Origin of the sequence: Streptomyces sp. NPDC052109, assembly GCF_040680195.1 — a bacterium.
Taxonomy (GTDB): domain Bacteria; phylum Actinomycetota; class Actinomycetes; order Streptomycetales; family Streptomycetaceae; genus Streptomyces.
In genome coordinates, this window is the sequence record NZ_JBFAWF010000017.1 from 1 (window position 1) to 54,404 (window position 54,404).

The window sequence follows — 54,404 nt, forward strand, 5'->3', positions numbered from 1 at the left end:
GACCGTCTACGCGGTCTCCAGCCTCTCCGCCGAACAGGCCACGCCCGCCCAGCTCGCGCAACTGGTCAAGGGACACTGGCAGGTCGAGGCCCTGCACCACGTCCGCGGCACCACCTTCGCCGAGGACGCCTCCCAACTGCGGACCGGCAACGCGCCACGCGCAATGGCCACCTGCCGCAACCTCGCGATCGGCGCCCTGAAACTCGCCGGGGCCGTCAGCATCGCCGCCGGCCTCCGCCGCAACGCCCGCGACCCCCACCGCCCACTCGAACTCCTCGGCCTCGGATGATCACAAACCGGACGTCATCCGACCACGCCGAAGCCCTGGGACCCCGGGCGGCGGATCCGCCTCGTCAACCGGCAGCCTGGATATCTCCCTTTGCCGAAGTCCGCGACCGGCTCCGACATCGACCATGGCCCGGAACCGCCAGGCAGCCCTCACCGTACGGCGGGATTGCGCGCGGCGGCCGTCGTCAACAGCGGCGGAGAGCACCGCCGGCACGTTCCCCGGTTTCACCGGTTCGGGCGTTGCCCGGTCGGCGTAGTGCTTTTCCTCGAATTCGATGGGGCCGAGGTGATCGACCCGTTTCTGGCGGCGGGTCAGGGCGCCGTCGAACGGGTCCGCTTGACGGACGTGCACTGCCTCGGGCTCAAGGACACGTCGCAGCACATATGGGCTTCAATGAGCCGAGTCGCGTGTTGGCTTCAAGGCACCCAGACCACGTGTGATTATATCGTGACAGTGAACGGTCCTCGCCTTCCAATTCCCCTGACCCCCGATGCGCATGAGTGGGAGGAATCCATTTCATGACGGATGGCAACGAAAATGCGCGTGCGGAACGATCACGCGGGAACTTGAGCAGGCGACGCCTTCTTCAAGGGACAGCGGGCACCTTCGGTGCCGCTCTGGCCTCCGCCGGCATCTACGAGATGATCGACAGCATTGCAAAACCACCGGACCGGGCCACTGCCGCCGACAGCATCCAGGAACAATATATCCTGCAGAACGAGCAGGTGATCAAGGTCGATGGCTCGGGCGTGAAGAGCGGCAAGGGCACGATCGCGGTCCGGGTGCCGGCCCTGCACGATCACGTCATTACCGCAAAGCTGAATGTGCCGGCGGAAGCCAAGGCGTTGCAGGAGGCGCAGCACCACCTCGAGACCGCCCTCCTGGATCTGGAACGCCGATTTCCGCCCACTCCCACAGGAGTGGCCACCACGGTGGCCTGGGGACTTCCCTACTTCCACCACTACATCCCGACCCTGGGCAAGACGTCGGACTTCTTCAAGGCGGGGACACGTTACCCCACGTACCTGCCGGTCGATTTGACGTCCTCCAAGGCGGAGGGCCATACCGTGTACGCGCTGCAGGAGGCCAGGACGTTTCCCAGCGACGAGCCCCCGCCCGGTTTCGGGCCGGTCCGCCTGGAACAGAACGACGTGGCCGTGCTACTCCGCAGTGACTCGCTCGCCCATGTCAAGGAGGCCCAAAAGGCCCTCTTCGGGCTTGGGAGCAACCAGGCGGGCAGCCTGTTCAAGGTGACGAGTATCCGCCAGGGATTCTCCGGGGGCGGTTTCTACGGGCAACAGGGCCTGCCGAGCAAGCTGGCGCTGGCGGCCAATATCCCCGGCGCACACTCGATCCCTCGACAGGCGCAGGGTTTCCTCGGCTTCGCCACCACCCTGGACTCGAACATGGGACCCGGCAACATCCCGAGTCTGGAGACCCTGCCTGGCGTCACCGATCAGTGGCCCAACGGTTACTTCAAACAGGGGACCACCATGCATCTCTCGCACCTGTTTCAGGACCTGGTGGCATGGTACGAACAGAAGTACCGCACGTACGCCGATCGCGTCCAGGCGATGCTGCAGCCCGGCCTCTCGCCCGCGCCGGGTACGTTCGCCCTCCAACCGCCAGGTCAAAGTGAGGCCGAAGTGGCGCAAGGGGTCAAGCAGTACCACGCCTACGGCCACACGGGGAGCATGTCGAAGGTGGACAGCACCACATCATCGACGACCAGCAATTACGGGAAGGTCTACCCCAGCGGGACGACCATCCCCGTGCGCGGGGATTTCGACACGCTGGACAACCCGTTCCACTACACATCCGATCCGACGGGAGACCACTACAGCAGCAAGAAAGCGGCCGGGCTGCACTTCATTTCGTTCCAGCCGACTGTCGGGATCTTCAATCTCGTTCGGCTGGCGATGGACGGCCACTATCCGGACAGGACACTCTCCATCGCACCGCGCAGCCCCCACGCCGGCATCAACTCGGTCCTGCACACGACCCACCGGCAGAACTATCTGGTTCCACCACGCCGCCACCGCTCCTTCCCGCTCGCCGAGTTCCTCGTCTGAGTGGCTGTCGTGCCGGAGAGCGAACCGCCCGGGTCGTGTGCCGGCGGTGGCCCCCGGCGTGCGCCGGGGCGGGCTCACTCGGCCGAGCGCGGGGTCACGGGGCAACCGGCCGGATTCCCGCGGCCCGGTCGGTCGCGGGGTGGCGCAGGTGATGGGCGAGGAAGGCGACGCAGCGGGCGACGACCGGAGCGACGTCGGCGTTGAGGAAGATGTGCTCGGCGCCCGGTACGGCGACGAGCTCCGCGTGGTTGCCTGCGGCCTGCAGGAGTCCGGCCAGGCGCTCGCTGTGCTCGAAGGGGACGAGCGTGTCGTGGGTGCCGTGGACCAGGAGGAAGGGCGGCGCCGGGGATCGCGTGTAGCTGACCGGGCTGGCGGCCGCCGCCAGGTGCAGCCGGTCGGCCGGGTCGCCGCCCAGGAGGGTGACGAAGGGGTCGTGGGGGCCAGGCGCGTCCGGCAGCAGCGCCCCCACGTCGGTGATCCCGTACCAGTCCACGACTGCTCCGACCGTCGTGTCGCCCTGTGCGATCCCTTCCGTTCCCTCGAGCGAGGGGTGGGCTGCGCCGGTGAGCCCGGCCAGCGCGGCCAGGTGCCCGCCGGCGGACTCCCCCCACAAGCCGATCCGCGTCCGGGCGATCCCGAGCGTCCCGGCGTAGTGGCGCAGGTAGCGGATGGCCGCCTTGACGTCGTGCAGTTGGGCGGGGAAGGGGGCTTCGCGGGCGTGGCGGTAGTCGATGGTGGCGACGGCGAGTCCGGCCCGCAGCAAGGAGCCGAAGAGAAGGTCCGCGCTCACGGTCGGCGGCGGGTGGCGCCGGTCGCCCTCCATCCAGGCGCCGCCGTGGATCCAGACCACCACGGCGGGGGGTTCGGCAGCCGCCGGCACGGACAGGTCCAGTAGCCGCGGCCGGTAACCGGAGTTGGTGGCGTAGCTCAGCCCGTCGTATCGGCGGACGCCGTCTGCGGCGGTGGTGGGGGCGGTCGGTGGGAGCTGTACCGGCGGTACGGCGAGTTCGGGCGGCGGCCAGGCGATGGGCTCGGAGGGCAAGGCTGCTCCAGGTGTCGTCGGGTGAGGGGTGCGCGGCGCCGGTGCGGCTCAGGGGTGGACGAGGACGACGTCGAGGATTCGGGGGCCGTGGACGCCTTCGACGCGTTCGAGTTCGATGTCGCTGGTGGCGGAGGGACCGGAGATCCAGGTGAGCGGGCGGTTCGGGGAGAGCCTCGCCACGGCGGCCGGAACCGAGGCGACGACCTGTTCCGGGGCGCGCACCACGCAGAGGTGGTGGTCGGGGATCAGGCTCAGCGCACGTCGGCCCTGCCCCGGCCCGCCGTCCAGCACGATCGTGCCCGTCTCGGCGATGGCCAGCGCACACCCCGTCACCACGCTGTCCGCCGCCTCCCAGGCACGCGGGCTCAGCGGCGGGGTGTCGGTGAGCCGTTCGGCCACGGACTCGGACAACCACTCCACGGGCAGCCCCTCGGGGACGACGACCGCACGAGCACCCCGCCGGGCCAGCACCGCGGCCACCGTCCCGGGCAGACCGGCGGGGTCGCACCGGTGCACGGCCGCGCGGTACTCGGTGAGACGGTCCTGGAGCAGGTCCAGCAGCTCACCGGGGTCGTCCGCGGCGTGCGCGGCCCGGTAGTCGCGGGCGACGGGGACATCCTCGGGCCCCTCCTGGCGGGGGACGTCGCTGAGGGCCGTGCGGATGCGGCCGAGCACCACGTCCCGGCTGCTCATGGGCGCTCCTCGGTCGTTCGGTTGGCGCGCCACCAGTCGCGGAAGGGCGCGGCCGGGATGCGGGGCAGATCTCGGGACTCGCTCCAGGCACCGCTGCCGGGGCCGGGCAGGCGGCGGGGGTGCAGCCGTCGGGTACGGGAGGCGGTGCGCTCGGCCGCGGCGAGAACCGCCGGCCGGTCGAGGATCCAGCCGGCCGCGCGAATGGCGGCCTTCTCCAGCCGGTGGCCCGCACCGCCCTGTTCGGCCACCCGTTCGCGGAGGTGGACGAGGACTTCGGGGATGTCGATGGCGACCGGGCAGACGTCGTAGCAGGCGCCGCACAGCGAGGAGGCGTAGGGCAGGGACGCGTCCAGTTCGGTACCGGTCCCGCGGAGTTGGGGGGTGAGGATGGCTCCGATGGGGCCGGGGTAGGGCGAGCCGTAGGCGTGGCCGCCGGCGCGTTCGTAGACGGGGCAGACGTTGAGGCACGCGGAGCAGCGGATGCAGCGCAGCGCCTGGCGGCCCACTTCGTCGGCGAGGGTGGCGGTGCGGCCGTTGTCGAGCAGGACCAGGTGGAATTCCCGGGGCCCGTCGCCTTCGGTGGTGCCGGACCACATCGAGGTGTACGGGTTCATCCGTTCGGCGGTGGAGGAGCGGGGCAGGGTCTGGAGGAAGACCTCCAGGTCCCGCCAGGTGGGTACGACTTTCTCGATGCCCACCACGGAGATCAGCGTCTCGGGCAGGGTCAGGCACATCCGGCCGTTGCCCTCCGACTCCACGACGACCACCGTGCCCGTTTCGGCGACCATGAAGTTCCCGCCGGAGACGGCCACTTTGGCGCGGAGGAACTTCTCGCGCAGGTGCAGGCGGGCGGCCTCGGCAAGTTCCGCGGGATCGTCGGTGAGCCCCTCGGGCGCCGGGCGCCCCCACTGGCTCATGCTCTCGCGGAAGACGTCCCGGATCTCGCCCCGGTTTTTGTGGATCGCCGGGACCAGGATGTGGGAGGGCCGGTCGTCGCCCAACTGCACGATCAGTTCGGCGAGGTCGGTCTCGTATGCGGTGATGCCTTCGGCGGCCAGGGCTTCGTTGAGGCCGATCTCCTGGGTGGCCATGGACTTGACCTTGACGACCTCGGTCTCCCCGGTGGCCTTGATCAGGTCGGCGACGATCCGGTTGGCCTCGCCGGCATCGGCCGCCCAGTGCACCACACCGCCGGCTCGGGTGACCGCCGCCTCCAACTGCTCGAGGTAGTGGTCGAGATGGCGCAGGGTCCGGTCCTTGATCGCGGCTCCGGCGGCGCGCAGTCGTGCCCAGTCGTCCAGCTCGGCGACGGCCTGCGCGCGCTTGGCGCGGATGGTGCCGGTGGCCCGGGTCAGGTTCGCCCGCAGACGGGTGTCCTGGGTGGCGGCGGCGGCCGCGCGGGGGAAGGCGGGCATCCCCAGGTACGTACCGGTCATCGCAAGGGTTCCGTCCGGGTGGAGGCAAGGATTTCGGCGAGGTGCAGCGGGCGCAGGTCACTGCCCCGCCGGCGCAGCATCCCGTCCAGGTGCATGAGGCAGGAGTTGTCGGCGCCGCACAGCACGCGGGCGCCGGTGGACTCGGCGTTGCGGATCTTGTCGGCGCCCATGGACGCCGAGACATCGGGGTTCTTCACCGCGAAGGTGCCCCCGAACCCACAGCACTCGTCCGCGCCGGGGAGTTCGACCAGTGCCAGGCCCTCGACCGCCTCCAGCAGCCGCCGGGGACGGTCACCGAGTCCCAGCACCCGCAGTCCGTGACAGGACGGGTGGTAGGTGACGGTGTGGGGGAAGTACGCGCCGACGTCGGTGACGCCCAGCACGTCGACCAGGAACTCGGTGAACTCGTGGACGCGGCCGGCCAGGGAGTGAGCCTGTTCGGCGAGGTCGTCGCCCCGCCCCTCGGCGGCGGCGCGGGCGCCAAGCCGGGGATAGTTGTCTCGGATCATGGCCACGCAGGAGCCGGACGGGGCCACCACGTGGTCGTATCCGTCGAACGCCTTGGCCATGCGCCGCACCAGCGGCTCGGTCTCCCGGCGGTAGCCGGTGTTGTACTGCGGCTGGCCGCAGCACGTCTGTTCGAAGGGGAAGTCCACCTCGACGCCGAGTCGTTCGAGGACGGTGACCGTGGCGATCGCCGTGGCGGGGTGGACGGCGTCGTTGACGCAGGTGGGGAAGAGGGCGACGCGGAGGGGACTCATTCCTTGGTCGCTCCGGCGAGCATCCCGGACACCAGTGTGCGCTGCGAGAACAGGAAGAGCACCAGAACGGGCAGGATGGCGACGATGATCGCCAGGGCCAGTTCCGGGATGGTGATGTTCAGACCCGCCCCGGCGACCGGGTTGAACGACGGGGTGGACGTCAGCAGCTGGTTCAGGCCCACCTGGACCGGGAACTGGTCGCTGTTCGGCAGGACGAGGTACGGCAGGAAGAAGTTGTTCCAGTTGCCCACGAAGCTGAAGAAGGCGACCAGTCCGACCACCGGCTTCGCCAGCGGAAGCGCGATGCGCGAGAAGAGCTGCCACTCCGAACAACCGTCGATCCGCGCGGCCGACAGCAGGTCCCTGGGCAGGCTGCTCCCGAAGTAGATGTACACGAGGTACACGCCGAACGGGTAGAAGGAGAAGGGCAGGATCACCGACCATATGGTGCCGATCAGGTGGAAGCGGTTGAGTTCCAGGAAGACCGGCAGCACCAGGGTGGCCTGCGGCATGATCATCGTGACCAGGGTGATCATGAGGAGCGTCTTGCGTCCGCGGAACTTCGTCAGGGCCAGCGCGTAACCGGCGGGCACGCTGACGGCCAGCGTCAGGATGAGCGAACCACCGGAGTAGATGGCCGAGTTGCGCAGCCAGGTGACCATGGCGCCGTCCTGGAAGGCGAACAGGTGCCGCCAGGCGGCGCCGATCTGCCGGAACGAGCCGAAGGAGAACGGGTTGTCCTGCACCACTTGGCCGGCGGTCTTCGACGGCGCGAGCAGCAGCCAGATCACCGGCAACACGAAGAACACCAGCAGCAGGGCCAGCAGGAGGCCCACCACCAGGAAGGAGGCGGCCCGGGAAGGGTGGAAGCGCCGGGCCGCCGCTGCCGAGGGGAGAGTGGTCTGTGTCATTTCTCGTCCAACTTGAACAGGTTCGATCGGGCCACCAGCAGTCCGGCCGCCAGGAGCCCCAGCGCAAGCAGGAAGACGGAGATGGCGGCGGCGCCGTTGAAGTCGCCCTGCTGGAAGGCGTAGACGTAGGCGAGCTGGTTGGGTGACCACGTGGGGCTCACCCGGCCGAGGCTGGCGGTCTGGAGCAACTGGGGCTCGACGAACAGCTGGGTGCCGGTGGCGAACGCCATGATTGCCATGTAGACGATCCACTGCCGGATCATCGGGATCTGGATGTGCCAGGCGGTGCGCCAGGGCCCCGCGCCGTCCATACGGGCGGCTTCCAGCACCTCGTCGGGGATGTTGTTCAGCGCCCCGTACATCACGACCATCCAGCCGCCGGCGCCGGTCCAGAAGGCGATCAGCATAAGGATCAGCGGCAGGTTGCCGGGCGAGAGCACGGCCGCGAAGGTCTGCAGTCCCATGCTCTTGAGCATCCAGGCCACCGGGCTGACGTCCGGGTCCAGCATGAACAGCCATACCAGGACGCTGGCGACCCCGGCGAGGGCGCCGGGAATGTAGTACAGGAAGCGGAAGAGCGCCGAGGTGCCCGGCCGCACCCGGCTGCGCAGGACCACCGCGACCAGGACCACCAGGACGACGAGTGTGACCAGCCACATGACCAGGTAGATCAGCATGTTCGTGAAGGCCGGCACGAAGCGGTAGTCCTGGGCGACCTTCACGAACTGGTTGAGTCCGGTGAACTGGCCGTGGTCGTTGGTGAGCGCCAGGTAGAACGAGTAGCCGGTGGGGAAGACACCGAACGCCAGCAGCAGCACCGCGTAGCCGGCGACGAAGAAGTAGCCCGCGAGACCGCGGCCCCCCCGCCGCGGCGTGATGCCGCGGCGGAGGGGGGAGACGGCGACGCGCTCGGTCTCCAGCAAGGTCATTGGTTGACCACCTGGTATCCGTGGGCCTTCGCCTCGTTGCTGATCTCCTGCTGCCACGCCGGCAGGGTCGAGGTCAGGGACTTGCCGGCGGTCAGGGCGGGCAGCACGACGCTGGACCAGGCGGTGGCGTCCGGGAACTTGGTGTTCGACCAGCCGGTCCACACCTCGTTGGCGGCCTCCTGGAAGGGCTTGCTCACGTCGTTGGCGAAGTAGTCGCTGTTGGCCGGGTTGGCCAGCCACGCCTGCGCGGCCTTGGTGTAGGCCGGGTAGGTCGGCGCGGACCTCTGGTTCTCGTCGGAGGTGGTCAGCCAGGTGGCCAGGTCCGTGGACGCCTTGAGGTTGGCGCTGTGCGAGGACACCATCCACACGCCGCCGCCGACGTTTCCGGTGGCGGTCGTCGTCTCACCCTTCCAGGTCAGCGGGGACGCCGCGGCGATCTGCTTGGCCGGGGCGTTGAAGGCGGCCTTGAAGAGGTACTGGCCGTACCAGGACGGCCCGTACGCCATCAGGACCTTGCTGCCGCTCTGCTTGGCGAAGCCCTGGCTGAAGAAGCCCTTGGTGGTGACGGCCTTCGCGGAGATCAGCCCGTCCAGCAGCTTCGCCATCCGGGTGCAGTTCGGGTCCTGCAGGGCGCTGCGCAGAGTGTCCGGCTTCGTCAGGCTGAACGCCGGGCACCGGCCGGACCAGAAGTACGACTCGTGGGAGTTGGTGTCGCCGACGGAGCCCACGAGGTAGCCGGGGTGGTCCTTGGCGACCTGCTTGCCCAGGGCTTCGTAGTCCTCCCAGGTGGTGGGGACCTTGTATCCCCACTTGTCCATGAGGGTCTTGTTGTACCAGAGAACGACCTGCGCGATGTCGTTGCGCAGGCAGTAGGTGTGGCCGTTGAACTGGCAGGGCGCGAGGGAGCCCTTGGCGAAGCCGTCCAGCGTGCTCTGGGGTACGAGCTTGTCGTCCAGGGGCGCGGCGAACGGCTGTGCGCCGGGCTTGGTGGGCTCCGACGCCCAGGTCACGTCGGTGGGTGAACCGAACACCACGTCCGGCCAGCCGCTGCCGGTCCGGTCGAAGAGCTGCACCTTCGTCTGGAGATACGTGGAACCGTCGGCACCGCCGTCGTACGTGACGATCTTCATCTTCACGTTCGGGTGCGACTTCTGGTACGCCTGCACCGACGGCAGGCGGGTCGAGTCGGCCCACACCGTGATCTGCGAGCCGTCCTTCTGCGTGACCGGCTTGAACGCCGACCCCGAGGAGGAGGCATCGGTGGAGGTGTTGGCGCTGGCGCACCCGGCCAGCACAGCCGCCATGGCCAGGGAGAGCACGGCCCCGGCGGTGCGCAGCACCGTACGGCGTCGGCCGACTCTCGGAGATCCGGAAGACCTCATCGTCTTGCCTTTCTTGTTTCTTGCATGGGACAGGTAACGCGCCTGATGGGGGGCGCCGGCTGCGGTGGCGGTCCGGGCGGACGGCCACCACCCGGTCAGCGCGGCTGCTCGACGAACGGCAGGAGTTCCTTGCCATAGCCGAAGTCGAGCGGGAGGGCTATGCCAGGCCCCGTGGGGGCGTGCACCAGACCCTGGTCGTCCACATGGCGCTCGCGGACGACCTTCGCCGCGGTCACCAGGGACTCGTAGTAGGTGGTGTTGGAGATGGCCATGCACAGGTGGTGGTTCGGGATGTCCGAACCGTGCACCTCGGCCCGCAGCCGGTAGGCGTCGGCGAGGTGTGCGGTGCGCATGGCGCCGGTGATGCCACCCCGGAGGGTGGTGCCGGCCCGCACCCCGAAGGTGGCGGCACCGGCCCGGATGAAGTCCGCGGAGTTCATGTGCGCTCCGTCGGAGGTCTCGGCCACCAGCAGCGGTATGTCCACGGCCGCTGCCAGCCGCTGGTACGCGGAGATGCTGAACTCGCGCATCGGCTCCTCGTACCAGAGGTAGTCGGCCTCCGAGAGCGCCCGGCCCAGGCGGATCGCGTCGGGCAGGTCGAAGCCGGCCGACCCGTCGTACATGAGGGGGATCGACGGACCCACGTGGTCGCGCAACGCCAGGCACAGCTCGGCGTCACGCCGGGCATCGCCCCAGGCGTGCAGCTTGATACCGCGGTAGCCCAGTTCCAGGCACTGGTCCGCCACGTCGAGGAACTCCGCGATGCTGGAGAACGTCGAGGTGGAGGCGTAGGCGGGGATCGCCTCGCGGAAGCCGCCCAGCAGCCGCCAGACCGGCTGACCGTGGTACCGGCCGGCCAGGTCCCACAGGGCGGTGTCGATCAGGCCCAGGGCGGGGAGCGGGAGCTCGTGGATACGGTCCAGCTCCCACACCCGGTGCCACAGCCATTCCCGCTGGAACGGGTCGGCTCCGACCAGTTCCTCGCGGAAGACCCGCTCCACCAGGTCCCGCAGGGTGGCGAAGGCTCCGGGCCGGGCGAACAGCGCCACCCCCTCGGCTCCCTCGTCGGTGCCGATGCGCAGCACCGCGCCGTCGCCCACCGGAGCGCTTCCGCTCAGTCCGTCCCTCCAGCGGAAGGGCGGGCTGGCCGGCGGAACTTCGATCCGGTGTACCTCGACATGGGTGATCTTCATCCTGATGTCATTTCTCTGTGAGCGGGCGGTCTCCAGGGGCGCGTACGGGTCAGAAGTCGCCGTATGCCTGGAGCTCGTAGATGCTGCCGCCGTTCCAGCTGGATCCGGTGACGGTCAGCCGCAGATAGCGGGCGGTGACGGGCGAGTCGGCGAACGAGTAGTTGGTCGCCGAGACGGTGTTCTCGGAGGTGTGGTCCTCGAACGTGGACCACGTGACGCCGTCGGCGGAGTACTCGAGCAGGTACTTGTAGCCGCTGGGCTTCTCGAAGGTGGTCGCCACGCTGGAGACCGAGGTGTCCTGGCCCAGGTCCACCTGGATCCAGGACGGGTCGGGCAGCCCCAGGCCCTGGGCCCAGCGGGTGGACAGGTCGCCGTCCACCGCCTTCTGAGGCGTGTTGTCCTCCGAGTACGAGGAAGCGGTGACCGCCTTGTTCTGCGCCAGGTCGTGGTCGGCCGGCATGGTGATGACGGCCGCCGGGCTGGGGTCGGAGGTGTTCAGCGCGGCGTCGCGGGCGACGACCGTGAAGGAGTACTGCTTGTCCGGAGTCAGGCCGGGGACCCGCAGGGTCGTGGCGTCGGTGACGGCGATCCGCTTGCCGTCCTGGTAGACGGCGTAGGTGGTCACGCCGGTGTCGTCGGTCGCGGCGGGCCAGGTGAGGTCCGCCAGGCTCGGCAGCAGCGGCTTGACGGTGGGCTGCCCGGGGGCCGCGGGAGGCGTGTGGTCGGAACTGGGCGCCCTGGGCGTGCCGTAGACCTGGAAGTCGTAGATGCTTCCGCCGTTGCCGCTGGAGCCGGTGACCGTCAGCCGGACGAAGCGGCCGGCGACCGGATCGGCGGTGTGGGAGTAGTCGGTCATCGCCGTGGTGTTCGCGGAGGTGTGGTCCGCCAGCGTCCGCCAGTGGACCTCGTCCGGGGACACCTCGATGCGGTACTTGTAACCGCTGCTCTTCTCGAAGGTGGTGATCGCGCCGTTCACGTCGTACTGGGCACCGAGGTCCACCTGGATCCAGGACGGGTCGGGCAGACCGAGGCCCTGGGCCCAGCGGGTGGACAGGTCGCCGTCCACCGCCTTCTCGGGGGTGTTGTCCTCGGAGTACGAGGAGTAGGTGACCGGCTTCTTCAGCGCCAGGTCGGCGCCGGAGGGCATGGTGACCTGCAGTGCCTGGCTCGGCTCGGACTCGTTGCCGGCCGCGTCGCGGGCGGTGATCCGGAAGCTGTACGTCTTCCCGCCGGTCAGGCCGGAGAGGCGCACCGAGGTCTTGCCGGTGGCGCTGACGAGCGTGCCGTCACGGTAGACGGAGTAGCCCGTGACACCCGTGTCGTCGGTGGACGCCGGCCAGCTGAGGTCCGCGACGGTCGGGAAGTCCGTGACCGCGGTCGGGGTGCCGGGCGCGGTGGGCGCCTGGCGGTCGGTGACGTCCGGGCCGGGGTCGAGGTGACGGTAGCGCGGCTGGAGACCGGCGTTGTTCACGATCGAGGCCGGGAGCTGGTCGCAGGAGCCGACGGTGGTGTTGCCGCTCACGTTGTTGCCCGTGCTGTTGGCCTGGGTGGTGAACGCGGGCTGGGTGGTGAAGTTGCCGGTGGCGGTGATGTCCATGCCGTGGTTCATCAGCAGCCACTGGTACGCCACGTCGCAGAAGGCGTTGCCGGTGTTCTGCCAGTAGCGGCTGCCCTCGTCGTGGTAGACGGCACCGTAGGCCGGCGCCGGGACGCCGTGGATGTAGTTGCCGGCGACCACGCCGCCGGGGTTGGTGCTGAGGGTGTAGACGGCGCCGCCGTCGGCCTGCGACTTCATGATGTCGGAGATGTCGTTGTCGGTGACCTTGTTGTCCCGGCTGGTGGTGTCGGTGTTCCAGATCGGTACGCCGGAGTTGCCGGGGTAGTTGGTGTCGCCGCCCTTGTCGGTCAGACCCCAGCCCCAGCCGACGGAGATGCCGCTGTAGGGCAGGTCGTAGACCTTGTTGTGGGTGATCACCGTGTGGTCGGTGTAGCCGGCCAGGATGCCCACCGAGCCGTTGTACTGGTCGGCGACCTTGGTGACCACGTTGTTGTCGACCGTGGTGTCCTTGGTGATGTCACGCGGGTCGTCGGGGTGGGCGTCGATCACGTCGGTGCCGCCGATCTGGATGCCGGTGGCGGCGATCTGGCGGAAGACGTTGCCCGTGATGTCGGTGCCCTGGGTGCCGGTGTTCAGATTGAGACCGACCGCGCCGAGGTGGGTGAAGGTGTTGTCCTGGAAACCGAGGCCGTGGCCGTAGCTCACGTTGACCGCGCCCGGCGTCTTCTGCCACTTCAGACGGGTCGAGTCGAAGTCGGGGTTGTTGTCACCGACCATCCGGAAGCCCGCCTGACCCTCGATGAGGCCGTCGGACGAGCTGGGGGCGAGCCAGGTGGAGTACGAGAAGGTGATGCCCTGGAAGGACACGTTGGTCACCGGGTCGGCCCTGGTGCCGTTCAGGTCGACCAGGTCCTGCACGCGCGGGACCGTGACGGTCGCGGTGGACAGGTCCTGACCGTCCTTGGGCATGTAGTAGATCTCGCCCGCGCCCTTGTCCAGGTACCACTCGCCGGGCGTGTCCAGCAGCTCGCGGGCGTTCTCCAGCCAGGTCGGGTCGGTGATCTCCTGACCCTGCTGGAGGTTGGCGTTGTGCCAGCAGGGCTGCTGCATCGTCATCGTGTTGCCGGAGATCGACTGTACGGGGCAGCGCATGAGCTTCCAGCCCCAACTGCTGACGACCTCCAGGTCCGAGGGACGCTTGTAGTCGCTGAGGCTGCTGTCGGTGAAGGTGTAGCCGGTGGACGTCTTGCTGAAGCCGGCCGGGTTCTTCCCACCCCGCGCCCTGGTCTCCAACTCGCCGTTCACATAGAGCTGACGGGTGTCGAGGTCGCCGACCTTGGCCTTGTAGACCTTGCCCGACGAGTCGGCCGCGGTCCAGCCGGTGACCTGCGTGCCGCCACTGATCACCGGGTGCGCGCCGGGGGCGGCCTCGTAGACGATCCGGTGCCCGGCACTGCCCGAATCCTGGGCAGTGAGGGTGAAGGTCCGGCTCAGCCGGTAGGTACCCGACATCAGCCGCACGCGGACGTCGCCGGAGACCTTCTTCTTGACGTCACGCACGTAGTCCCGTGCGTGTTCCAGCGTCTTGAACGGATGCTTGGCGGTACCGGAGCCGGCGTCGCGGCCGGTCGGCGAGACATAGACGTCCAGGCCCGACGCGTGCGATGGGGACGCCTGGGCCGGCACGGTGGCCAGCGGCGTCGTTATCGCGGCGAGGGACAGAGCGGCCACGAAAACTCTTCGGAGGGACACGCGTATTCGTGGAGAAACAGACGGTACAGACACAGAAATCCAATCGCCTGAATGAGGTGACGTTCCGGGAGCCCGCTCGTCCTGCGGGTTCCTCCGGCGTTGGGTGGCTCGGCCCGCGAGCCCGTCCTACCGGCGCGGTGCCGGTCTACGAGGCGGATGTCTCCGGGGACGACGGCTCGTCCGCGGCACCGGCGCTCCTCGGCGGCTGCGCCGGCGCCCCGGAGGCGCCGCGGCCGTCAAGATTGAACAGCCGGTCACGGATCTTGCGTTCGAACTGGCTCCGCGTGGTGGCGATGTGCTCCACCATCAGCTCCGCGGCGAGATCGGCCGCCCCCGCGGCGACCGCCTCAGCTATGGCGAGGTGCTGTCCTGCGGCCACTTCCAGCGACCCGGGCACGTCACCGTGGAAGAGCAGTACGTCGGACTGTGACGCGAAACGCCGCACGTTGGCGACGCTCGATCTCAGAAAGACATTGTGTGCGGCGGCGCCCACCGCGTCGTGGAACGCCGTGTCGGCCCCGGCGAAGGCGTGCCCGTCCGCCGCCCGGGCCGCCTCCAGGGACGACTCGGCGCACTCCCGGATGGTCCGGACCTCGATCGGCGTGGCGAGGGAGGCCGCACGGCGCGCCGTCTCCGACTCGATCACCGTCCGGTAGTCAAGCAGCATCAGGACGTGTTCCATGCTCGTCGGCCGGAAGTGCGAGAGCTGGTCGTCCACCAGCCCGCCGGTGGACTCGGCGACGAAGATGCCCGCGCCACGCCGCACACTCAGCCGGCCGATGGCGGCCAGGACCTTCACCGCCTCGCGGGTCACATTGCGAGAGGCGCCCAGGATCTCAGCCAGGCCCTGCTCCGTGGGCAGCCGGTCGCCGGCCCGCAGGTTCTGCTCGTCGATGTAGTTCAGCAGCTGCTCGGCGACCAGCTCATAGCCCGGCCGGTAGCGAGGCGACGCCTCGTCATCCCCTTCACCAGGGACCTGTGTTGCGGCTGCCACGGGGTGACCCTCCTCTTGCCTGTTTCGCATTAATCAGGTTCATCGGCGAGGGCAACTATGACATCGACGTTACGGACTGGAAAGAGTCCGAGGAGTTTTTTGTTCGCTCCTTCCTTAAAACGCCCATCTACCATGACAAAACGGGTATCCCGCTCGGAACTATTGCACAGGAAGGGTCGGATCCTTATGGTCCTGCCTGTCGGATGAAGCAGATCCTTCACGATGGAGATCACGCCGGCCCCCGGAGGGGCGGTCCGCGCGGCTGCCATCAGGACCCGCATCCGGCTCGAGCCGCTAATCGGAGCGCGGGGCCGTACGGCCCGGCGGCGCCCCATGCGGCGGGAATTCCGAGCGCGCACCGGTGGGAGAGACCGCTATGAGACTGGCCCGGCACGGCACGGCAGGAGCCGAACGCCCCCTGATATCCGGGGCGGACGGACCGTGGCACGACCTGCGCCCCGTCGTCGAAGACCTGACGCCCGACACCCTTCCCACGGTCCTGGACGGCGTCGACCTCGACGCGCTGCCGGTGGTCGAGTCGCCCGGCCGGTTCGGACCGCCGCTGACCGGGATCGGGAAGATCGTCTGCATCGGGCTGAACTACCGGCAGCACGCCGCGGAGACCGGCGCCGCCGTCCCCGAGGAGCCCATCGTCTTCCTCAAGACGCCGGACACCGTGGTCGGCCCCGACGACGAGGTCCTGATCCCCCGCCGCTCCCTGAAGACCGACTACGAGGTCGAACTCGCCGTCGTCATCGGCCGCGAGGCCCGCTATCTGCCCGACGAGGCCGCCGCTGCCGCGTGCGTGGCCGGTTACGCGATCAGCAATGACGTCTCCGAGCGCGAGTTCCAGCTCGAACGCGGCGGCCAGTGGGACAAGGGCAAGAACTGCGAGACGTTCAATCCGCTGGGCCCCTGGCTGCTCACTGCGGACGAGGTGCCCGACCCACAGGCGCTCGGCCTGCGGCTGTCGGTCAACGGCGAGCCGCGCCAGGACGGCAACACCTCCGACATGATCTTCGGTGTGCACCACCTGATCCGGTATCTGAGCCACTTCATGGTGCTTCGTCCCGGTGACGTCATCAACACCGGTACCCCCGCGGGCGTCGCACTGGGCCGGCCCGGCCTGCCCTACCTGCGAGCGGGCGACGTCGTGGACCTGGAGATCGACGGCCTCGGCCGCCAGCGGCAGACATTCGGGCAGGCCTGACATGGGTGCTTTCGACGGACTCAGGGCTCTGGTCACCGGCGGTGCCTCCGGCATCGGCCTTGCCACCGCCCGGTTGCTCGCCGCCGAGGGGGCCCGGGTGGCCGTGCTCGATCTGCAGGCCGCGCCCGAGGGCTTCACCGCTCACGTCCGGGCCGACATCGGCGACGACACCTCGGTCCGGGACGGCGTCGGAGCGGCCGTCGCCGCCCTCGGAGGCCTGGACGTGCTGGTCAACAACGCCGGGATCGGCGCGCAGGGCGGCATCGAGGACAACCCCGACGAGGAGTGGCACCGCGTCCTGGACATCAACGTCCTGGGGCTGGTGCGGGTCACGCGCGCCGCGCTGCCCGCGCTGCGTGCCTCCGCCCACGCGGCGGTCGTCAACGTCAGCTCGATCGCCGCGACGGCCGGCCTGCCGCAGCGGGCGCTGTACTCGGCCAGCAAGGGCGCCGTGCTGTCGCTGACCCGGGCGATGGCCGCCGACCTGCTGCCGGCCGGCATCCGGGTCAACGCCGTCAACCCCGGCACCGCCGACACACCGTGGGTCAGCCGGCTGCTGGACCGGGCGGACGACCCGGCGGCCGAACACGCGGCGCTGGCCGCCCGGCAACCGCACGGGCGCCTGGTCAGCGCCGACGAGGTCGCCGCCGCCGTCGCCTATCTGGCCTCCCCGGCCGCCGCCTCCACGACGGGCACCTCCCTGGCCGTGGACGGCGGCATGGACGGACTGCGACTGCGGAAAGAGGGCTGAGCGGATGCAGCGCTTCGCCGCCGTGATCCGTCTGCGGCCCGAGAAGGAGCGGGAGTACCGCGAACTGCACGCCGCCGCGTGGCCGGGGGTGCTCGCGGCCCTCAAGCGGGCCAACATCGGCAACTACTCCATCTTCCTCCGGGACGGCCTGCTCTTCAGCTACCTCGAGTACACAGGTACCGACTACTCCGGCGACACCGCGGCGATCGCCGCCGACCCGGTCTCCCGCGAGTGGTGGGAGTTGACCGATCCGTGCCAGCAGCCGCTGGACAGCGTGGCCGAGGGGCAGTGGTGGGCACCCGCCGAGGAGGTCTTCCACCTCGACTGACGGCACGTGGCCGCCCCCGGTCCGTGCCCACGCCGCCCTCGCGGAGGTCAGGCCCCGCTCCCAGGCCCTGTCGACACCCATCCACCGACCCGAAGGACCGAACGGTGCGCATCGACGCTCATCACCATCTGTGGGACCTCGCTGTGCGGGACCAGCCGTGGACCCGCGACCTGCCCGCCCTGCGCCGCAACTTCACCACCGCCGAACTGCGGCCGGCGCTCGACCGGAACGCGATCGACGCCACCGTCCTCGTACAGACCATCGCCGTTGCGGAGGAGACCCCCGAACTCCTCGCCGTGGCCTCCGGAGACCCGCACGTGCGAGCGGTCGTCGGCTGGACGAACCTGACCGACCCCGGCATCGCCGACCACCTCGCGCGACTGCGCGAGCTGCCCGGGGGATCCGCGCTCGTCGGCATCCGGCACGGCATTCAGGACGAGGCCGACCCGGACTGGCCGGCGCGTCCCGAGGTCCGCCGCGGCATCGAGGCGGTGGGTGCCGCGGGCCTCGTCTACGACCTGCTCGTCCGGCCCGACCAACTGCCCGCCGCCGTCCGGACCGTACGCGAACTGCCCGACGTTCGCTTCGTCCTGGACCACGGCGGCAATCCGGTCGTCGGCACCGACGGCCTGAGGCCGTGGACCTCGCTGCTGACCGAGTTGGCCGACTGCCCCAATGTCGCGGTGAAACTGTCCGGCCTGGTGACCCGGACCGCGGCCGACCCGGCCCGCGCTCTGCGTCCCTTCGCGGACGTACTGCTCGCGACGATGGGCCCGGGCCGCCTCATGTACGGCTCGGACTGGCCGGTCTGCCTGCTCGCGGCCGGATACGACGAAGTCCTGGCCGTCGCCGAGACGCTCACCGGCCACCTGAGCCCCGTCGAGCGCGAGGCGGTCTTCGGCACGACGGCCGCCCGCTGGTACGGGATCGCCGCGTGACGGCCCGCCGGCTCGGCCGTACGGGCGTCCGCGTCAGTGCACTGGGGTTCGGCGCCGCCCCCATCGGCAACCTCTACGCCCCGCTCGACGACGACCAGGCGCGGGCCGCGGTCGAGGCCGCCTGGGACGCCGGCGTGCGCTATTACGACACCGCCCCGCACTACGGCCTGGGGCTGTCCGAACGCCGGCTCGGCGCGGCCCTCGCCCACCGGCCACGAGCGGAGTTCACCCTCTCCACCAAGGTCGGCCGCCTGTTGGAGCCGCACCCCGCCCCCACCGGATCCGACCTGGCCGCAGGCGGCTTCGCCGTACCGGACACGCTGATCCGCCGCCCCGACTACTCGCGCGACGGCGTCCTGCGAAGCCTGGAGGGCAGCCTGACCCGACTGGGTGTGGACCGTGTGGACGTCGTCTACGTCCACGACCCCGACGATCACCTCGACGCGGCCGTCGACCAGGCACTGCCCGCGCTGGTGGACCTCCGCGACCAAGGCGTCATCGGAGCCGTCGGCGTCGGCATGAACGCCGTCGCTCCACTACTGCGGGTCGTCGCCGAGGCGGACGTGGACACGGTGATGATGGCCGGACGGTGGACTCTCATCGACCGCACCGCACGCCCGCTGCTGGAGGCGTGCACGAAGCGAGGTGTCTCGGTGGTCGCCGCGGCCCCGTTCAACTCGGGCCTCCTCAGCCGGCCCCGCCCTCCCGACGACGCCACCTTCGACTACGGCCCCGCCCCCGAAGCGGTGCTGCGTCGTGCCCGGCGCCTTGCCGACGTCTGCGCCCGGCACGGAACCGTCCTCCCCCATGCCGCCGTCCGCTTCCCGCTCCGCGACCCCGTCGTGGCCTGCGTGGTCGCGGGCTTCCGTTCCTCCGACGAAGTGACCTCCGCCGTCGCATGGGCCGGCACCGACCTGAGCGACGCGGCGTGGGCGGAGCTCGACGCGGCCGCGGAAGCGGCCGGGGACGGGCCCGGTGGTATCGGTGGCGACGGCGGGTAGCCTGCATGCGAAGTCGAGCGTCATCCCTGGTGGGGAGGTGCGCCGTGGAGCGTGCCGGATGAGCTGGGCGACCGCTTGGAGCCGCTGCTGCCGCAGCGCGAGCGCCTCTTCCGGTATCCAGGGCGGCAAGCCACTGCCAGACCGGGACGCGCTGTGCCCCGGCGTGGCCAGGTGGTCGCCGTGCTCGAGGTCTTCGAGCAGTGTCGGCCGAGTGGGCGACCAGCCGGCACCACACGCCGCCGCCGAAGGGGTGACGTCGTCCGTGAACGCGCACGCGCGGAGGTTACTGTTGTGAATGCGTGTCAAAGGGGCGCATGAGGAGAAGTGAGGGTGGTTACTCCGCCATGTGATCCCACGGGACGGAGACCGTGGTCGCCTGACGCACCCTGGACGGAGACCTGATCCCGTGAGCAAGGCCGCTCTGATCATCATCGACATGATCAATACGTACGACCACGAAGACGCCGAGCTGCTACTCCCCTCGGCCGGGTCGGTCGTGCCGGTCGTGTCCGACCTTGCGGAGCGCGCCCGGCGCCGTTCGGTGCCGGTCGTCTACGTCAACGACAATTTCGGTGAGTGGCGCTCCCATCACGGTGAGCTGCTCAACCGCGCCCTCGCGGGGCCACACGCCGATCTCGTGGAGCCTCTGCGGCCCGACGCGGATTCCCTGTTCGTCCTCAAAACCCGCCACTCGATCTTCTTCGACACCCCGCTTCAGTACCTGCTGCAGCAGCAGGGCATCGAGCAGCTGGTGCTCTGCGGACAGGTCACCGAACAGTGCGTGCTCTATTCAGCCCTGGACGCCCACATCCGTCATTTCCAGGTGACCGTCCCGGAGGACGCTGTCGCGCACATGCATGAGGATCTGGCTCGGGCGGCACTGCGGATGATGGAGCGGAACATGGGCGCGCGCGTCTGCACGAGCCAGGACCTCTGGATGTGACGGGCCCCTGCGGTGCGGGCCGTGTGCGGAGGTCGGGAGTTGAGCGCCCCGCGTGGGTCGTACGGCACAGCCCCGGCCCTCACGGCTGCGGATTCCTCGATCTTGGGCATGTGTAGATCACTGATCTTCACTCGCTGCCCAGGAGGAAGCCCGGATGGCCATACCGACGCGCCCTGTTCGCCGTGGACATCGAGAACGACGGTTCGATCTGCGGGCAACCGCTCTGTTCTTCATACTGCTGGCGATCATCTTCTGCGTCCTGGCGTTCCTGGTGCGCACCGCGGCCGGAATCGTCGAGCGTCGCCCCCTGTGGGCCGTTGCCCTGGCCCTGCTCGGTGTCGCGAGCGTTTTGATGTCCCGGTCCGGGTGGCGCACGGCGTCTGTGACGCGCTGCGCCGGCCGGGCTGCCCGGGCGCTGGAGGAGGCGGCCGAGATGGCGTCCGACGACCTGCGCGACACGGTGCTGGTGGACGCCGGCCCTCCGACGGTACCGGTCGGCGGACCGACGGAGCACGTCTCTGACGCGGTGTCGACGGCCACGGGCGCCTGCCTGGCCGACTACGCCGAGCTGGACCCCGACGGTTTCGAGCGAGCCATAGCCGACCTGTGCGCCGGAAACGGCTGTCGGGAGGTGGAAGTGGTGGGCGGCGCGGGCGATTTGGGAGCGGACGTCGTCGCGCTCACGCCGGACGGGCGGCGCCTGGTCATCCAGTGCAAACAGTACGGCGACACCCACAAAGTCGGCTCACAGGACGTGCAGCGCTTCGGGGGCACCTGTTTCACCATTCACGAGGCCGATGTCGCAGTGCTCGTCACGACGAGCGAGTTCACGGAACCCGCCCTGGAGTACGCGCGGCAGTGCGGAATCGTCTGCGTGGACGGCCCCGGCCTCGTGGCGTGGTGCCACGGCACCGGCCCGAGCCCCTGGCAGCCGACCGGCACCGAGTGCTGAGCCGACCTCGCCCGGCGACGCGGTAGTGACGAGCTGCCGAGGCGGTGAGCAGACATGCCACATGGAAGGCGGCGACGTGGGCACCAGTGATCACACTCCGACGTCTGGAGAGGAGATCTTCGTGCACAAGGGAATGCACAAGGGAAAGTGGATCACCGGTGGCGCGCGCGAGAAGCTGGCGGAAGTCTTCGCCGGGGAGTACAAGGAGGGGCGATCGATCCGGGCCATAGCCGAGGCACACGGTCGGTCCTACGGCTTCGTGCATCGCGTGCTCACCGAGGCGGACGTGCCGCTCAGGACCCGCGGGGGCGATGTGCGCACCGCCACCGCCCGGCAGTCGCGGTGACGACCGCCGCGGCTGCGCGGCCTCGGCGGGCCACGGCGGCAGCAGCAGTGCATACGGTGATCGCGCAGGGGCAGACGAGAGTCGCCGGGCCCGGTGAAACGGCCCGCTTTTCCAGAGAGGTTGTCGCTGTGCTGCTGCCTGCAGAGAGGGAATTGCGTGCCGTGCTGGCCCGCTTCGCCGACGCCCGTTTCCGCCATGACCTGCAGCCCACCGGCCGGTCGAGCCGGGACCTGGAAGACATCTCCCACACACTGTGCATCATGACCAGCACCCAGTCAGTGGACCAGGCCCTTGCCGCCGCCGACGCCCTCCTGGAACAGTGGCGCGCGCACCCCCCTGCGCCCGACGAAGCCACCCGGATCGTGGCGGTCTGACCGGCGAAGCATCCGGAGGGACCGCGCTGTTGACGGCGTGCGTGGCCCAGCGGGCGGCGGTGGTGTGGCTGCCCTGGAAGCGCTCGGCCGCCCGGCGCAGCGGCCGGCCGTCGTCGACGACAGACCGGGCCGGACGCAGCCTGCCGGTCGGCGTCAGCGGGGCATCACGGTGGGACACGAGTGCCTCCTGAGCACCGGTCGTGGATGTCGCAATCCACGCCGGACCCAGAAGGCCCTCGCCTGTGCAAGCACCCAGCACGCGTGTCACCGACGTGCCGGGACCGCACACCTAGCCCGTCACCGGCTTCCGGAACGCCCGCACCGAGAACACCGGATCGGGGCGGGGCCGGTCCTGATCGGGCAGTCGGGACAGGCGCGCGGCGAAGTCCTCGGTGCGCGGCTCGCCCGGTGGCAGCAGGGTGAACCAGCCCCGGCGCAGGTCGGCGATGGTGGCACGCGGGCTGCGGCCCTGGCCGACGCCGCGGAACGCGGTGTCGCCGGCCGGACGGAGGCCATGCCCCGCGGCGTGCTCGGTGACGGTGGCGGCGGCGTCCTGGGCGGCGCGGGCGAGAGGCGAGGACGGCGTCGATGTCACTGCCGACGTCGTGCGCCGCGGCCTTGTCGACGGTGGTGACGTAGACCCCGCCGGGGCGGAGCACGCGGGCGCACTCGGCGACGATCGCGCGCACGTCCTCCGCCTTCGCCGGCAGGTGCAGCAGCCAGATGCTGGTGACGGCGTGGAAGGTGCCGGTGCGGAAGGGCAGGCGGCGGCTGTCGGCCCGGAGGACCGCGCCCGGCAGGCGGGCCCCCGCCCGGCGGACCATGGCGGCGGTGAGGTCGGCGCCCGTCACCCGCAGGGCGGGGCGGTCGGCGGCGAGCCGGCGGGTGACGATGCCGGTGCCGCAGGCCACGTCGAGGAGACGGCCCCGGCCCTCGGGGATCAGGCCGAGCACCGCCGCGCTGGCCGCCGCGGCGCGGGCCTCCCCGCCGCGCGACACGTCGTAGGCGTCGGCTTCCTTGTCGTAGTCGAGCACGCCCCTCAGTGTGCGCCGTGACCTGGGGCGACGTCCTCCACCCTGCGGGCGAGCGCGAAGTCCTTGGCGGTGAGTGCGCCGCCTGCGCTGTGTGTGTGCACGCTGAGGGAGACGGTGTTGTAGCCGAGGGTGAGGTCGGAGTGGTGGTCCAGTTCGTCCTGGACGGCGGCGATGTGCATGACCAGCGCCGCCGCCGCGACATGCGAGCCGAGGCGGTAGGAGCGGCCGAGCCGGCCGGCGTCGTCGACCGACCAGCCGGGCAGCTCGGCGAGCCGGTCCTCGATCTCCTTCTGCGACAGCGGTTCCACGGCCATGGCCGGATCTCCCTTCGGGCGGTGGGAAGGCGGGCTACGGGTTCAGCCTGCCACGCCGCACGGGTCCGCACGCCACCGACGGGTCCGACACGTAGGTCACGCCCACACCCCACCGAATGCTCCGCCGCGACGGCAGCAAGCGCACCCCACCGACAGCCCCGTCACGCGAGCCAGGCCCCCGCCCGGCCCCAGCTTCGTCACGTGAACAGCGCGCCACCGAGGAGGCAGCCGCGGACCCTGGCCCGGTACACGGCCGCGGCCTGCGGAGACTCCTGGAGGGACGAGGTCCGCCACGGCTCCTGCCACGGCCCCGTTCCTGCGCAACTGAAGCGACTCCTCGGCAACTCCTCGACTACGGTCGGACGTATGACCATTGTCGCTTCCGGTCCCTCCGCGTCCGCCACCGCCACCGCCGCCGACAAGGGCGTCGGCCCGCTGCTGCGTGCCTGGCGGGAGCGGCGCCGGGTCTCCCAGCTGGAGCTGGCGCTGCGCGCCGACTCCTCGGCCCGGCACATCAGTTTCATCGAGACCGGCCGGTCACGGCCGAGCGAGGAGATGGTGCTGCGCCTCGCCGAGCACCTGGACGTGCCGGTGCGCGAGCGCAACGCCCTGTTGCTGGCGGCCGGTTACGCCCCGCACTACCCCGAGACCCCGCTGGACGACCCGGCGCTGGACGCGTTGCGCGACGGCATGGAACGCCTCATCCAGGGCTACGAGCCCTATCCGGCGCTGGTGGTCGACGCCTGCTACACGGTGGTCGCCGCGAACCGGGGCATCACCATGCTGCTGGACGGCGTGCCCGAGAGCCTGATGACCCCGGCGCCGAACGCGATGCGGCTGACCCTGCACCCTCAGGGGCTGGCGCCGCGGATCCGCAATCTGCGCGAGTGGCGCGGACACCTGCTGGCGCAGATGGACCGGCAGATCGCCCTGCAACGCTCGGAGCGGCTGCGCGCCCTGTACGAGGAGGTGGCCGCCTACCCGGTGCCCGCGGACGCGCAGGACGACGAACCGACCGGAACGGTCGCGTACTTCGCGCTGCCGATGCGCATCGAGCACGACGGCCGGATCCTGTCGTTCGTGTCGTCGATCTCCACCTTCAACACGCCGATGGACGTCACGGTCGCCGAACTCGCGATCGAGACGTTCCTGCCGGCGGACCCGGCGACCGCCAAGTACCTCCACACGCTGACCGGTTGATGTTCCCGCGTCGACCCGGATCCCCTCGGACCCGTGTGCGAGAAGGGATCACATGGCAGACTGCCCGGGTACTTCGGCGCGTAGGGGAGGCGTGGCGTGAGTGAGCGGCGGGCTGCGCCCACCGTGGGCCAGGTGGTGCTCGGCAAACGGTTGCAGGAACTGCGCGAGGCGTCGGGCCTCGGCCGGGATGAGGCCGCCCGGGTCCTCAGGGTGGCGTCGGCGACCGTACGGCGGATGGAGATGGCCGAGGTCGCGCTGAAGATCCCGTACGTGCAGGTGCTGCTGGACACCTACGGGGTGGCCGAGGACGAGGCGGCCGCCTTCGTGCGGCTGGCGGAGGAGGCGAACCAGCCGGGCTGGTGGCAGCGCTTCCACGACGTGCTTCCGGACTGGTTCAGCATGTACGTCAGCCTGGAGGGCGCCGCCCGGATCGTCCGCTCCTACGAGCCGCACTTCGTACCCGGCCTGCTGCAGACCGAGGAATACGCGCGGGCGGTGCTGGAGGCCGGGACGATCGGGCAGACCTCGCCGCAGACCGTGGAGCGGCATGTGTCCCTGCGCATGGAACGGCAGCGGCTGCTGGAGCGGGACGACCCGCCCCACCTGTGGGTGATCATGGACGAGACGGTGCTGCGGCGCCCGGTGAGCGCGCGCGGCGAGGTGATGCGCGAGCAGCTGGACCGGCTGCTGGAGTACGCCGAGCGGGACCGGGTCACGCTGCAGATCGCCGAGTTCGCGGCGGGCCCGCATCCGGGGACGTACGCGCCGTTCACCCTGTTCCGGTTCGCCGAGCCGGAGCTGCCGGACATGGTGTTCACCGAGTATCTGACCGGCGCCCTGTACCTGGACTCCCGCCACGAGGTCGCCGCCCATCTGGAGGTGCTGGACCACATGACGGCCCGGGCCGCCTCGGCGCAGCGCACGCAGAGCCTGCTGCGGGAGTTCCGCGAGAGCCTCTGACGCCGGGCCAGGACATGTGCCGTGATCTACGGACCGACCCTGACATTCCGCATGGACCGACCCCTGGGGAACACGTCTCATGACCGCACCCGACGCCGTGCCCGCACCGATCGGCACCAGCCGTCCGCACCCCGCCCGGGTGTACGACCGGTGGCTGGGCGGCAAGGACAACCACCCCGTGGACGAGGAACTGGCGCGCAGCATCCTCGCCGTGGACGGCACCGTGGTGCGCGGGGCGCGCGCCAACCGCCGGTTCATGCACCGGGCCGTCCGTACGGCGGCCGAGGCCGGGGTAGGGCAGTTCCTGGACATCGGGACCGGTATCCCGACCGAGCCCAACCTGCACCGGGTGGCCCAGGGTGCGGCCGCGGAGGCGAGGGTGGTGTACGCGGACAACGACCCGATCGTGCTGCGGCACGCCGAGGCGCTGCTGCGCGGCTCCGCCGAGGGCGGCACGGAGTACATCCACACCGACGTCCGCGATCCGGAGACCACCTGCGGCCGGCCGGTGAGTCCCTGGACTTCGGCAGCCCGGTCGCGCTGTCCCTGGTGGCGCTCACCCACTACCTGGGTGACGACGTGTTCGGGCTGGTCAAGCGGTACGTCGACGAGCTCGCCCCGGGCAGCTTCCTGATCCTCTCCCAGGTCACCCAGGACCTCAGCCCCGAGGGCGTGGCCAAGGCGGCGGAGCTGTTCCGCAGGAGCGGCACGCCGTTCCACCCTCGCACGCTGCCCGAGTTCTCCCGTTTCTTCGACGGTCTGGAGCTGCTCGGCCCCGGCGTGATCCCGGCGTACGGCTGGCGCCCGGAGCCGGTGGACGTGGCGGCACAGGCGGAGGGGGTCGTGCCGGTGTACGCCGGGGTGGCGGTCAAGCGGTGACCTCGTGGGGCCGGCGACCCCCATGACCCTTACGGGGCGGGGGGGGACAGGTGTTGGAACCGTCGCCGCCGCGCGGGAGCACACCGTCATGACCTGCGGCCCGGACCGCATCGCCGGCGGCCGGGTGACCGGCGTGCGCGGGCGAGCCGGCCCACGGGCGTTCGGCCGGCCGGCACGCGCAGGTGGCCCGGCCTCCGGTCCCCTCCCCCGGCCGTGCCGCAGTCAGGCGGCTCCGCCCTTGCCGTCGGGTTCGTCGTCCACGACCTCCGCGTCCACCACACCGTCCGCGCCGGGCGTGCTCTCACCCTCCTGGGGGGCCTCGCCGGTGGTGGAGGCGTTCGTGTACATGGCCTGCCCCATCTTCTGGCTGACGGTGGCGAGTTTCTCCACCCCGGTGCGCAGGGCGGCGGTGTCGGCGTTCTGGTCCAGCAGGGTCTTCAGTTCCGCGGCGGCCGCCTCGACCTCGCCGCGCGTGTCGGCGGGGACGCGGTCGTGGTTGTCGCGGATGAACTTCTCGGTCTGGTAGACGAGTTGCTCGGCCTGGTTGCGGGTCTCGGCGGCCTCACGGCGTTTACGGTCCTCCTCCGCGTACTGCTCCGCCTCCCGCATCATGCGGTCGATGTCGTCCTTGGGCAGCGCCGAACCCCCGGTCACCGTCATCTTCTGCTCGCGTCCCGTCGCCAGGTCCTTCGCCGAGACGTGCATGATCCCGTTGGCGTCGATGTCGAAGGCCACCTCGATCTGCGGGACGCCGCGCGGGGCGGGCGGCAGCCCGGTGAGGTCGAAGACGCCGAGCTTCTTGTTGTAGGCGGCGATCTCGCGTTCGCCCTGGTAGACCTGGATGCCGACCGAGGGCTGGTTGTCGGTGGCGGTGGTGAAGATCTCCGAACGGCGGGTGGGGATCGTGGTGTTGCGTTCGATCAGCTTCGTCATGATGCCGCCCTTGGTCTCGATGCCCAGGGACAGCGGGGTGACGTCCAGGAGGAGCACGTCCTTGACGTCGCCGCGCAGGACGCCCGCCTGGAGGGCGGCGCCGACGGCGACCACCTCGTCGGGGTTGACGCCCTTGTGGGGGTCCTTGCCGGTGAGTTCGCGCACCAGGTCGGTGACGGCGGGCATCCGGGTGGAGCCACCGACGAGGATGACGTGGTCGATCGCGGACAGCTGGATCCCGGCGTCCTGGACGGCCTGGTGGAAGGGCTGCTTGCAGCGGTCGAGCAGGTCGGCGGTCAGTTCCTGGAACTGGGCCCGTGTCAGTTTCTCCTCCAGGTGCAGCGGCCCCTCGGCGGAGGCCGTGATGTAGGGCAGGTTGATGGAGGTCTCCGAGGACGACGACAGTTCGATCTTGGCCTTCTCGGCGGCCTCCCGCAGCCGCTGCACCGCCATCTTGTCGGCGCCGAGGTCGATGCCGTAACTGCCCTTGAACCGCTTCACCAGGTGCTCGACGATCCGCTGGTCCCAGTCGTCGCCGCCGAGATGGGTGTCGCCGTTGGTGGCCTTGACCTCGATGACGCCGTCACCGATCTCCAGCAGGGACACGTCGAAGGTGCCCCCGCCGAGGTCGAAGACCAGGACCGTCTGCTCGTCGCCGCGGTCGAGGCCGTAGGCGAGGGCGGCGGCGGTCGGTTCGTTGATGATCCTGAGCACCTTCAGGCCCGCGATCTCACCGGCTTCCTTGGTGGCCTGCCGCTGGGCGTCGTCGAAGTACGCCGGTACGGTGATCACCGCGTCCGTGACGTCCTCGCCGAGGTAGGCCTCCGCGTCCCGCTTGAGTTTCTGCAGCACCCGCGCGGACAGCTCCTGCGCACGCATGCGGGTCCCGTCGATGGAGCCCTGCTCCGGGAAACGCCAGGAAGCGTCTCCCATGTGCCGTTTCACCGAGCGGGCGGTGCGCTCCACGTTGGTCACGGCCTGCCGTTTGGCGACCTCGCCGACCAGTACCTCCCCGTTCTTCGCGAACGCCACCACCGACGGTGTGGTCCGCGCGCCCTCCGCGTTGGTGACGACGGTGGGCTCACCGCCCTCCAGGACGGCCACCACCGAGTTCGTCGTCCCGAGATCGATCCCGACCGCACGTGTCATGGTCCGTCCCCTTCCGCTCGGGCGCCTGCCGCACTCCCAGCAGATGACGCGCCCGCGACCCTGTCAATGCCGGGTGCCCCGGAACGGCGATGCCGCGCCCCGACGGGGGACGCGGCAGCGGGGGACGTACGAGTCCTCAGGCCAGCTCGGCCGTCAGGGTGATCGTCGTACCGGCCAGGGCCTGGCTGACCGGGCAGTTCTTCTTGGCCTCCTCGGCGGCCGAGGCGAAGCCCTCGGCGTCCAGGCCCGGCACCTGGCCGCGCACGGTGAGGTGGATGCCGGTGATGCCCTCGCCCGGCTGGAAGGTCACGTCGGCCTTCGTGTCGAGCCGGGTGGGCGGCGTGCCGGCGCCGGCCAGGGCGTGCGAGAGGGCCATGGAGAAGCAGCTGGAGTGGGCACCGGCGATCAGCTCCTCGGGGCTGGTCTTGCCGTTCGCGTCCTGGGAGCGCGAGGCCCACGTGACCGGCTGATCGGCGATGCCGGAGGAGTCGAAGGTGACGACGCCGTTGCCCTGGAGCAGGTTGCCTTCCCAGACGGTGTGCGCGGTGCGCGTGGTGGCCACGATGATTCCTTTCCGTCGGATCCCGTTACGGGGGTTTTCCGTAGCCCTATCCGATCACATCCGGGCTCATCGCACTCTGAAGACGGGCCCACGCGGGGTGAACGGGAGGTGACTTCCCTGCGGGATCAGATAGGCGTGCTCGCGGCGCACGCGCAGTACGTCGCACCAGCCGTCGGTGATCACCAGCACCGGTGCGCCGGGCGGGAAGTCCTCGGCCCGGTGCAGCAGGTCGATGCCGGGCTGCAGGACCGTTCCGCCGCGCCCGCGCACCCGGACCCGGCCGGCGATCTCGGTGGCCGGGAGATAGCCGGCGTCGTGCGGGGCGGCGTCGCAGAACACCACGCGGGCGGCCGGTACGTCGCGGGCCTCGGCGTAGGAGGCGATCGCGCCGAGTGCCTTGCCGAGCAGGGGGCGGCTCATCGAGCCGGAGGTGTCGAGGACCACGCCGAAGGTGCAGCGGGCGATCTCCTCGGGCGGGAAGTACCGGCCCGCGCGCGGGATGTCCGGGGTGGAGGCCTGCCTGCGCGCGGGGCGGGCGAACGACCGCACCGGCTCCGGGCGGGGCACGAACTCGTCGAACCAGCGGGCGAGTTGCGCGTCCCAGGGCAGCGGCGGATGGCTGAGCGCGCGGATCTCCTCGACCAGGCCGCCGGGCAGGAGGCCGCGCTCCTGCGTCTGGTGCAGGTCCAGGCCGCGACTGAGGCCGCGCCGGTAGAACTCGTCGAGGTCCACGTAATCGCCGGGCTGCCCGAGCGGGCCGCCGAGGACGTCGCCGGTGCCCTTGCCGCGCAGGGTGGCGAGGCGGCGGATGCGGCGCAGGTCGCCGGCGAGCCGGTCGTAGACCTCCTCGGCGGACAGGCCGGCCAGCCGCGGGTCGTGCAGCAGGCCCTCCGGCACGGTGCCGACCCGCATCTCGACCAGCCAGCCGTTGATCACGTAGTCGCAGGCGACGTTGAACAGGTAGGGGTCGCGGGGGCCGCAGCGGTCGCCGTGGCGCAGGGCCGCGTGCAGCATCTCGTGGGCCAGGACGAACCGCCACTCCTCGTCGTCGAAGGTGCGCAGCGGGTTGATGTAGATCTCCCCGGCCTCGGGGTTCACGGCGGCGATCGCGATGCCGTGGCGCGGGCGAGTTCGGCGTCGGCGACCAGGGTGATGCCGGCCGCGATGCCGCCGAGCAGCGGGTAGGAGGAGACGAACCAGCTCAGGGCCTTCTCCCAGGGACGCTGCGGGAGTCGCTTGCCGTCCGGGGAGCCCCGGCGGCCGCCGGCCATGTCCATCGCTGCGGACACGGTCCGGGTCAGCGCGGTGGCGAAGGCCAGCTGCCGGTCCGGGACGGGACCCTGCCAGGCATGCCATTCGGTGAGCACCTGGTCGGCTGCGCCGCCTGCGGTGCCGCAGCACTCGTACACGGGCGGCAGGCCGTGCGCCCGCCAGCGCGCGGAGAGCCGCTCCTCGTCCCCGTCGGGGTAGCTCGCGGGCAGGTCCTCGGGGGTGGTGCCGACGGGGAATCCGAGCAGGAAACGGTTCACGACGACGCAGCGGGCGGCGAGGTCGTACCGGTCGGGCTGTTCGCGCCGGCCCTTGGCGGCCGGGACGTGTCCGAAGCCGAGGTGGAGGGCGCCGTGCGCGAGGGCCCAGGCCCAGGCGCCGGGGTCGGCGAGCCGGTCCGGGTGGGCGTGCACCGTGGCGTCGGAGTCGACGACGAGCAGGCCCTCGCGCGGGGCGACGGCGCAGGTCCGGCTGCGACACGTGCTGAAGTCGACGGCGGCGAGCGCGGGGTTGGCCCGCAGCAGCCGCATCCCCTCCGCGAAGGCCTCGCCGGCCGGGTCGCGTTTCTGCTTCGGCGGGGTGCGGCTCACCGCCGGGCCTCCACCAGGCGGGGCATGTCCCGGGCGGCCTCCACCAGGAACCAGGAGGGCAGCACGGGGTTGCCGTCCTCGCCTGCGGCGATGACGGTCTGGGCGACCTCGACGGAGATCTCGGCGAGCTGTACCAGCAGGGACTTGGCACGGTAGGCGACCTGCCGGCCGTTCGCCGACATGTGCTCCTTGCCGACGGGCAGCTCCTTGACGAGCCTGCCGCGGAACGACTCCGCGAGGTAGTACAGCAGGTCCCGGTCCTGCAGGCGGTGCGGCCAGCGGGCGTCGCCCTTGAGGATCGCCTCGATCCCGAACCGGCTGCGCACGACCTTGACGTAACCGCAGAACGCGGTGGCGTGCGCGGGGGTGAGCGTGCCGTGCGCGAGAACGGTCAGGGTCGGCTCGTCGAGCTCGGGGCCGAAGGAGTGCAGCGCGTCGGAGAGCATGTGCCAGGAACGGGGCGTGGAAAACGGTTCCTCGGTTTTCGGCGGCTTGGACCACAGGTGGTCGGGCCGGTCGGTGAGGTGGTCCAGGACCCACGGGTGGATGCCGTGGGCGTCGGCCCAGGCCAGCCAGTCCGTGGCGGAGACCTCCAGATGGACATGGGCGAGCCGGTTGACCAGCGCGGAGGCGAGCGGCCGGGCGAGCGCGTTGTCGGTGGCCCGGTTGCCGGCGCCGATGACGATGGACCCCGCGGGCAGCTCGTAGGTGCCGATACGGCGGTCGAGGATCAGCGAGTAGAACGCCTTCTGCACATCCGGGGTGGCCGCGTTCAGCTCGTCCAGGAAAAGGCAGTACGGCTCGTCGCGGGCGATCGACTCCGGCGGGCAGAACACCGAGCGCCCGTCGCGGATCTGCGGCACGCCGATCAGGTCCTCGGGCGCGAGCTGCGTACCGAGCAGACTCACGCACTCCAGGCCGAGCGAGTCGGCGAACTCCCGCACCAGCGAGGACTTTCCGATACCGGGGGCGCCCCACAGGAACACGGGCCGGACGGTGGCGAGATGGAGGAGGAGTTCGGGGACGCGGGCGGGAGTGACGGTGACGGCGGCCTGCAACGCTGGGGGTCCTTGCGGGTGTTCGAGGGACGGGGAGGTACGACTCGAACAGTGTGGGGGTACGCCGGTGCGGGCGCAGCCGATTTTCAGGCGGCCCGCTCGTCCTCGGCGTCGTCGGTGCCGGTGCCCTCGGTGAGCGGGACCTGGGGGCCGTTCAGCTCGCGCAGCCAGCGGCGCAGGACGCGGTGGACCTGCTCGGCGCCGGTCGGCTCCGCCTCGCCGTCGACCGGTGCGGACAGCTCCAGCGGGGAGAGCAGGAACGGGTGCGACTGGGCGCCGCCGAGCCCGCCGTGGGAGCCGATCTGCTCCTCGAAGGCGAGGACCTCGCCGTCGGCGGGGTCGTGGGCGGAGTTCACCATGATGTCGGCGGTGTGCGGGAAGGAGTGGGTACGGCGGACCGCGGCGGCGGCGCCGGGACCGAAGCGGGCCAGCGGACCGGGCTCCTCGTCGAGCCTGGCCAGCGGGATCTCGGCGCCGTGGGCACCCAGCACCACGCCGTCGTGTTCGCCGCTGCGCACCAGCAGGAAACCGATGCCCGGGTGATTGGCGAGGGTGGTGAGCAGGGCCGGGTGCCGTTCGTCGATCTCCTCCTTGGTCATGCGGTGGTGGACGTCCGGGAAGGAGACCAGGGCGAGGTTGCCGGAGGCCAGCACAATCGGCTCGGAGCCGGGAGGGCGGCGCACCTGCCCGCTCCTCTCCTCCACGGGCCTGCGCAGCGCGGCGCGGACGGCGGCACGGGCCTCGGCGCCGCTGTGCGTCCGTTCGGCCCGGCGGGGTACGTGCAGCCCGCACCCGGCCCGGACCAGGTCGCCGAGGGTGAGGCCGTAGCGGGAGCGGAAGGTCTCGCCGGGGCTCTGCCCGTGGTCGGAGAGGACGACGATGCGGTACGGGCGGGGCGCGTGTTCGGCGACCCGCTGGAGGAGGGCGAGGCAGCGGTCGAGGCGCTGCAGGACCTTCTCGGCGTCCCGGCCGCACGGGCCGGAGTGGTGGGCGACCTCGTCGTAGGCGACGAGGTCGGCGTAGACGGCGGTGCGGCCGGCGAGCATGTCCCCCATCACCGCGGCGACGACGACGTCCCGTTCGACGACGGTGGCGAAGGCGCGGACGAGGGGGTAGAGCCCGCCGCGGCTCACGCGGGGGCGCTGCTTGCGGATCCGGGCGCGGGTGGACTGGCCGATCTCGCGGGCCACCTCGGCGACGAAGGACAGGGCGGTGCGGACGGCGTTGGCGGGGTCGGAGAAGTAGGCGAAGTATCCGGCGCGGGAACGGTTCTCCCGGCTCCGGCGGCGGGCCGCGATCGACAGGACCAGGGCCTGTTCGCCGGCACCGCCGCTGAAGAGGTTGCCGCGGCTGGCGCCGTCCACGGTGAGCAGTCCGCCGTCGCCGGTATGCAGTACGGCGCGGCGCTGCAGTTCGGCGGCGCTCGTCGGCCGGTTGCAGACCATCACCTCCCCGCGGTCCTTCTCGTACCAGCGGAAGGCCGGCACGTCGAAGGTGCTGCCGTGGAGGATGCCGAGCTGGCTGGCGCCGGTCTGGCTGGACCAGTCCGTGTGCCAGGGGGTGAGGCGGTGGGTCGGCGCCGGAAGGGCGCCGGTCCGCGGTATGCCGTCGCCCGTCCCCAGCCAGCTTCCGACCGTCGGCATCAGCCCCTTCCGGACCGCCTCCACCAGCACGTCGTGGCCGACGCCGTCGAGTTGGACGACGACCAGGCCGGGCGTCGTGGGGCAGGGCGGATCGGATCTGCGGCGGCGGGTGGCGAGGCGGTGCAGGCGGCGCCGGTAGGCCTCGTCGTCGCGCACGGCGAGGGCCGCACCGGTGGCCGAGGCGACGGCGGACATCACGGCGGCCACGATGACGGCGGTCTCGGGGGCCACGTCGCCCCGGCCGGAGGGGTTGACGCGCAGGGCGAGCAGCAGCAGGGAGCCGTTGAGGAAGAAGACCAGCAGGCCCAGCACGAGGGCGGGTACGAGCAGCAGGAGCCGGACCAGGAGCGGCCAGACCACGGCGGACAGCACACCGAAGGCACCCGCGCCGCAGGCCGCGGTGATCGCGATGCGCGTGGCGCTGTCGCCGTCGGCGGACTGGAGCCGGAAGTCGGGCAGGAGCCCGGCGAGGACCAGCATGGTGAGGGTGGAGACCGCCCATACGGCGACGCTCCGCCCGATCTGACTGGCGATCCGCCGCCACCGCACGCCTCGCACCCCTCGCACACCTCACGTCCCGGCCCGCTCGACGCCCGGGCCTCGCCCCACCTTGTCACAGAGGCGCCATGCACAGCCGTGTGCGGGCGACTTGATCGCGTTGTCAGTCCCCCTGTCATCATCCCGCCATGCCGTACGACGCCCTGGTGGCCGCAACTCGCAGGACGCCCTGTTCCGGGCCCGAGGGTGGAGGAGCGACCTGCTCGGCCCGTGGGACGCCGACGAGGCCGAGCGCACCCTCGGGGGCGGGCAGTGGCTTGAGACACCGCTCGCCGAGGTGCCCCCGCTGGTCTTCAGCGAGGCGATGCGGGACGTCGACCTGTTCGTGGGCGTGACCTCGATCGCCGCCGACCCGGACCGGACCGACGGCGGCCCTGGGCGCACCTACTGGGAACGGGCCTCCTTCGGCGAGCTGACGGGGAGCGCCGAGGCGCGCCGCGACGCCCGGGAACGGATCCTGCCACGTCTGAGGATCGCCGAACGGTGCACGCTGGACGGCCGCTTCCTGGTCGTCCGCGGTGTTCCTGCCGTTCGAGGACGACCGGCTCGCAGTCATCCTCAGCAAGGCGTTCCTGCTCGCCGCCGACACCGACATCACCGACGAGTCCATTCTCCTGCAGATCAAGCGAGGTGCCTGATGGCCACGGTCACGTTCCGGGGCGAGACCGCGACGGGCAGACCGCTCACCGAGTGGGAGACGGCCGGACTGCCGGACCGGATAGCCGTGCGGGAGCTGATCAGGCTCCGGGTCCAGGACGAGGTCGCCCGGCACAACGCCCGTCCCGGCAAGCGCTTCTACGGCCTTGTCCGCCCCGACGACGCCGAGACGGAGCTCAACGGCTACCGCCTGCGCGAGGCCCGCCGTGTCGACGCCGAGCGCCATGCCGAGATCGCCGAGCGCGCCTTCCTGGCCAACGGGTTCTTCGTGCTGGCCGGCGACCGCCAGGTCGAGGACCTCGACGACGTCGTGGATCCGACCGTCGATCCCGACCTGGTCTTCATCAAGCTGGTCGCCCTCGTCGGCGGCTAGCTGTCCGTACGGCTGGGACGACAGGGCCTAGCGGCCGTCGTAGCCGGCCGTCGGCATGGAGAGCCTGCGGTGCACGCGCGCCTTCATCTGCGCGTCGTACGACGGCTCTGCCCGCCCGACGGTCTCCACGCGCACGCCGCGGCGCGCGCACTCGGCGGTGAACTCCTCGACCGAGGACAGGGCCCGCTGGAGCACGCGCAGGCTGGGGGCCACGAAGACGTCCACGCCGGGCCGTACGCCGTCCCACAGTGCGCCGTGGTCGAAGCGCAGCCCGCCGACGAGGAGCTCCCGGGCGATGACGTATCCGCGTTCGGCGGCCCAGCGGGCGCACATCGCGTGCTGGCTGCGGGAGTCGACGAGGAAGGGGTCGGCTTCCAGTTCCTCCAGGGGGGTCAGGCTCGCGATGGCGGTGACGCGCACGGTCGAGAGCGCGTCGAAGGAACCCCGCAGCTGTCCCATGGCGTCCCCCCTCACCTCCGGGTTTCGCCGCCGACCCTACTCCTGCCCGTAGGCTTCGGGGAGTCGCGTGAAGGAGGCGAAGAAGGTGCCGGTGGAGATCACCTGGTGGGGTCACGCCACCTGCACGGTGCAGGACGCGAACACACGGGTGCTCACCGATCCCCTGTTCGCCCGAAGGCTGGCGCATCTGCGGCGGCGCCGGGGTGCCCCGCCGCCGGCCGAGGCACGTCGCGCCGACGTGGTCCTCGTCTCGCACCTGCACGCCGACCATCTGCATCTGCCGTCCCTGGCGGATCTCGCCCCGGGCACGCGCCTGCTCGTGCCCCGGGGCGCACCACGGGCGGTGCCCGGTCTGCGCCGTCTGCGGCAGGTGCGGGTGACCGAGGTGGTCCCCGGGGACGAGGTGCGCGTCGGCGAGCTGCTGGTACGGGTGGTGCCGGCGCTGCACGACGGGCGGCGGCTGCCGGTGGGGCCGCACCGTTCACCCGCGCTCGGCTACGTCGTGGAGGGTGAGGCGCGGACGTACTTCGCCGGGGACACCGGGCTGTTCGACGCGATGGCCGAGCAGGTCGGGCCGGTGGACGTGGCGTTGCTGCCGGTGGGCGGCTGGGGGCCGTACCTCGGTGCGGGGCATCTGGACGCGGGACGGGCGGCACGGGCGCTGGCGCGGCTGGCGCCGCGGGCTGCGGTGCCGGTGCACTACGGGACGTACTGGCCGATCGGGATGGACGCGGTGCGCCCGCACGAGTTCCATGCGCCGGGTGACGAGTTCGTACGGCTGGCGGCCGCCGCGGCGCCGGACGTGGCCGTGCACAAGCTGGGGCACGGCGAGAGCGTGCGGCTGGAGGTCGCGCGGTGACGTGGCTCGCCGACGCGTCGAGAACCGCGACGACCGAGTCCACGCAGCAGGCGATCGGGTATCCGACGCTGTTTCTGCTGGTGTTCCTCGGGGCGTTGGTGCCGGTCGTGCCGACGGGGGCGCTGGTGAGTTCGGCGGCGGTGGTCGCGTTCCACCAGACAGCGCCGTTCGCCCTGGCGTTGGTGTTCGTGACGGCCTCTTCGGCCGCGTTCGTCGGGGACATCGCCCTGTACTGGCTGGGGCGGCGCGGGATGGGATCGAAGAACGGGTCGCGATGGCTGGAGGCGATCCGGTCGCGCGCGCCGGAGGAGCGGCTGGCGCAGGCGCGGGGGAAGTTGGCGGAGCACGGGGTGGCGGTGCTGGTGCTCTCCCGGCTGGTGCCGGCCGGGCGCATACCGGTGATGCTGGCTTGTCTGATGGCGGACTGGCCGCTGCGGAGGTTCGCGCGCGGGAACCTGCCCGCATGTCTGGCCTGGGCGGCCACTTATCAGGTGATCGGCATCTTGGGAGGGTCGCTGTTCAAGGAGCCGTGGGAGGGGGTGGTGGTGGCGGTCGCGCTCACCGTTCTGGTCAGCGCGATGCCAGGTGTGTTGCGGCGGTTTCGGTAACGCCGTCGGGTCTGCGTTCACTTCGGGCCTGGGTTCGTCGCGGTTGACCCTGCCCGCGCGGCGGAGCCGCGTGTCGATACGGCGCCCCCTCGGGGCGCCTCAGTTCATCGTCCTCGAAGCTCCCACCGGGAGATCCCACAGGTCCTCCCCGGCCAGCCCCGCCTTCTCCCACGCCGCCCGTACCCGCGTGAGCGGTTCCAGGACCGGCTCGGCCGAGAGGACGAAGGTGCCCCAGTGCATGGGGGCCATGCGGCGGGCGCCCACGTCGAGGGTGGCCTGGACGGCTTCCTCGGGGTCGCAGTGGACGTCGCTGAGCCACCAGCGGGGGTCGTAGGCGCCGATGGGCATGAGGGCGAGGTCGATGCCGGGGTAGCGGCGGCCGATGCGGGAGAACCAGTGGCCGTAGCCGGTGTCGCCGGCGAAGTAGAGGCGCCGGCCGTCTGCGTCGGTGAGGACCCAGCCGCCCCAGAGGCTGTGACAGGTGTCGGTGAGGGTGCGCTTGGACCAGTGGTGGGCGGGCACGAAGTCGAAGCGGACGCCGGACAGTTCGGCGCCCTCCCACCAGTCCAGCTCGGTGACGCGGGTGAAGCGGCGGCGCCGGAACCAGCGGCCGAGGCCGGCCGGTGCGAACACCGGGGTGTCCCGCGGGAGTCGGCGCAGGGTGGGGGCGTCGAGGTGGTCGTAGTGGTTGTGGCTGATGACGACGGCGTCGACGGGCGGCAGGGACTCCCAGGGGACGCCGACGGGGGTGATGCGGGCCGGGGTGCCGAGGATGCGGCGGGACCAGACCGGGTCGGTGAGGACGGTCAGGCCGCCGATCCGGACCACCCAGCTGGCGTGTCCGGCCCAGGTGACGGCGAGGGTGCGGGTGTCGACGCGGGGCAGCGGGGCGGGTGCGCAGGGAAGCCGGGGAATGGCGGCGATGCCTTCGCGGCCGGGGCGTACGGCGCCTTCGCGGGCGAAGCGGGCGAGGGCCTTGAGGCCGGGGAGCGGGGCGGTGAGCCTGTCGTGGAAGGTGCGGGGCCACACGCGGTGTTCGCCGAGCGGCCGGGGCTCGGCCAGCGGGGGAAAGGGGGCAGCCGGCGTGCCCGTGCCGCGCGCCGGTGCGGTGGCCGTGGTGGTCGTCGCGGTGGCGGTGGTCGTGGTCGAGGCGGTGGTGGCAGTCGTGGTCGAGGCGGTCGTGGCAGTCGTCGTCGTGGTCGTCGTGGCCGATCCGGGCTCGTGCGTCTCGGGCTCGTGCGTCTCGGGCTCGTGCGTCTGCTGCGTCATCGAGGAGGCTCCCATCGCTGAGCTTCGTCGCGGAGGTCGTCGAGGACCGACGTCAAGGAGATCAACGCGCGTTGCACGTGTGGCAGTTCCAACGGTGCGGGGGACGTGAGGCATTCCCCGCGCTCCTCGTCCGTGGCACCGAGCAGTGGGCCCGTGGCGAGGCGTACGCGCAGCGCCCCGAGGTCGTCGCCGAACCGGTGTCCGCCGGGCGCGGGCATGCCGAGCCGGGTGGTGAGAAGGTCCTCCAACTCCTGGGCGTCGCCGGCTCCTTGGGCGGCGAGGGGTTCGCGCAGCGGGCCGAGGTCGGCGTACAGGTGGCGGCCGGCCTGCGGCGGGCGGGCGAGTGCGCCGCCGGCGACGACGGCGGCGTGCGCGGCGGCGGCCACGCGCGCGTGCAGCCGGACGGCGGCCTCGCGGCGTTCGGTGACGGGCTGGGGTTCGTCGAGGGCGTAGCCGGCGGCCGCCGCGACGGGTGCGGCGATGCGGGCGCCGAGCGCGGTGAGGATGTCGAGCACGCGCGCGTGGAGCCGCTGTCCGGGTTCGCCGGCCGGGAAGCGGGCGACGGCGGCGGGCCAGCCGGGCGGCAGCAGCGCGCCGGCGAGGTCGGAGACCACGGTGACCCGGTCGGGCCGCATCTCGGCGGGGCTGAGCAGGACCGTGTCGTGCGGATGGTGCAGGGTGTCGCGCCAGGTCTCGTCGCTGACCAGGTGCAGCCCCTCGGCGGTGGCGGCCTCGACGGCCTCGTGGAGCAGTTCGGGCGGGGCGACGGTGGCGGTGGGGTCGTCGGCGACGGAGAGCACGAGCAGCCGCGGGTCGCCGCCCTCGGCGCGCACCCGGCGGACGGTCTCCAGCAGGGCGTACGGGTCGGGAACGCCGCCGCTCTCGGCGGGGGTGGGCACATGGTAGGCGGGCCGGCCGAGCACCCGCGCGTACGGCGCCCACCACGCGGCGCAGGGCCGGGGGACGAGGATGTCGGCGCCGTCGCCGGAGAGTGCCGCGGTGAGGGCGAGCAGCAGGGCGGGGGCGCCGGGGCCTGCGGCCACCTGGTCGGGGACGGTGGGCAGTCCGCGCCGGGTCCAGTAGCCGCAGGCCGCCTCGAGGAGGGCGGGGGCGCCGCCGACGGGCTGGGCGTCGGCGCGGCCCGCGGCGGCGGCGAGCACGGCGGTGAGCTCGGGGAGCACGGGCAGGCCGTCGCCGGGCGGGGGCGGGCCGTAGCGGACGGGGCCGTGGCCCTCGGGGTCCGTCCGCCGCATGTCCGCCTCCGCGCGGTCCTGGTGCCGTGTGCCGCCGGGCCGGATGGCCGGGGCGGGCCGTGTCGTCGTGGGCTGCCGGGTGCCGGGTGTGTCCCTGGCCTGTCGTGTCGGTCGGGGCCGTCCGCCGCCCGTGTCCTCCGTCGGTGGCGGCCGTGGCTCGGGTGTCGGTCGGGTGTGGGTGTCGCCTGCCGGTGTTCTCGTGAGGGCGTGTACCCGCCGGGCGGCCCTCCATGGGGGCGGGGGCCGTCGCCCCGGTCACATGTCCGTGGGCCGGCCGCCCGCGGCGCGCCGGAGGCCGTACAGCCGGTAGCCGGCTCCGCCGCAGGCCGCGGCGATGAGGGCGGCTCCGGAGGCGAGGGCCGGTACCGAGTCGGTGAAGGCGCCGCCCTCACCGGCCTCGACACCGTGTTGCACGGTCGCCGGGCCGCAACCGTCGGTGCCGTCGGCCTGCCGGTCACCGGGGCCTCGGCAGTCGTGCCCGCTGGAGTGGGGCTGGTCGTGGGGCAGCGGGCTTCCGTGGCCGTCGTCAAGGCAGGTTCCGGTGCCGGCGCAAGCGTGGTCGTCGCCGTGGCACTGGCCGGCCTCGCGGCACGGAGCCCGGTCGGCGCACTTCTCCCCCGGCCTGCAGGCCGTACCGCTCGGGCAGGGTTCACCCGGCTTGCAGCCCGGCTCGTCCCGGGCCGGGCAGGGCTCGCCGGGCCGGCACGTGGCCGCACCGGCCTGGGGCCGGCCGCACTGCTGGGGTGTGACGCACGCGCCGGGTACGTCGCCGGGGGCTGATGCACGGGTCGGGTACAGGGGGCTGGGGGCGTCCCCTCGGGCGGCGGTGCCCGTCGGGTACAGGCGGCCGGGGACGTCGCCGCGGGCCGCGGTGCCGGGCGAGTAACCGGGCGTGGGGTACGGGTACACCGGGCCGGACGCGTCCTTCGGGGCGGCGGTGTCCAGCGGATACGCAGGGACCGCTGCGTCGCTGCGGGCGGCGGTGTCCGTCGGATACACGGGCCCCGCTACGTCGCCGCGGGCGTCCGTCGGATAGAGGAGGCCCGGAACGTCCCTTGGGGCCGCGGCGCCCGTCGGATACACGGGCCCGGGCAGGTCGCCGCGGGCCGCGGTGCCCGGCGGGTACACGGCGCCGGGGCCGGTGTCGGCGGCGGTCGCGGCGGGCCCTGTCAGGGCGAGCGCGGCACCGGCGACGAAGGCGACGGACAGGGCACGGGCGGTGCGGCGCATGTGACGGGCTCCTCGGCGGGACGGTCGGCGGTGGTGGGTAGCCGGACACCGGTACGGCGGTGCGGTGCGGTGGCACTGACGACGGCGTCACGGGTACGGGGGCACAGGGCGTGCCCCCGCTGCCATCACAGCCCGCCCGGCGCGGCCGCGCGCGCGCCGGGCCCCATTTGCAGGACACGCCACGCCCGGCCGGGTGACGGACACGCCCGCCGTTCGTGTGCGGGGCCGCCGACGGGCCCCGCGACCACGGCATGGGGAGGTTTTCCGTCCCTCGCGCAGGTGACTCGGTAGCTGCTGACACGGATCGTCCGTTCTCACCCCACCGGGGAGGTCCCTCAATGAGCACCAAGGTCTCCGACTACATCCTCGAGCGCCTGCGCGCCTGGGGAGTGGAACAGGTCTTCGGTTATCCCGGCGACGGCATCAACGGGCTGCTCGCCGCGTGGGGCCGTGCCGGGGACCGGCCGCGGTTCATCCAGTCCCGGCACGAGGAGATGTCCGCCTTCGAGGCGGTCGGCTATGCGAAGTTCAGCGGCCGGATCGGGGTGTGCGCGGCGACCTCGGGGCCGGGTGCCATCCATCTGCTGAACGGCCTGTACGACGCCAAGCTCGACCACGTGCCGGTGCTGGCGATCGTCGGCCAGACCAACCGGACCGCGATGGGCGGCTCCTACCAGCAGGAAGTCGATCTGCACACGCTGTACAAGGACGTCGCCTCGGAGTTCGTGGAGATGGTGACGGTGCCCGAGCAGCTGCCGAACGTGCTGGACCGCGCGATCCGCACCGCGTACGCCCGGCGCTGCCCCACCGCCCTGATCATCCCCGCTGACGTGCAGGAACTGGACTACTCGCCGCCCACGCACGAGTTCAAGATGGTGCCCTCCAGCCTGGGCATGAGCGACTACACGGCGACCCCGACGGACGAGGCGCTGCGCCGGGCGGCGGACGTGCTGAACGAGGGCGACAAGGTGGCGGTGCTGGTCGGCCAGGGCGCGGCCGGCGCGGTCGCGGAGGTCCAGGAGATCGCGGAGCTCCTCGGCGCGGGCGTCGCGAAGGCGCTGCTGGGCAAGGACGTCCTCAGTGACGAGCTGCCCTACGTCACCGGGCCGATCGGGCTGCTGGGCAGCCGCCCGTCGTACGAGCTGATGCGGGACTGCGACACCCTGCTGACGATCGGTTCGTCGTTCCCGTACACGCAGTTCATGCCGGAGTTCGGCAAGGCGCGGGGCGTGCAGATCGACATCGACGCGCACATGATCGGCATGCGCTACCCGTACGAGGTGAACCTCGTCGGTGACGCGAAGGCGACGCTGCGGCGCCTGATCCCGCTGCTGAACGCCGACCGGGGCGGACGCGAGTGGTACGACACGGTGTGCGCGAACGTACGGCGCTGGCACGAGACGATGGACCGGCGCGCCGGGCTGTCGGCCGATCCGATCAACCCGGAATACGTGGCGCGGGCGCTGGACCCGCTGCTGCCGGAGAACGCGATCCTGACCTCCGACTCCGGTTCGGTCGCCAACTGGTACGCGCGGCACATCACGATGCGGCCGGGCATGCGCGGTTCGCTGTCCGGGACGCTGGCGACGATGGGCCCGGGGGTGCCTTACGCGATCGGTGCGAAGTTCGCGCATCCGGACCGGCCGGTGTTCGCGCTGGTCGGCGACGGCGCGATGCAGATGAACGGCCTGGCGGAGATGATCACCGCGGCGAAGTACCAGGACCGCTGGTCGGATCCGCGGCTGGTGGTGGCCGTATGGAACAACCAGGACCTGAACCAGGTCACGTGGGAGATGCGGGCCATGGAGGGAGCCCCGTCGTTCCTGCCGTCGCAGTCGATCCCCGACGTGCAGTACGCGGCGTTCGCCCGTTCGCTCGGCCTGACCGGGGTACGGGTGGAGAAGCCGGAGGACGTGGAGGCGGGCTGGCGGAAGGCCCTGGAGGCCGACGGGCCGTGTGTGATCGAGTTCCTCACCGACCCCGCCGTACCGCCGATCCCGCCGCACGCGACCTGGGAGCAGATGGAGGCGACGGCCGCGTCGATCCTCAAGGGCGACGCAGACCGCGGGTCGGTGATCAAGCAGGGGCTGAAGGCGAAGGTGCAGGAGTTCCTGCCGGGCAAGGACAAGAGCTAGCCCCTGGTGGAGGCAGACATGCAGCGAGGCAGTGACCGTCTGAACGTCCATCGCGACGACGAGATGAAGCACGAGCTGAAGGGCCTGCTGAGGTCCGGGCATCCGACACGGGTCGAGGAGTGGCACGACCCGGAGCCGGCCGCCGACGACGATCCGGAGGTGTGGAGCGGGCCCGTGGGCGGCCTGGGTTCACCGGCGTCCCTGGAGCGGGTGCGGTCGGAGCTGACCCGCACCCTGAGCCGCGGCTCCTTCCCGGCGACGGCCCGTGACCTGGCCCGGATGCTGCGCCGGCGGAACGCGCCCAGCGGCCTGATCGACGCGGTGGCCGGACTGCCGCACTCGGCGCGGTACGAGAACGTGCAGCAGCTGGCCGAGGCGCTGGCGGCCGCCGGATGAGCCGGGGTCAGGCAGCGGACATCGCACGGGGCGCCGGTGACGACGTCGACGTGGCGACCACCCGGTTCCTGCTGTACGGGCTGCTGCCCGGCTGGTTCGTGCCGGGGCTCGCCGACTGGGCGATGCACCGGCGCACCCGGATCGAGGACACCTCCGGGACGAAGGAGTCCCTGATCCACGCGCTGATGATGGCGGAGGTCGGGGCGCCGATCGCGCTGACCCTGTGCTGCCGGATCAATCCGCTGGTACTGAGCGTGCAGCTCGGGGCGGCGGCGGTGCACGAGGCGACGGCGCTGTGGGACGTGCGCACGGCCGTCGACAGCGACCGGGAGGTCAAGCCGGTCGAGCAGCACATCCACAGCTTTCTGGAGTCGCTGCCGGTCGGCGCGCTCGCGTCGCTGATGTGCCTGCACGCCGACCAGGTGCGTTCGCTGCTGCGGGGCGGCCGCGGCGATCCGGACGCCTGGCGGCTGCTGCCGCGCCGGCGCCCGCTGTCGCCCCGCTACCTGGCGGGCATCGGCCTCGCGATCGGGCTGTGCGTGGTGGCGCCGTACGGCGAGGAGCTGTGGCGCTGCCGACGGGCGGCCCGGCGGCGCGCCCGGGCCGGGGAGGCGGACCCGACACCGCGGAAGGAGAGCCGGAAGGAGAGTGAGGATTCATGCGTATCGCGTTTCTCATGGCGCCCGAGGGCGTTGAGCAGGTCGAGCTGACCGAGCCGTGGAAGGCGGCCTCCGACGCCGGGCACCAGCCGGTGCTGGTGTCGACGAAGCCGGGGAAGATCCAGGCGTTCGACCATCTCGACAAGGGGGACACCTTCGACGTGGACGAGGTGGTGGGCGAGGCGTCTGCGGGGTCGTTCGGCGGTCTCGTGCTGCCCGGCGGGGTGGCCAACCCGGACTTCCTGCGGATGGACGACAAGGCCGTCGCGTTCGTGAAGGAATTCTTCGACCAGGGCCGTCCGGTCGCCGCGATCTGCCACGCGCCGTGGACGCTGGTGGAGGCGGACGTCGTACGGGGCCGGGTGCTGACGTCCTGGCCGAGCCTGCGGACGGACATCCGCAACGCGGGCGGCACCTGGGTGGACGAGCAGGTCAAGATCTGCGACCACGGCTCCAACCAGCTGGTGACCAGCCGCAAGCCGGACGATCTGCAGGCGTTCTGCGCCGCGTTCCTGCACGTGTTCGCCGGGGAACCCGGCTGACCTGCGGCGTTTTAGGACTCGCGGCGTCCTGCGACTCGCGGCCTCTTTCGAGGGCCGGCCCGACGGGCCGGCCCTTTCGCGCGCCCGCTACGCGCGGGCGCACGGGCCCTGGGGGAACGCCGGGTCGCGCCGGGTCGCGCCGGGTCGCGCCGGGGGAGAACGTCCGGCGGCCGGTCAGGTGCCGAACGCCTCCGGAGTCGCCGCCTCGCCGCACCGCCGGTCACGGGCGCCCTCCCGGGTGCGGCCCGCGCTGACCAGGCGGCGCGGGTTGCGGCGCAGATACTCGCCCTCCAGCTGCGCCATGCGCTCGTTGTGGGTCCGCAGCGCGTCGTTCGAGCCGTACAGGAGGGTGTCGTGGCGCGTGCGGTGGATCGTCTCCAGCTCCTTCATGAGCTGCTGGTCGTCCAGTCGGCTGGGGTCGACTCCGGTCATGTGGTGCCCCGCTCGTCGTGTCCGTGTCCGTGGGTCCCGGCCGGTTACCCGCCCGGCCTGCACTGCCCCGAGCGTTTCCGGGAGGAATCCATGGAGCTCGCGTTCCTGAGTCCACTGTACGAACATCCGGGGTCGTGGGCCTCTGCATACGTCGGCACCTCGGTGCACACGGAGGACCAGCGGCAACGACGCCGTCTGCGGGCGGAGGCGGTCACCCGGGAGCTGGCCCGGCAGGGCGCGGACGAGCCCACCTGCCGGGCGGTGCAGGACGCCCTGGAGGGGCAGCGGCACGCGCCGGAGCCGCACGGCCGGGCCGTGTTCGGAGGCCGGGGCGGGCAGCCTGGGCGCGCTGCTGCGCCGGAGGTGACCGCCCTGTACCCAGCCCGCTGCCGGAACGGGCCCGTACGGCCTGCCGGCCCGTGACCCCGGCGGGGGTCAGCGGGCCCGTGCCACCCGGCGTTCGTCCCAGACCGGTTCCGGGGTCTCGCGGACCCGGCCGTCGCTGCCGAAGACCAGGTAGCGGTCGAAGGAACGGGCGAACCAGCGGTCGTGGGTGACCGCGAGGACGGTTCCCTCGAAGGCCTCAAGGCCCTCCTGCAGAGCCTCGGCCGACTCGAGGTCGAGGTTGTCGGTCGGCTCGTCCAGCAGCAGCGCGGTGGCGCCCGCCCGCTCCAGCAGCAGGATCTGGAAGCGGGCCTGCTGGCCGCCGGAGAGCCGGTCGAAGGCCTGCTCGGCCTGCAGGGTCAGCTCGTAGCGGCGCAGCCTCGACATGGCCGCGCCGCGGTCCTGCGAGTGTTCCTTCCACAGGATGTCGAGCAGGGTGCGGCCCTGGAGCTCGGGGTGCGCGTGGGTCTGCGCGAAGTGCCCGGGTACGACGCGCGCGCCCAGCTTCCACTCCCCCGTGTGGGCGACGTCCTCGCCGGCGAGCAGGCGCAGGAAGTGCGACTTGCCGGAGCCGTTGGAGCCGAGGACGGCGACCCGTTCGCCGTAGAAGACCTCCAGGTCGAAGGGTTTCATCAGGCCGGTGAGTTCGAGTCCCTCGCAGGTGACGGCCCTGACGCCGGTGCGGCCGCCCTTCAGGCGCATGGTGATGTCCTGCTCGCGCGGGGGCTCCGGGGGCGGCCCGGCCTCCTCGAACTTGCGCAGCCTGGTCTGGGCGGCCGCGTACCGGGAGGCCAACTCGTGGCTGACCGCCGCGGCCTGACGAAGGCTCAGGACGAGCTTCTTCAGCTGGGCGTGCTTCTCGTCCCAGCGGCGGCGCAACTCCTCGAAACGGGCGAAGCGTTCCCGGCGGGCCTCGTGGTAGGTGGCGAAGCCGCCGCCGTGCACCCAGGCGTCGGCGCCGGCCGGGCCCGGTTCCACGGAGACGATCTTCTCTGCGGCGCGGGCGAGGAGTTCACGGTCGTGGGAGACGAACAGGACGGTCTTGCGGGTCTCCCTGAGCTGCTCCTCCAGCCACCGCTTGCCGGGCACGTCGAGGTAGTTGTCCGGCTCGTCCAGCAGCAGCACCTCGTCGGTGCCGCGCAGCAGCGCCTCCAGCACGAGGCGTTTCTGCTCGCCGCCGGAGAGGGTGCGCACCTGGCGCCACTGGGCCCGCTCGTACGGCATCCCGAGCGCGGCGGTGGTGCACATGTCCCACAGGGTCTCGGCCTCGTAACCGCGTGCCTCGGCCCAGTCGGCGAGGGCCTGCGCGTACCGCAGCTGGGCGGCCTCGTCGTCGACGGTCATGATGGCGTGCTCGGCCTCGTCGACGGCCTTCGCCGCCTCCCGGATCCGGGGCGGCGCGACGGACACGAGCAGGTCCCGTACGGTCGTCTCGTCGCGTACGGAGCCCACGAACTGGCGCATCACGCCGAGGCCGCCGCTGACGGTGACGGTGCCGGCGTGCGGCTTCAGCTCGCCGGAGATCAGCCGCAGCAGGGTCGTCTTCCCCGCGCCGTTCGGCCCGACCAGCGCGACGGCGGCGCCCTCCCCGACCCGGAAGGACACGTCCCCGAGCAGGGCCCTCCCGTCGGGGAGGTGGTACTCGAGGTGCGCGGCTTCCAGATGTCCCATGGGGCCGCATTCTCCGGGGAGACCCGAGCACGGGCAAACCGGTTATCGCCGGCGTGACCGCTCAGGGGGCAGGGCCCGGTGCGGGGCGGGTCCGGGGAGAGGACGTGCCGGCGTGCTGCGGACAGGGGCACCCGCCGCACGCCGCACGGAACGGCACTCAGCGGCGGCAGGGCGGTGTCCAGCACAAGGGTTCCCGTGCCGGAGGGCTCCGGGGCGTCCGCGGCGGCCCGCTAGGCCCTGCGCACCGGCTCCCCCGTCGGTCCGCCCTCCCCCGCCGGTTCCACCGTGGCCCCCTCCCAGGACAAGGCCTTCCAGCCGTCGGCCGGGGTGCCCTCCAGGACCACCGTGCCGGTGTTGCCCAGGGGGCGGGCGGCGGCGAAGGGGACGTCGACGTTGTCGGCGCGGGCGGAGGTCCACAGGCGGATCGCGGCGCCGTGGCCGACCATGGCCACGGTGCCGGCGCCGCTCGCGACGGCCTCGGCCACCACCGCGTCGTACCGGGCGAGGACCTCCTCGCCGCTCTCCCCGCCGGGGATGCGCAACGCGGTCTCGCCGGCCGCCCAGGCGAAGACGGTGCGCATGTACTCCCGGCCCTCGGGGGACTCCCCCGGCAGCATCTCCAGATCGCCGGCGGACACCTCACGGATGCCGTCGCGGACGATCACCCGAAGGCCCCGGGCGGTGGCCAGCGGAGCGGCGGTGAGCTGGGTGCGCAGCAACGTGGAGGCGTAGAGGGCCTCGATGTCCTCGTCGGCTAGCGCCTCGGGCAGCGCGGCGGCCTGCGCCTCGCCCAGCGGCGTCAGCCCAGGCCCGGGCACGGCGGTGTCCAGCAGATGGTCCACGTTGGACGGGGTCTCACCGTGGCGGACGAGGAGCAGGCGCATCCGGGGGAACTCCTTACGCGCCGGTCGGACACCCGGCGCCGACGGGCACAACAAACGGGGACTTCAGGGTAACCGGACCCCATGAGCCCGGATCTGGATCTCACTGCCCGTACGACCGGCCACAACGCGCTGTGCCGGCTGCTGGACCTGGACGGCCGGCTGTTCGAGGCGGCCGCCGCCTGGCGCTGGCCCGGCGCCGAGCGGGTGCTGCCCCGCCTCAGCCGCAGCGCGAACCACGGGGTGCTGTGGTTCGCGACGGCCGCGGCGATGGCGGCCATTCGCACCCCGAGGGCCCGCACCGCGGCCGTCCGCGGCCTGGCCTCCCTCAGCCTCGCCTCGCTGACCATCAACACGATCGGCAAGCGTTCGGTGCGCCGGGCGCGGCCCGTGCTGGACCCGGTGCCGCTGGTGCGGCAGCTGAAGCGGCAGCCCATCACGACGTCGTTCCCGTCCGGGCACGCCGCGTCGGCCGCCGCGTTCGCGACCGGGGTCGCGCTGGAGTCCCCGGCGTGGGGCGCGGCGGTGGCACCGGTGGCCTTCTCCGTGGCCGCCTCCCGGGTGTACACGGGGGTGCACTTCCCGAGCGACGTGCTGGCCGGGGCGGCCCTCGGCGCGGGCGCGGCGTTCCTGGTACGGCGGCTGATGCCGACCCGCGCCCAGGTGCGCCGGCCCGCCCGCCCGCGCGCCGAGGCACCCGCACTGCCGGAGGGGGACGGTCTGATCGTGGTCGCCAACCGTGCCTCGGGCAGCGCGGACCGCGTGCGCGCGCTGGAGAACGCGCTGCCGCGGGCGGAGATCGTCGAGTGCGCGCCGGAGGAGGTCGGCGACGAGCTGGCCAAGGCGGCGACCCGCGCCCGGGCGCTGGGCGTGTGCGGGGGCGACGGCACCGTGAACGCGGCCGCCCGGGTCGCCCTCCGGCACGGTCTGCCGCTGGCGGTCCTGCCCGGCGGCACCCTCAACCACTTCGCCCTGGATCTGGGTGTGGAGGACGAGCGGGACCTGGCCCGCGCGGTCCGGCACGGCGAGGCGGTGCGGGTGGACGCGGTCCGGTACGTCACCGACTCCGGGGAGGGGCTGTTCCTGAACACGCTGAGCCTGGGCGTGTACCCGGAGCTGGTGCGCGAGCGGGGCCGCTGGTCGCACCGGATCGGCGGCTGGCCGGCGGGGCTGCTGGGCGCGCTGCGGGTGCTGCGCGCGGACCGGCATCCGCTGGAGCTGGAGCTGGGCGGCGAACGGCGGCCGCTGTGGCTGCTGTTCGTCGGCAACGGCGTCTATCACCGCATGGGGCTCGCGCCCGGCCGCCGTACCGATCTCGCGGACGGGCTGCTGGACGTGCGGGTGGTGCACGGCAGCCGCCGGCCCGCGCTGCGGCTGCTGGCCGCGGCCGCGGCGGGCCCGCTGACGCGGTCTCCGGCGCATGCGGCGGTGCAGGTGAACCGGCTCCGGCTGACCGGCGTGGCGCCGGGCACCCCGCTGGCGTACGACGGCGAGGTGACGGCCGTCTCCGGCGAGGTGACGCTGGACAAGCTGCCGGAGGCCCTGACGGTCTACCGCCCGCTGGACAGGACCCCCTGACGCCAGGCCAGACACACAGCTCGTCCATTATGTGAAACGGCGGTCTCATCATTCGGCATGCGCGCGTACGGTGATGCGTACCAGCGGGGACGAGGGTGAAGGGGAACCGGCATGCCGAAAACGCACGAGACCGCCGTCTACACACACGGGCACCACGAGTCGGTGCTGCGTTCGCACACCTGGCGGACCGCCGAGAACTCCGCGGCCTACCTGCTGGGCTCCCTGAAGCCCCACATGAAGGTCCTGGACATCGGATGCGGGCCGGGCACCATCACGGCCGACCTGGCGGCGCTGGTCCCGGATGGCCATGTCACCGGTGTCGACCAGGCGCCGGGCATCCTGGAGCAGGCCCGGGCGACCGCCGCCGGGCGCGGTCTGGCCAACGTGGACTTCAGGGTCGCCGACGTGCACGCCCTGGACTACCCGGACGGCACCTTCTGCGTGGTCCACGCCCACCAGGTGCTGCAGCACGTCGGCGACCCGGTGCAGGCGCTGCGCGAGATGAGGCGGGTGACGAAGCCGGGCGGGCTCATCGCCGTACGCGACGCGGACTACGCGGCCATGACCTGGTACCCGGCGACGCCGGGCCTGGAGGAATGGCTCGGCCTGTACGAGCGGGTGGCGCGCGCCAACGGCGGCGAGCCCGACGCGGGGCGCCGGCTGAAGGCGTGGGCTCTGGCCGCCGGGCTGACCGACATCACGGCGACCTCCAGCACCTGGACCTTCGCCACGGCCGAGGAGCGGGCCTGGTGGAGCGGACTGTGGGCGGACCGGACCCTGGCCTCCGCCTATGCGGAACGGGCCACGGGGGGCGGTCACGTCACGGAGGGACAGCTGCGGGCCGTGTCCGAGGCCTGGCGGGAGTGGGGCCGGCGGGAGGACGGCTGGTTCGCGGTCCTCCACGGGGAGATTCTGTGCCGTAAATGAGCCTGGATCGCGGATTTCGGGAAACCCGCATTCCAGGAGGTTCACACTATGGTTCCCATTCTGCTGGTACTGCTCCTGGCACTGCTCCTTTTCGGTGTCGGATTCGCGGTGAAGATTCTCTGGTGGATCGCCCTGGCGGTGCTGGTCGTCTGGCTGCTGGGTTTCCTGGTCCGCGGCACCTCCGCCGACGGCGGCCGGGGCCGCTGGTATCGGTGGTGACGTGAGCTAGTCGCGAGGCAGGAGCGGTCCGAGCGGCCCGAGGTCCAGATTCAGGTCCTCGGGCCGCAGTCCGTAGTGCTCGCGCAATTCGGCCATGCGGTCCTCCAAAAGCATCAGGGTCAGCCCGATCCGCTCCTCCTGCTCCTCGGTCAGCTCCCCGGTGTCGAAGCGGCGCACGGCCTGCCGTTCCATGAGCTGCCGCAGCAGTTCCACCACGGTGAGCACCAGTTTCACCAGGTCGCGCTCGATCGTGTCGGGCTCCAGGTCGAGCCGCTTGCGGGGGGTCACAGGATCTCCTCGAAGGGTGAGGGGACCGACGCGTTCACCGAGCTGATCAGCGCGTTCAGATCGATGCGGACGAGGTCCACGTCCGCGATCCGCAGGGTGATGTCGCCGGTGATGACGACGCCGCCGGCCAGCAGTCGGTCGAGCAGGTCCACGAGTGCGATCTCACGACGTTCGACAACGGTCACGGCGCCGCCTCCCCCGTGAAGGAATAGGCTGCCCACGGACCCGTGAGTTCCACTCGGATTCCGGGTGCCTCGTCCTTCGTACGGTCCACCATTTCCACGAATTCCTCGGAATGCGCGCGGGGCACCAGATAGGCAGCGTTGAGGACGTTCCGGCCGGGCGCGGTGGAAAGCGCGGAATTCTGTGGCGCGTGCAGGCGGGAATCCTCGGCGTGCCGGGAAAGCCGTTCGTGCAGCGACCGGGCGAACGCCTCGGCCCGCTGCCACTGCTCCTCGTGCGCGTGGCTGCTCTGCCGGCGCCGGCGCAGATAGTCCCGGCCGCTCGCGGGCGCCACGGCCACGGCGGTCTCGGGCTCGGCGGGCTCGGGCTCCAGGTAGAGCTTCACGCCCCACTCCACCCGGCCCTCCAGCCGGTCGAGGGTGCGCAGGAAGTCGTCCTCGCGGGCCTCGATCATGGTCCGCACCCCGCTGCAGTCCCGGAAGACGGTCCCGAGCCGGAGCGGCAGCGGGGTGGTGACCGTGGTGAGGGCGTCGATCACACCCTGGTGGGCGCGGGCGGTGGCGGACAGCCAGTCCAGGTCCTCCAGGTGGGCCTTCAGGGCCTGCTCGCTGAAGTCGGCCTCGGGGACCTGACTGACGACCGCGACCAGGCCGTGGTGGTGCAGCAGCGCCGGCGGGGCACCCCCGACGCCGGTGAGCTGGGACTGCAGGGGCGTGCCGAAGGGGCGGCAGACGGCGTAGACGTAACGCAGTCCGGTCATGGGGCCTCCTTCGGCGCGCGGCCCGGCTCCAGCTCCTCCAGCCGGGCCAGCCGTTCTCTCAGCTCGGCGTTCTCCCGGGTCAGCTCGTCACGGCGGGCCCGGGAGGAGAGGGCCGGGTCGCTCTCCCACCAGTCGATGCCCATCTCCTTGGCCTTGTCGACCGAGGCGACGATGAGCCTCAGCTTGACAGTGAGCAGTTCGATGTCCAGCAGATTGATCCGGATGTCACCCGCGATCACCACACCCTTGTCGAGGACGCGCTCGAGGATGTCGGCGAGGTTGGCTCCGCTGCCCGAGCCGTACGGCTCGGGAAACCGGCTGGGCGTCGTCATCGACGGCTCCCGCGCCCGGCGTACTCGGGCTCCTCGTCCTCGTCCTCGTACTCCTCCTCGTCCTCGTACTCGGCCTCGGGCTCGGTCTCCTCCTCGGCCTCGTCGTCCTCCTCCTCGCCGCCCTCGGCCTCGTCCTCGTAGGGGCCTTCTTCCTCGTCCTCGTACTGCTCAGGCGCCTCCTCGTCCTCCTCGTCCTCCTCTTCCTCCTCGTCGTAGTCCTCCGGCTGCTCCTCGCCCTCGCCGGCCTCCTCGCCCTCCTCCTCGGCGCCGGCCTCCTCGGACTCCTCCTCCGCCACCGCGTCCTCGTGGCTGCGGACGACCTCGCCGTCGCGGATCTCCCCGCGCCAGCCGTCCTCCGCCTCTGCCTTCAGCGTGATGAAACGGGCGAAGTTCTTCAGATCCAGCCTTACGCGTCGGCCCTGGGCGCGCCACAGATTGCCGGTCTTCTCGAACAGACCGCTCGGGTAGTACTCCAGGACCAGCAGGATCCGGGTGAGGTTCTCACCGAGCGGGTGAAAGGTCACCACACCTTTCGTGGTGCCCTTCGCGCCTTCCGACGTCCACTGGATGCGTTGGTCGGGCAGCTGCTCGGTGGTGTGCGCCTTCCAGCTCCGGTTGGACCAGAAGATCTTGGCCTGCCAGTCGGAGTGGGTGTCGTCGGCGCGGCTCGCGCTCTTGACCCCCTTGGCGAAGGTGGAGAAGTCCTGGTACTGGGTCCACTGGTCGTAGGCGGTGCGCAGCGGCACGCCGACGTCGATGGACTCCATGATGACGGTGGGCTTGTTGCCGCCCCCGCCCTTCTTCTTGCCCTTGCCGCCCCCGAGGTTCTTCACCGCTTCCTTGACGTTGTCCTTGACCCGCGAGGCCCCGAGCTCCAGCGCGGACCGCAGCGGCCCCTTGCCCTCGGCGACCTTGCGGCCGGCGTCGAGCGCCAGCTTGGCGAAGCCGGGGCTGTTGCCCTCGGCGATGTCGTTGAGCTTGCCGGTGGTCTCGCCGAGCTTGCGGCCGAAGCCGGTGAGCAGCCGCTGGGCCTGGGCCGACAGGTACTCCTGGGCCTCGGCCTTCAGCCGGTCGGCGGCCTCGCTGTGGGCGAGGTCGGTCAGCGGGTTGTCCTGCGAAGCGTTCGTGGTCTTCGTCGACTTCGTGGCCCGTCCGGCCGTGGACGCCACGGATCCGAGGGTGTCGGTCATCGGTCATCGCCGCCCTTCGACGAGCCGGCGCCCCGGGTGCCGGACGTCTTCTTCCCGGCCGTGCCGGTCTTCCTGGCCGCCGCCTTCTTCGCGGGAGCCGTCTTCCTCTCCGCGGTCTTCCGGCCGGCTGAGGCCTTCTTGGCCGGGGCCTTCTTGCCTGAAGACTGCTGCCGGCGGGCATCGCCGTCGTCGTCCTCCCGTTCCTTGCCGCCGTCGTCCCGCCGCGCCGCGCGGTCCTGGTCGTCGTCCTCCCGTTCCTTGCCGCCGTCGTCCCGCCGCGCCGCGCGGTCCTGGTCGTCGTCCTCCTGCTCCTCCTCGGAGCCGGAGTCGGGCAGCGCCCCGGACAGCCCGTCGCGCACCTGGGAGGTGCGGTCGTGCAGCCGGTCGGCGAGCGCGCCCATCTGGCGTTCCACCATGGCCCCGGAAGCGGCCTTGCCGACGCCCCGCAGGTCCTGGCGCAGCTGGTCGCCGATCTCCTTGAACTGCGGATTGTCCCGCAGTTGTTGCCGCGCCATGGCGGCGAGCGCGCCGGGGCCGAGGTTCAGCTTCTTGCCCGCGACCATGGAGCCGACCGCGAGGGCCATTTTCAGCTTCTTCGTCCGTCCCAGCAGGTATCCGGCCCCTATGGCGAGGCCCAGTGCCGTTCGGTTCATCATCACGTCCCGTCGCCTGTGGCGTACCCGGAGTGCAGGCCGGTCTCCAGCCGGTCGAGCAGTTCGTCCTCACGCCGGTCGAACTCCTCCTCGGTGATCTCGCCCGCCTCCAGCTGTTCTTCCAGTCGCGCCAGTTCGGCCCGCACGGTGGCGGGGTCGTAGTAGATCCGTTCCGCCTCGCGGAGCACCTGGCCGATCACCCAGCCGGCGCCGCGCACCGGTGCGAACGGCAGCAGCACCACCTCACCGATCAGTCCCATGGGCTCCTCCTTCCGTGCGGGCCGTATGGTCAGTGCGTCCCGCTGTCCGCGCCGGCCGGCTCGGCCGCCGGCTGGGCGGGACCGGGCTCGACGAAGCTGTACGGGGGCAGCGGGCCGTTGACGCGCAGTTCCAGGTGGGGGTGGTCGGCGCGGACCCGGTCGACGGCCTCCAGGAAGCCGGCGGCACCGTCGCGCGCGACCA

At 71.7% G+C, this 54,404-nt stretch carries 52 protein-coding genes and 7 pseudogenes (1 of these 59 running past the window's edge); 26 read left to right on the forward strand and 33 right to left on the reverse strand.

Going from position 1 to position 54,404, the window contains the following annotated elements; all coding sequences use genetic code 11:
* Together AB0L59_RS28800 and AB0L59_RS28805 are read left to right on the forward strand one after the other, a co-directional pair.
* Positions 1-289: pseudogene (locus AB0L59_RS28800) on the forward strand (ISAs1 family transposase); the annotation flags it as partial.
* A gap of 518 nt (positions 290-807) precedes the next feature.
* Positions 808-2,361, forward strand: coding sequence for a hypothetical protein (locus tag AB0L59_RS28805; protein WP_365589248.1), 1,554 nt, complete (start codon positions 808-810; stop codon positions 2,359-2,361).
* A gap of 94 nt (positions 2,362-2,455) precedes the next feature.
* Here AB0L59_RS28805 and AB0L59_RS28810 read toward each other — a convergent pair whose 3' ends face one another.
* The 10 genes from AB0L59_RS28810 to AB0L59_RS28855 form a co-directional block, all read right to left on the reverse strand.
* The gene (locus tag AB0L59_RS28810; RefSeq protein ID WP_365589250.1) at positions 2,456-3,403 is read right to left on the reverse strand and encodes an alpha/beta hydrolase; all 948 of its coding nucleotides are present in this window, start codon (positions 3,401-3,403) and stop codon (positions 2,456-2,458) included.
* A 48-nt stretch (positions 3,404-3,451) separates the two neighbouring features.
* The gene (locus tag AB0L59_RS28815) at positions 3,452-4,096 is read right to left on the reverse strand and encodes an LUD domain-containing protein (protein ID WP_365589253.1); all 645 of its coding nucleotides are present in this window, start codon (positions 4,094-4,096) and stop codon (positions 3,452-3,454) included.
* Positions 4,093-5,532, reverse strand: coding sequence for a lactate utilization protein B (locus AB0L59_RS28820; protein ID WP_365589255.1), 1,440 nt, complete (start codon positions 5,530-5,532; stop codon positions 4,093-4,095). Before AB0L59_RS28820 ends, AB0L59_RS28815 begins: the two co-directional genes overlap by 4 nt.
* Complete coding sequence (locus tag AB0L59_RS28825; RefSeq protein ID WP_365589258.1) at positions 5,529-6,293, reverse strand: (Fe-S)-binding protein; 765 nt, start codon at positions 6,291-6,293, stop codon at positions 5,529-5,531. The genes AB0L59_RS28820 and AB0L59_RS28825 overlap by 4 nt, the downstream gene beginning before the upstream one ends.
* Positions 6,290-7,204, reverse strand: coding sequence for a carbohydrate ABC transporter permease (locus AB0L59_RS28830; RefSeq protein WP_365589261.1), 915 nt, complete (start codon positions 7,202-7,204; stop codon positions 6,290-6,292). Before AB0L59_RS28830 ends, AB0L59_RS28825 begins: the two co-directional genes overlap by 4 nt.
* Positions 7,201-8,133: a sugar ABC transporter permease gene (locus AB0L59_RS28835; protein WP_365589264.1), complete on the reverse strand. Its 933-nt coding sequence runs from the start codon at positions 8,131-8,133 to the stop codon at positions 7,201-7,203. Before AB0L59_RS28835 ends, AB0L59_RS28830 begins: the two co-directional genes overlap by 4 nt.
* The gene (locus AB0L59_RS28840) at positions 8,130-9,515 is read right to left on the reverse strand and encodes an extracellular solute-binding protein (protein ID WP_365589267.1); all 1,386 of its coding nucleotides are present in this window, start codon (positions 9,513-9,515) and stop codon (positions 8,130-8,132) included. Before AB0L59_RS28840 ends, AB0L59_RS28835 begins: the two co-directional genes overlap by 4 nt.
* 95 nt (positions 9,516-9,610) lie before the next feature.
* Positions 9,611-10,708, reverse strand: coding sequence for an enolase C-terminal domain-like protein (locus tag AB0L59_RS28845; RefSeq protein WP_365589269.1), 1,098 nt, complete (start codon positions 10,706-10,708; stop codon positions 9,611-9,613).
* A gap of 49 nt (positions 10,709-10,757) precedes the next feature.
* A complete protein-coding gene (locus AB0L59_RS28850; protein ID WP_365589548.1) occupies positions 10,758-13,778 on the reverse strand; it encodes a discoidin domain-containing protein in 3,021 nt (1,006 codons plus the stop codon).
* A gap of 385 nt (positions 13,779-14,163) precedes the next feature.
* Positions 14,164-15,012, reverse strand: coding sequence for an FCD domain-containing protein (locus AB0L59_RS28855; protein ID WP_365589271.1), 849 nt, complete (start codon positions 15,010-15,012; stop codon positions 14,164-14,166).
* Positions 15,013-15,388: 376 nt separating this feature from the next.
* Here AB0L59_RS28855 and AB0L59_RS28860 point away from each other — a divergent pair, with 376 nt between their 5' ends.
* From AB0L59_RS28860 to AB0L59_RS28905, 10 genes and pseudogenes are all read left to right on the forward strand, one after another.
* Entirely contained in the window at positions 15,389-16,222 is an 834-nt protein-coding gene (locus AB0L59_RS28860; RefSeq protein ID WP_365589273.1) for a fumarylacetoacetate hydrolase family protein, read from the forward strand.
* A 1-nt stretch (position 16,223) separates the two neighbouring features.
* Positions 16,224-16,973, forward strand: coding sequence for an SDR family oxidoreductase (locus AB0L59_RS28865; protein WP_365589276.1), 750 nt, complete (start codon positions 16,224-16,226; stop codon positions 16,971-16,973).
* 4 nt (positions 16,974-16,977) lie between these two features.
* Positions 16,978-17,301 (forward strand): L-rhamnose mutarotase, encoded by a 324-nt coding sequence (locus tag AB0L59_RS28870; RefSeq protein WP_365589279.1) that lies wholly within the window; start codon positions 16,978-16,980, stop codon positions 17,299-17,301.
* A gap of 104 nt (positions 17,302-17,405) precedes the next feature.
* Positions 17,406-18,239: an amidohydrolase family protein gene (locus AB0L59_RS28875; RefSeq protein ID WP_365589282.1), complete on the forward strand. Its 834-nt coding sequence runs from the start codon at positions 17,406-17,408 to the stop codon at positions 18,237-18,239.
* Entirely contained in the window at positions 18,236-19,240 is a 1,005-nt protein-coding gene (locus AB0L59_RS28880; RefSeq protein ID WP_365589284.1) for an aldo/keto reductase, read from the forward strand. Before AB0L59_RS28875 ends, AB0L59_RS28880 begins: the two co-directional genes overlap by 4 nt.
* 51 nt (positions 19,241-19,291) lie before the next feature.
* Positions 19,292-19,397, forward strand: a pseudogene (locus AB0L59_RS28885) (IS5/IS1182 family transposase); the annotation flags it as partial.
* A 249-nt stretch (positions 19,398-19,646) separates the two neighbouring features.
* Positions 19,647-20,183, forward strand: coding sequence for an isochorismatase family cysteine hydrolase (locus AB0L59_RS28890; RefSeq protein WP_365589287.1), 537 nt, complete (start codon positions 19,647-19,649; stop codon positions 20,181-20,183).
* Positions 20,184-20,337: 154 nt separating this feature from the next.
* Entirely contained in the window at positions 20,338-21,135 is a 798-nt protein-coding gene (locus AB0L59_RS28895) for a restriction endonuclease (RefSeq protein ID WP_365589290.1), read from the forward strand.
* A 133-nt stretch (positions 21,136-21,268) separates the two neighbouring features.
* On the forward strand, positions 21,269-21,481 hold the full coding sequence (locus tag AB0L59_RS28900; RefSeq protein ID WP_365589550.1) for a helix-turn-helix domain-containing protein: 213 nt from the start codon (positions 21,269-21,271) through the stop codon (positions 21,479-21,481).
* A 128-nt stretch (positions 21,482-21,609) separates the two neighbouring features.
* Complete coding sequence (locus AB0L59_RS28905) at positions 21,610-21,855, forward strand: DUF5133 domain-containing protein (RefSeq protein ID WP_365589552.1); 246 nt, start codon at positions 21,610-21,612, stop codon at positions 21,853-21,855.
* Between the two features lie 43 nt (positions 21,856-21,898).
* Here AB0L59_RS28905 and AB0L59_RS28910 read toward each other — a convergent pair.
* The 3 genes and pseudogenes from AB0L59_RS28910 to AB0L59_RS28920 all read right to left on the reverse strand — a co-directional run.
* Positions 21,899-22,033: pseudogene (locus AB0L59_RS28910) on the reverse strand (leucine zipper domain-containing protein); the annotation flags it as partial.
* 111 nt (positions 22,034-22,144) lie between these two features.
* Positions 22,145-22,889 (reverse strand): annotated as a pseudogene (locus AB0L59_RS28915) (class I SAM-dependent methyltransferase).
* 5 nt (positions 22,890-22,894) lie between these two features.
* A complete protein-coding gene (locus AB0L59_RS28920) occupies positions 22,895-23,203 on the reverse strand; it encodes a 4a-hydroxytetrahydrobiopterin dehydratase (RefSeq protein WP_365589293.1) in 309 nt (102 codons plus the stop codon).
* 366 nt (positions 23,204-23,569) lie between these two features.
* Here AB0L59_RS28920 and AB0L59_RS28925 point away from each other — a divergent pair, with 366 nt between their 5' ends.
* The 3 genes and pseudogenes from AB0L59_RS28925 to AB0L59_RS28935 all read left to right on the forward strand — a co-directional run bounded on the left by AB0L59_RS28925 (position 23,570) and on the right by AB0L59_RS28935 (position 26,242).
* Positions 23,570-24,403, forward strand: coding sequence for a helix-turn-helix transcriptional regulator (locus AB0L59_RS28925; RefSeq protein ID WP_365589295.1), 834 nt, complete (start codon positions 23,570-23,572; stop codon positions 24,401-24,403).
* A gap of 96 nt (positions 24,404-24,499) precedes the next feature.
* A complete protein-coding gene (locus AB0L59_RS28930) occupies positions 24,500-25,363 on the forward strand; it encodes a helix-turn-helix transcriptional regulator (protein ID WP_365589297.1) in 864 nt (287 codons plus the stop codon).
* 79 nt (positions 25,364-25,442) lie between these two features.
* Positions 25,443-26,242: pseudogene (locus AB0L59_RS28935) on the forward strand (SAM-dependent methyltransferase).
* Positions 26,243-26,464: 222 nt separating this feature from the next.
* Here the strand turns inward: AB0L59_RS28935 and dnaK are convergent.
* From dnaK to AB0L59_RS28960, 5 genes and pseudogenes are all read right to left on the reverse strand, one after another.
* Positions 26,465-28,324: a molecular chaperone DnaK gene (dnaK, locus tag AB0L59_RS28940; RefSeq protein ID WP_365589300.1), complete on the reverse strand. Its 1,860-nt coding sequence runs from the start codon at positions 28,322-28,324 to the stop codon at positions 26,465-26,467.
* A gap of 136 nt (positions 28,325-28,460) precedes the next feature.
* Complete coding sequence (locus tag AB0L59_RS28945; RefSeq protein WP_365589303.1) at positions 28,461-28,886, reverse strand: OsmC family protein; 426 nt, start codon at positions 28,884-28,886, stop codon at positions 28,461-28,463.
* 66 nt (positions 28,887-28,952) lie between these two features.
* Positions 28,953-30,685, reverse strand: a pseudogene (locus tag AB0L59_RS28950) (hypothetical protein).
* A gap of 56 nt (positions 30,686-30,741) precedes the next feature.
* Entirely contained in the window at positions 30,742-31,803 is a 1,062-nt protein-coding gene (locus AB0L59_RS28955; RefSeq protein WP_365589306.1) for a MoxR family ATPase, read from the reverse strand.
* Between the two features lie 86 nt (positions 31,804-31,889).
* A complete protein-coding gene (locus AB0L59_RS28960; protein ID WP_365589309.1) occupies positions 31,890-34,004 on the reverse strand; it encodes a phage holin family protein in 2,115 nt (704 codons plus the stop codon).
* A 637-nt stretch (positions 34,005-34,641) separates the two neighbouring features.
* Between AB0L59_RS28960 and AB0L59_RS28965 the strand changes: the two genes are divergently transcribed.
* The gene (locus AB0L59_RS28965) at positions 34,642-35,034 is read left to right on the forward strand and encodes a hypothetical protein (protein WP_365589311.1); all 393 of its coding nucleotides are present in this window, start codon (positions 34,642-34,644) and stop codon (positions 35,032-35,034) included.
* Positions 35,035-35,061: 27 nt separating this feature from the next.
* Here the strand turns inward: AB0L59_RS28965 and AB0L59_RS28970 are convergent, their stop codons facing one another.
* The gene (locus AB0L59_RS28970; protein WP_365589313.1) at positions 35,062-35,493 is read right to left on the reverse strand and encodes a hypothetical protein; all 432 of its coding nucleotides are present in this window, start codon (positions 35,491-35,493) and stop codon (positions 35,062-35,064) included.
* An 85-nt stretch (positions 35,494-35,578) separates the two neighbouring features.
* On the opposite strand from AB0L59_RS28970, the gene AB0L59_RS28975 reads away from it, so the two are divergent.
* Complete coding sequence (locus AB0L59_RS28975) at positions 35,579-36,352, forward strand: MBL fold metallo-hydrolase (RefSeq protein ID WP_365589554.1); 774 nt, start codon at positions 35,579-35,581, stop codon at positions 36,350-36,352.
* Positions 36,349-36,960: a VTT domain-containing protein gene (locus AB0L59_RS28980; RefSeq protein ID WP_365589315.1), complete on the forward strand. Its 612-nt coding sequence runs from the start codon at positions 36,349-36,351 to the stop codon at positions 36,958-36,960. The genes AB0L59_RS28975 and AB0L59_RS28980 overlap by 4 nt, the downstream gene beginning before the upstream one ends.
* A 99-nt stretch (positions 36,961-37,059) precedes the next feature.
* Here AB0L59_RS28980 and AB0L59_RS28985 read toward each other — a convergent pair whose 3' ends face one another.
* The 3 genes from AB0L59_RS28985 to AB0L59_RS28995 all read right to left on the reverse strand — a co-directional run bounded on the left by AB0L59_RS28985 (position 37,060) and on the right by AB0L59_RS28995 (position 40,712).
* The gene (locus AB0L59_RS28985) at positions 37,060-38,229 is read right to left on the reverse strand and encodes an MBL fold metallo-hydrolase (RefSeq protein ID WP_365589316.1); all 1,170 of its coding nucleotides are present in this window, start codon (positions 38,227-38,229) and stop codon (positions 37,060-37,062) included.
* Positions 38,226-39,482, reverse strand: coding sequence for an aminotransferase class I/II-fold pyridoxal phosphate-dependent enzyme (locus AB0L59_RS28990; protein WP_365589317.1), 1,257 nt, complete (start codon positions 39,480-39,482; stop codon positions 38,226-38,228). Before AB0L59_RS28990 ends, AB0L59_RS28985 begins: the two co-directional genes overlap by 4 nt.
* Before the next feature lie 255 nt (positions 39,483-39,737).
* A complete protein-coding gene (locus AB0L59_RS28995) occupies positions 39,738-40,712 on the reverse strand; it encodes a hypothetical protein (protein ID WP_365589320.1) in 975 nt (324 codons plus the stop codon).
* Positions 40,713-41,050: 338 nt separating this feature from the next.
* Here AB0L59_RS28995 and AB0L59_RS29000 point away from each other — a divergent pair, with 338 nt between their 5' ends.
* From AB0L59_RS29000 to AB0L59_RS29015, 4 genes are read left to right on the forward strand one after another with little or no spacing between them, the layout of a single operon-like run.
* Positions 41,051-42,847 carry a thiamine pyrophosphate-requiring protein gene (locus AB0L59_RS29000; protein ID WP_365589321.1) on the forward strand — a complete coding sequence of 599 codons (1,797 nt, stop codon included), beginning with the start codon at positions 41,051-41,053 and terminating at the stop codon, positions 42,845-42,847.
* Positions 42,848-42,865: 18 nt separating this feature from the next.
* Positions 42,866-43,243, forward strand: coding sequence for a DUF2795 domain-containing protein (locus AB0L59_RS29005; RefSeq protein WP_365589324.1), 378 nt, complete (start codon positions 42,866-42,868; stop codon positions 43,241-43,243).
* Positions 43,240-43,953 (forward strand): diguanylate cyclase, encoded by a 714-nt coding sequence (locus AB0L59_RS29010; protein ID WP_365589327.1) that lies wholly within the window; start codon positions 43,240-43,242, stop codon positions 43,951-43,953. Before AB0L59_RS29005 ends, AB0L59_RS29010 begins: the two co-directional genes overlap by 4 nt.
* The gene (locus AB0L59_RS29015) at positions 43,902-44,444 is read left to right on the forward strand and encodes a type 1 glutamine amidotransferase domain-containing protein (protein WP_365589330.1); all 543 of its coding nucleotides are present in this window, start codon (positions 43,902-43,904) and stop codon (positions 44,442-44,444) included. Before AB0L59_RS29010 ends, AB0L59_RS29015 begins: the two co-directional genes overlap by 52 nt.
* A 174-nt stretch (positions 44,445-44,618) precedes the next feature.
* On the opposite strand, the gene AB0L59_RS29020 is transcribed toward AB0L59_RS29015, so the two are convergent.
* On the reverse strand, positions 44,619-44,876 hold the full coding sequence (locus AB0L59_RS29020; protein ID WP_365589333.1) for a DUF6158 family protein: 258 nt from the start codon (positions 44,874-44,876) through the stop codon (positions 44,619-44,621).
* A gap of 90 nt (positions 44,877-44,966) precedes the next feature.
* Here AB0L59_RS29020 and AB0L59_RS29025 point away from each other — a divergent pair.
* Positions 44,967-45,197, forward strand: a pseudogene (locus tag AB0L59_RS29025) (hypothetical protein); the annotation flags it as partial.
* A 114-nt stretch (positions 45,198-45,311) separates the two neighbouring features.
* Here AB0L59_RS29025 and AB0L59_RS29030 read toward each other — a convergent pair.
* Both AB0L59_RS29030 and AB0L59_RS29035 read right to left on the reverse strand, forming a co-directional pair.
* Complete coding sequence (locus AB0L59_RS29030) at positions 45,312-46,931, reverse strand: ATP-binding cassette domain-containing protein (protein ID WP_365589336.1); 1,620 nt, start codon at positions 46,929-46,931, stop codon at positions 45,312-45,314.
* Positions 46,932-47,161: 230 nt separating this feature from the next.
* Positions 47,162-47,815, reverse strand: a complete 654-nt coding sequence (locus tag AB0L59_RS29035) for a histidine phosphatase family protein (protein WP_365589339.1) — start codon at positions 47,813-47,815, stop codon at positions 47,162-47,164.
* A gap of 81 nt (positions 47,816-47,896) precedes the next feature.
* On the opposite strand from AB0L59_RS29035, the gene AB0L59_RS29040 reads away from it, so the two are divergent.
* The 3 genes from AB0L59_RS29040 (at position 47,897) to AB0L59_RS29050 (ending at position 50,536) form a co-directional block, all read left to right on the forward strand.
* Positions 47,897-49,390, forward strand: coding sequence for a phosphatase PAP2 family protein (locus AB0L59_RS29040; RefSeq protein WP_365589342.1), 1,494 nt, complete (start codon positions 47,897-47,899; stop codon positions 49,388-49,390).
* 111 nt (positions 49,391-49,501) lie between these two features.
* Positions 49,502-50,317, forward strand: coding sequence for a class I SAM-dependent methyltransferase (locus tag AB0L59_RS29045; RefSeq protein WP_365589344.1), 816 nt, complete (start codon positions 49,502-49,504; stop codon positions 50,315-50,317).
* 48 nt (positions 50,318-50,365) lie between these two features.
* Positions 50,366-50,536: a hydrophobic protein gene (locus AB0L59_RS29050; protein WP_365589347.1), complete on the forward strand. Its 171-nt coding sequence runs from the start codon at positions 50,366-50,368 to the stop codon at positions 50,534-50,536.
* A 6-nt stretch (positions 50,537-50,542) separates the two neighbouring features.
* On the opposite strand, the gene AB0L59_RS29055 is transcribed toward AB0L59_RS29050, so the two are convergent.
* The 8 genes in view from AB0L59_RS29055 to AB0L59_RS29090 are tightly spaced (at most 29 nt apart) and all read right to left on the reverse strand, a layout consistent with a single transcriptional unit that may run on beyond the window.
* Positions 50,543-50,824 (reverse strand): gas vesicle protein K, encoded by a 282-nt coding sequence (locus tag AB0L59_RS29055; protein ID WP_365589349.1) that lies wholly within the window; start codon positions 50,822-50,824, stop codon positions 50,543-50,545.
* Positions 50,821-51,009 (reverse strand): gas vesicle protein, encoded by a 189-nt coding sequence (locus AB0L59_RS29060; RefSeq protein WP_365589351.1) that lies wholly within the window; start codon positions 51,007-51,009, stop codon positions 50,821-50,823. Before AB0L59_RS29060 ends, AB0L59_RS29055 begins: the two co-directional genes overlap by 4 nt.
* A complete protein-coding gene (locus tag AB0L59_RS29065; protein ID WP_365589354.1) occupies positions 51,006-51,767 on the reverse strand; it encodes a GvpL/GvpF family gas vesicle protein in 762 nt (253 codons plus the stop codon). Before AB0L59_RS29065 ends, AB0L59_RS29060 begins: the two co-directional genes overlap by 4 nt.
* Positions 51,764-52,099 (reverse strand): gas vesicle protein, encoded by a 336-nt coding sequence (locus AB0L59_RS29070; RefSeq protein ID WP_365589357.1) that lies wholly within the window; start codon positions 52,097-52,099, stop codon positions 51,764-51,766. The genes AB0L59_RS29065 and AB0L59_RS29070 overlap by 4 nt, the downstream gene beginning before the upstream one ends.
* Positions 52,096-53,289: an SRPBCC family protein gene (locus tag AB0L59_RS29075; protein ID WP_365589358.1), complete on the reverse strand. Its 1,194-nt coding sequence runs from the start codon at positions 53,287-53,289 to the stop codon at positions 52,096-52,098. The genes AB0L59_RS29070 and AB0L59_RS29075 overlap by 4 nt, the downstream gene beginning before the upstream one ends.
* Positions 53,286-53,945 carry a DNA primase gene (locus tag AB0L59_RS29080; protein WP_365589555.1) on the reverse strand — a complete coding sequence of 220 codons (660 nt, stop codon included), beginning with the start codon at positions 53,943-53,945 and terminating at the stop codon, positions 53,286-53,288. Before AB0L59_RS29080 ends, AB0L59_RS29075 begins: the two co-directional genes overlap by 4 nt.
* Positions 53,945-54,202, reverse strand: coding sequence for a gas vesicle protein GvpG (locus tag AB0L59_RS29085; RefSeq protein WP_365589360.1), 258 nt, complete (start codon positions 54,200-54,202; stop codon positions 53,945-53,947). Before AB0L59_RS29085 ends, AB0L59_RS29080 begins: the two co-directional genes overlap by 1 nt.
* A 29-nt stretch (positions 54,203-54,231) precedes the next feature.
* Positions 54,232-54,404, reverse strand: partial view of a GvpL/GvpF family gas vesicle protein gene (locus AB0L59_RS29090; protein ID WP_365589362.1) — the end only. The gene runs 598 nt beyond the window's last position; 173 of the gene's 771 nt are visible here — the last part of the coding sequence; the start codon falls outside the window, past its right edge — the gene reads right to left on this strand; the stop codon is at positions 54,232-54,234.

What these genes read in the sequence shown, in the direction of transcription:
- AB0L59_RS28965 (WP_365589311.1), top strand. Translation starts at nt 34,642, where the DNA reads ATGGCCACGGTCACGTTCCGGGGCGAGACCGCGACGGGCAGACCGCTC.
- AB0L59_RS29065 (WP_365589354.1), bottom strand. Translation starts at nt 51,767, where the DNA reads ATGACCGGACTGCGTTACGTCTACGCCGTCTGCCGCCCCTTCGGCACG.
- AB0L59_RS29030 (WP_365589336.1), bottom strand. Translation starts at nt 46,931, where the DNA reads ATGGGACATCTGGAAGCCGCGCACCTCGAGTACCACCTCCCCGACGGG.
- AB0L59_RS29050 (WP_365589347.1), top strand. Translation starts at nt 50,366, where the DNA reads ATGGTTCCCATTCTGCTGGTACTGCTCCTGGCACTGCTCCTTTTCGGT.
- AB0L59_RS28990 (WP_365589317.1), bottom strand. Translation starts at nt 39,482, where the DNA reads ATGCGGCGGACGGACCCCGAGGGCCACGGCCCCGTCCGCTACGGCCCG.
- AB0L59_RS28985 (WP_365589316.1), bottom strand. Translation starts at nt 38,229, where the DNA reads ATGACGCAGCAGACGCACGAGCCCGAGACGCACGAGCCCGAGACGCAC.
- AB0L59_RS28845 (WP_365589269.1), bottom strand. Translation starts at nt 10,708, where the DNA reads ATGAAGATCACCCATGTCGAGGTACACCGGATCGAAGTTCCGCCGGCC.
- AB0L59_RS29015 (WP_365589330.1), top strand. Translation starts at nt 43,902, where the DNA reads ATGCGTATCGCGTTTCTCATGGCGCCCGAGGGCGTTGAGCAGGTCGAG.
- AB0L59_RS28970 (WP_365589313.1), bottom strand. Translation starts at nt 35,493, where the DNA reads ATGGGACAGCTGCGGGGTTCCTTCGACGCGCTCTCGACCGTGCGCGTC.
- AB0L59_RS29085 (WP_365589360.1), bottom strand. Translation starts at nt 54,202, where the DNA reads ATGGGACTGATCGGTGAGGTGGTGCTGCTGCCGTTCGCACCGGTGCGC.
- AB0L59_RS28840 (WP_365589267.1), bottom strand. Translation starts at nt 9,515, where the DNA reads ATGAGGTCTTCCGGATCTCCGAGAGTCGGCCGACGCCGTACGGTGCTG.
- AB0L59_RS29070 (WP_365589357.1), bottom strand. Translation starts at nt 52,099, where the DNA reads ATGACGACGCCCAGCCGGTTTCCCGAGCCGTACGGCTCGGGCAGCGGA.
- AB0L59_RS29000 (WP_365589321.1), top strand. Translation starts at nt 41,051, where the DNA reads ATGAGCACCAAGGTCTCCGACTACATCCTCGAGCGCCTGCGCGCCTGG.
- AB0L59_RS28860 (WP_365589273.1), top strand. Translation starts at nt 15,389, where the DNA reads ATGAGACTGGCCCGGCACGGCACGGCAGGAGCCGAACGCCCCCTGATA.
- AB0L59_RS28830 (WP_365589261.1), bottom strand. Translation starts at nt 7,204, where the DNA reads ATGACACAGACCACTCTCCCCTCGGCAGCGGCGGCCCGGCGCTTCCAC.
- AB0L59_RS28920 (WP_365589293.1), bottom strand. Translation starts at nt 23,203, where the DNA reads ATGGCCGTGGAACCGCTGTCGCAGAAGGAGATCGAGGACCGGCTCGCC.
- AB0L59_RS28995 (WP_365589320.1), bottom strand. Translation starts at nt 40,712, where the DNA reads ATGCGCCGCACCGCCCGTGCCCTGTCCGTCGCCTTCGTCGCCGGTGCC.
- AB0L59_RS28825 (WP_365589258.1), bottom strand. Translation starts at nt 6,293, where the DNA reads ATGAGTCCCCTCCGCGTCGCCCTCTTCCCCACCTGCGTCAACGACGCC.
- AB0L59_RS28835 (WP_365589264.1), bottom strand. Translation starts at nt 8,133, where the DNA reads ATGACCTTGCTGGAGACCGAGCGCGTCGCCGTCTCCCCCCTCCGCCGC.
- AB0L59_RS28805 (WP_365589248.1), top strand. Translation starts at nt 808, where the DNA reads ATGACGGATGGCAACGAAAATGCGCGTGCGGAACGATCACGCGGGAAC.
- AB0L59_RS29010 (WP_365589327.1), top strand. Translation starts at nt 43,240, where the DNA reads ATGAGCCGGGGTCAGGCAGCGGACATCGCACGGGGCGCCGGTGACGAC.
- AB0L59_RS29005 (WP_365589324.1), top strand. Translation starts at nt 42,866, where the DNA reads ATGCAGCGAGGCAGTGACCGTCTGAACGTCCATCGCGACGACGAGATG.
- AB0L59_RS28820 (WP_365589255.1), bottom strand. Translation starts at nt 5,532, where the DNA reads ATGACCGGTACGTACCTGGGGATGCCCGCCTTCCCCCGCGCGGCCGCC.
- AB0L59_RS29040 (WP_365589342.1), top strand. Translation starts at nt 47,897, where the DNA reads ATGAGCCCGGATCTGGATCTCACTGCCCGTACGACCGGCCACAACGCG.
- AB0L59_RS28870 (WP_365589279.1), top strand. Translation starts at nt 16,978, where the DNA reads ATGCAGCGCTTCGCCGCCGTGATCCGTCTGCGGCCCGAGAAGGAGCGG.
- AB0L59_RS28925 (WP_365589295.1), top strand. Translation starts at nt 23,570, where the DNA reads ATGACCATTGTCGCTTCCGGTCCCTCCGCGTCCGCCACCGCCACCGCC.
- AB0L59_RS29075 (WP_365589358.1), bottom strand. Translation starts at nt 53,289, where the DNA reads ATGACCGACACCCTCGGATCCGTGGCGTCCACGGCCGGACGGGCCACG.
- AB0L59_RS29080 (WP_365589555.1), bottom strand. Translation starts at nt 53,945, where the DNA reads ATGATGAACCGAACGGCACTGGGCCTCGCCATAGGGGCCGGATACCTG.
- AB0L59_RS29020 (WP_365589333.1), bottom strand. Translation starts at nt 44,876, where the DNA reads ATGACCGGAGTCGACCCCAGCCGACTGGACGACCAGCAGCTCATGAAG.
- dnaK (WP_365589300.1), bottom strand. Translation starts at nt 28,324, where the DNA reads ATGACACGTGCGGTCGGGATCGATCTCGGGACGACGAACTCGGTGGTG.
- AB0L59_RS28895 (WP_365589290.1), top strand. Translation starts at nt 20,338, where the DNA reads ATGGCCATACCGACGCGCCCTGTTCGCCGTGGACATCGAGAACGACGG.
- AB0L59_RS29035 (WP_365589339.1), bottom strand. Translation starts at nt 47,815, where the DNA reads ATGCGCCTGCTCCTCGTCCGCCACGGTGAGACCCCGTCCAACGTGGAC.
- AB0L59_RS29045 (WP_365589344.1), top strand. Translation starts at nt 49,502, where the DNA reads ATGCCGAAAACGCACGAGACCGCCGTCTACACACACGGGCACCACGAG.
- AB0L59_RS28900 (WP_365589550.1), top strand. Translation starts at nt 21,269, where the DNA reads ATGCACAAGGGAAAGTGGATCACCGGTGGCGCGCGCGAGAAGCTGGCG.
- AB0L59_RS28865 (WP_365589276.1), top strand. Translation starts at nt 16,224, where the DNA reads ATGGGTGCTTTCGACGGACTCAGGGCTCTGGTCACCGGCGGTGCCTCC.
- AB0L59_RS28850 (WP_365589548.1), bottom strand. Translation starts at nt 13,778, where the DNA reads ATGTCGGGTACCTACCGGCTGAGCCGGACCTTCACCCTCACTGCCCAG.
- AB0L59_RS28815 (WP_365589253.1), bottom strand. Translation starts at nt 4,096, where the DNA reads ATGAGCAGCCGGGACGTGGTGCTCGGCCGCATCCGCACGGCCCTCAGC.